The sequence below is a fragment of the Streptomyces sp. NPDC101237 genome (assembly GCF_044767465.1).
Classification (GTDB): Bacteria; Actinomycetota; Actinomycetes; order Streptomycetales; family Streptomycetaceae; genus Streptomyces; species Streptomyces gramineus.
Genome location: NZ_JBIWNY010000011.1, coordinates 111370 through 168766, shown reverse-complemented (window position 1 = coordinate 168766; position 57397 = coordinate 111370). Strand labels below are relative to the sequence as shown.

Below are 57397 nucleotides of genomic sequence, written 5' to 3'. Positions count from 1 at the left end.
GCGGCTGGCACCGGCTGTACGCGGCCAACCGGACGACGGTCGGCCCCGACCCCGACCTGATCCTGCCCGGCCAGCGGCTGAGCCTGAGCGGCCCCGAGACCCGCTCGCCGGCGAAGAAGGCCCCCAAGAAGGCGGCCAAGCCGTCGCACACCAGGCCCGCGGCCACACCGGAGTCCAGGACGAAGAAGGCCGCCACCCACGGCGACCACGCCCTGGTCGCACCGGTCGACGCGCCGGTCGGTACGGCGTATCACGCCTCCGGTTCGCACTGGTCGAAGGGCTACCACACCGGCGTCGACTTCCTCGCGCCCACCGGCAGCACCGTGAAGGCGGTCGAGGCCGGCCACGTCGTCACGGCCGGGTGGGGCGGCTCGTACGGCTACCAGGTGGTCATACGGCACGCCGACGGCCGCTACACGCAGTACGGCCATCTTTCGGCCATCTCGGTGCGGGCGGGACAGGGCGTGTCCACGGGGCAGCGGATCGGCCGGTCGGGCTCAACCGGAAACGCCACGGGCCCGCATCTGCATTTCGAGGTGCGGACGGGGCCCGGTTTCGGCACGGACATCGACCCGGTCGCCTATCTCCGGGCCGGCGGCGTCAGGCTCTGACCCGGGTCAGGATCCGACCCGGATCCGGCGGCGGTCGGCTCCCGGCGCCGGAACGTGGCCGACGGCCGGGAGCACGAACTCGGCCAGGTCCGTCACCGACGCGGTGCGCTGCCGTGGCATGTCGACCAAGCCGCTTCCCTCCAGGCCCGCTTCCGCCCGGCCCGGACCGTCCGCCGCGAAGTCCGCTTCCACCAGATCCAGCGAAGCCCGGCCGTCCGCCGAGAAGTCGGGCTCTACCAGGTCCGGCGGCGCCTGACCCGCCGGCATGAGGTCGGCTTCCACCGACCCGGCGCCCGCGAGGCCGCCCTCGGCCAGGTCCGCCCGGGTCGCACCCGCCGTCGGCACAGCCGCTTCCGGCGGCAGCGCCTCCCCGGTCCGACCCACCGCCGTCCGACCCACCGCTGTCAGAGCCACCGCCGTCAGAGCCGCCTCCGGCAGCGCCGCCGCAGTGGGGACCGCTCCGATCGGGTCGTCCGGCGGCAGAGCCGCCGCCGGGACCACGGCCGGCGTCAGAGCCGCCTCCGGGACCCGCCCGGTCCGGTCGGTCCTCGCCGGACCGGCCTCGGCCAGGTCCACCAGCGCCTCGATCAGCGGCTCCTGCGCGGTCTCGGGTTCCGGTGTGGCGCCCGCGGGACGCGGGGTGCTCTCGATGCGTTCGGTCGTCAGCAGGATCAGACCGCCCATCGCGACGACACCGCAGGCCAGCGCCAGCACGGTCCCCGTCGTGCCGTAGCGGAACGACTCGTGGAACATCGTGATGCCGACCGCCGCGGCCAGCACCGGGTTGACCACCGTCAGCGTGGCCAGCGGCGCGGCGAGGCCGCCCCCGCGGTACGCCGCCTGGGAGATCGTGACACCGGCGACGGCGTACACGCCGATCACGGCCAGCCAGAGCAGGTCGGACACGGCGGCACCGCCGTCCCAGTCGATCGCCACGACCTTGGTGAACACCGAGGACATGCCGAACGCCGTGCCGGAGGCGACGGCGAGCAGCACGCTGCGCACCGCCGGGTGCCGGTGCGCGGCGCGGCCCGCGGTCATCAGCGCGACGATCGCCCCGCCGGTGACCACCGCGACCCCGGTGCGTCCGGCGGAGTCCAGGGTGTGGGAGTCGGAGGTGCCCACCAGGGACAGCAGTCCGGCCAGGCCGACCGTGGCCATGACCGCTCCGCGCCAGGCGGTCGACCCGGCCCGGCGTCCGACGAAGAGGGCCGCCATGGGCAGCGCGAACACGATGGTGAGCGCGCCCAGCGGCTGGACCAGGCTGAGCGGGCCGTAGGCCAGCGCCACCACGTGCAGCAGTCCGCCGAGACCGTTCAGCGCCATCGCGCCCCACCAGCTCGCGCGGCGCAGCGGCGCGTACCGCTCGCCGGGGGAGGTGACCGCCACCTGCTCCTGCACGATCGCTCCGCCGGCGTAGGCGACGGCGGACACGAAGGACAGCAGCACGGACAACGCGAGGGCACTCACGCGTGGCTCCTCTGCGTCTGACGGATCCGCAGGGCGGTCCCGCACGGTGAACGGTCGGCTTCCATGAGCAACACTCTGCCTGCCCGATCGCTTCCCGTCGTCGTACCTGAGCACCCCATGCCTCGTACTACCGATGGAGTAGGGGAGGTCTCCGATCATCCCCAGGGTGGGTGACGGAGGGTGGAGACCCGCGGCTCCCGGGTCCCGGCGGCCCTGGTACTACTGCTGTTCGTGGACCTGGACCCCGATCTCGCCGCGCTCCGCCCGCTCGGCGGCTTCTTCGTCCTGCGGACTCTCCGGCCCGCGGCGGGAGACCCGGCGGGGGTCCGGATCGACGGCCTGCCGCCTCTCGCGACAGCCTATGGAACGTCCCTGCCGGACGGCCACCGTGACGTCCTCACCTCCCGGGTGGAGACGGTGGCGGCCCGTCTGCGCACCGACGAGTTCCGCGTCGCCGCCTCCATCGCCCACCAGGGGCTGGCCGCCCGGCTCTGGTCGGCCGCCCTCGGCTGCGCCGCCCGCTACGGCCGCCTCCCCGACCTGGACGCCCGGCTGCTGCGCTGGGACGCCGGTGCCGCCGCCCCCGACGACCTCTGGCTGACGGAGGTCCGTGCGCTGCCCGGCAGCGCGGGGCCGGACAGGCTCGCGGAGGCCGTCGTGCACGGCCATCTCCAGCCGCTGGCCGAGACTTTGCGGGCCCGCTACGGCGTCGCCGTAGGCCTGCTGTGGGGCAACGCCGCCTCCGCGCTGGCCGGGGCCGCCCGCGAACTGGAGCGGTGGGCGCGGGCCGACGGCCGTACCGAGGACGTGGACCGGGTCCGCGCGCTCGGCGACGCGCTCCTCGCGCACCCGTCGCTGCGCTCCGCCGGGGTCCGTACCGGCCCTGGCTTCCGGCGGCGCAGCTGCTGCCTCTACTACCGGGTTCCGGGCGGCGGGATCTGCGGTGACTGTTGTTTCACACAACCACCGCGCTCTTCCCCGAGCGCCGCATCTGGGTGACCATGGAACAACCGGCCGTGGAGATCAGGGGGTTGCGGGTGCGAGTGGGACTGCTGACCCGGGAGTACCCTCCGGACGTCTACGGCGGCGCGGGTGTTCATGTGGAGTTCCTCGCCAGGGAGTTGCAGCCGCTGGTCGACCTGGAGGTGCACTGCTGGGGCGAGGGCCGCGGGGTCGGCGTCGTCCGGCACCGTCCCTGGTCCGCGCTGGACACCGCCAACGACGCGTTGCGCACCTTCTCGGTGGACCTCGCCATGGCCGCCGGTCTCGCGGGCCGCGACCTCGTGCACTCCCACACCTGGTACGCCAACCTCGCCGGGCACGTGGCCAAGCTCCTGCACGGCGTCCCGCACGTGGTGACGGCGCACTCCCTGGAGCCGCTGCGTCCCTGGAAGGCCGAGCAACTCGGCGGCGGCTACGCCCTGTCGAGCTGGGCCGAGCGCAGCGCCATCGAGGCCGCCGACGCGGTGATCGCCGTGTCCGGTGCGATGCGCACGGACATCCTCGACTGCTATCCCGCGCTGGACCCGGCGAAGGTCCACGTCGTGCACAACGGCATCGACACCTCCCTGTACCGGCCGGACCGCGGCACCGACGTGCTGGCCCGCACCGGCATCGACCCGGGCCGGCCCTACGTGCTGTTCGTCGGCCGCATCACCCGCCAGAAGGGTGTGCCCCATCTGCTGCGCGCGGTACGGGACATCGACCCGGCGGTGCAGGTGGTGCTGTGCGCGGGAGCGCCCGACACCCCGGAGATCGACCGGGAGTTCCGGGAGCTGTTCGAGGAGCTGCGCCGGGTCCGGGCGGGCGTGCACTGGATCCCGCAGATGCTGCCGCGCCCGGACGTCATCCAACTCCTGACCCACGCGGCGGTGTTCGCCTGTCCCTCGGTCTACGAGCCGCTCGGCATCGTCAACCTGGAGGCGATGGCCTGCGGGACGCCCGTGGTGGCGTCGCGGGTCGGCGGCATCCCGGAGGTCGTCGAGGACGGCCGGACGGGGCTGCTGGTCGACCTCGACGACGACTTCGAGGCGAACCTGGCCCGGGCGCTGGACGCCGTCGCGGGCGACCGGGAGACGGCCCGGCGGATGGGCGAGGCCGGACGGGAGCGTGCCGTCGGGGAGTTCGGCTGGGACGCGGTGGCACGGCGCACGGTCCGGCTCTATGAGGAGATCCTCAAGCAGTCGTAACTGGCAGGCCGCTTGTTCGACGCGATCCGGGTACAGGCTTAGCGGGAGTGCTTCGAGGGCAGGCATGGAGCACCAAGGTGAGGGGAGCGGCCATGCGTCGTGGTGGGCCTTCGGTACTCGGCATCGTGCTCGCGGGCGGGGAGGGCAAGCGCCTGATGCCCCTGACCGCGGACCGCGCCAAACCAGCTGTCACGTTCGGCGGGACGTACCGTCTGGTCGACTTCGTGCTGTCCAACCTCGTCAACGCGGACGTGCTGCGCATCTGCGTGCTGACCCAGTACAAGTCGCACTCGCTGGACCGGCACATCACCACCACCTGGCGGATGTCGAGCCTGCTCGGCAACTACGTCACCCCGGTCCCGGCCCAGCAGCGGCTCGGCCCGCGCTGGTACCTCGGCAGCGCCGACGCCATCCTGCAGTCCCTGAACCTCCTCCACGACGAACAGCCCGAGTACGTCGCGGTGTTCGGCGCCGACCACGTCTACCGCATGGACCCCCGGCAGATGCTCCAGCAGCACATCGAGAGCGGCGCCGGTGTCACGGTCGCGGGCATCCGGATCCCGCGCGCGGAGTCCTCGGCGTTCGGTGTGATCAAGCCGGGTTCCGACGGGCAGACGATCGAGACCTTCCTGGAGAAGCCGGCCGACCCGCCGGGGCTGCCGGACGCGCCCGACTGCGTCTTCGCCTCCATGGGCAACTACATCTTCAGCACCAAGGCGCTCGTGGAGTCCCTGCACCGGGACGCCGAGGACGACGACTCGGTGCACGACATGGGCGGCTCGATACTGCCCCAGCTCACCGCCCGCGGCGAGGCCCAGCTCTACGACTTCGGCACCAACCACATCCCCGGCGAGACCAGCCGCGACCGCGGCTACTGGCGGGACGTGGGCACCCTGGACGCCTACTACGACGCCCACATGGACCTGATCGCCGAGCGGCCCGCCTTCAACCTCTTCAACCGCAGCTGGCCCATCTACACGCACTCCAACCAGCTCTCCCCGGCCCGCTTCAACGCCGGCGGCATGGCGAGCGAGTCCATCATCAGCGCCGGCTGCCTGATCCGGGGCCAGGTCACCCGGTCCGTGCTGTCACCGGGCGTGCGGGTCGACCCGGGCGCGGTGGTGCAGGGCTCGATCCTGCACGACAACGTGATCGTGGGCCGGGGCGCGGTGGTGCGCGGCGCGGTCCTCGACAAGAACGTCGAGGTCCCGCCCGGTGCCACCATCGGCGTCAACCCGGAGCGGGACGCGGAGCTGTACACGGTCTCCAAGGCCGGGGTGATCGCCCTCGGCAAGGGGCAACTGGTCTCGTAGCCCTCCTCCTCCCCGTCAGGGCCCGGCGCCGATCACGCGCCGGGCCCGTCCCGTCGTACCCCGAGCGGCGCGGGCCGTCCCACGTCGCCGTGCGCCCCACCGCGACGCGCTGCACCCGAAACCCGCCATTTGCCAGGCTTTGCGGTCTTTCCCCCTCACGATGCAGACAACGATGTCGAACCTTCGGAGGTCTTCCGACATGAGAGGGAACCGGCGCACACGGCTGTGCCTGGCCGGGGTGCTGACCGCGTCCGCGCTGCTCACCGCCCCCGCCGCAGGAGCCGCCGAACCGGCCGACGGGCGCCTGACCGACCTGGTGAACCCCTTCATCGGGACCCAGGACGAGGGCAACACCTTCCCCGGCGCGGCCGTGCCCTTCGGCATGGTGCAGCTCTCCCCGGACACCGGACACAGCACCGGCTACGACTACACGCAGCACCGGATCCGCGGCTTCTCCCTGGTCCACCTCTCGGGCGTCGGCTGCCGCATCGGTGGCGACCTGCCCGTCCTGCCCACCACCGGGGACGTCATGCAGACGGACTACGCCAAGTACGCGGCCGGCTTCGACCACGCCGACGAGGAGGCGAGCCCCGGCTACTACCGCGTCGGCCTCGACTCCGGCGTGCGCGCGGAGCTGACCGCGACCGCCCGCACCGGCGTCCAGCGCTACACCTTCCCGGCCACCGACAAGGCCAACGTCCTGCTCAACGCGGGCCAGGCGCTGCACAAGCCGGTGCGCGGCGAGGTCGAGATCCTGGACGACCACACCGTCCGCACCAAGATCACCGGCCACGGCTTCTGCCGGGAGACCGCCCCGTACACCGTGTACACGGTCACCCGGTTCAGCCGCCCCTTCACCGCCTACGGCACCTGGAACGGCACCGAGATCGCCCCCGGGGCCCGCACCGGAGCCGACGGCGCCTACGTGCGCTTCGACACCACCCGGGACCGTACCGTGGAGGCGACCACCGCCCTGTCGTACGTCGACGCCAACGGTGCGGAGGCCAACCTGCGCGCCGAGGGCGGCCGGTCGTTCGACGCGGTACGGCGGCAGGCCCGGGACGCCTGGGAGCGGCGGCTGGCCGGCATCCGGGTCCAGGGCGGCTCCGCGACCCTGCGCCGCACCTTCTACTCGTCCCTGTACCGCGCCTTCCTCGCGCCCAACGTCGGCGAGGACGCGGACGGCCGCTACGCCGGCTGGGACCGTCGGATCCACCGCTCGGCGGGCTTCACGTACTACCAGAACTGGTCGCTCTGGGACACCTACCGCACCCAGGCCCAGCTGCTCGCCCTGCTCGCCCCGCGCGAGGCCCGGGACATGGCGCTGTCGGTGCTGAAGGTCGACGAGGACGGCGGCTGGCTCCCGAAGTGGGGCTACGGCCCGGTCGAGACCAACATCATGACCGGCGACCCCGTCACCCCGTTCCTGACCACCGCCTACCAGGCGGGCCTGCTCAAGGGGCACGAGGAGCGCGCCTACCGGGCGCTGCGGAAGAACGCCGACGGGGTGCCGCCGGCCGCCAATCCGGGCGTCGGCCGCGAGGCCAACGCCGAGTACCTGTCCGACGGTTTCGCGCCGTACGTCAAGGGCCGCCCGCACACCAAGGTCGGCGACTCCGACTACGACCACGGCGCCTCGGTGACCCTCGAGTACGCGCTCTCCGACGCGATGCTCGCCCAGATGGCCCGGGACCTCGGTCACGGCGCCGACGCCGCCCGCTACGCCACCCGGGCCCAGAACTACCGCAACGTCTTCGACCCCTCCACCGGCTTCTTCCGCGCCCGGGACGCCTCCGGCGTCTTCACCGGCGACCCGGACCCGGCCCGTGGCATCGGCTTCCACGAGGGCACCGCCTGGCAGTACCAGTGGCTGGTCCCGCAGGACCTGCCCGGCGTGATCTCCCTGATCGGCGGCAGGGACGCCGCGGACCGGCGGCTGGACGCGTTCTTCGCCTACGACCGGCTGCTCGCCGACCCGGCGAAGACCGCCCGCGAGGTGTGGGTGCACGGCAACGCGTACGACTACTACCACGCGGCCGTGTACAACCCGATGAACGAACCCGACCTCATCGCCCCGTACGCCTACCTCTCCACCGGCCGGCCCTGGAAGACCACCGACGTCGTGCACGCGGCGCTCACCCTCTTCACCGACGGGCCCTCCGGGATGACCGGGAACGACGACCTGGGCACCATGTCCGCCTGGAACGTGCTGTCGTCGATCGGTCTCTTCCCCGTCCAGCCGGGATTCGGCACCTGGGGTCTGTCGACGCCCGTCTTCGACCGGGCCGACATCCGGCTCGACCGCCGCTACTGGCCGAGCGGCGGCTTCACGGTGACCGCGCCCGGCACCTCGGCCGCCGACCGGTACGTCCAGTCCGTCCGGGTCGGCGGATCGGCGTACGGCCGGACCTATCTGACGAACGGTTCGCTGCGCACCCTGCGCTCGCTCGCGTTCACGGTCGGCCCGCACCCGTCAGAGTGGGGTACATCACCCCAGGCGGCGCCGCCGGCGCTGAGGTGACCTCAGGTTTCCCATGAGTCCCGCCTCTTTCGGGGGAGGCGGGACTTAATCTGCTGTTAACTGTGTGTAGCGTGATCGTACTTGACCGTAATCAGGTGTCGGCGTTTGACTGCTGATTCCCCCCTCTGTCGACGCGAGGCACCCTTTTCGATGACTGTGCATGCTGACCTGCTCGCCCCTCTCGATCTGGCCTTCTGGAACATCGAGTCCGACCTGCACCCGATGCACCTCGGGGCGCTGGGTGTCTTCTCGGCGCACTCGCCGACCGCCGGCGCCCACGCGGCCGACCTGCTCGCGGCCCGCGCCGCCGCCGTGCCCGGACTGCGCATGCGCATCAGGGACGTCTGGCAGCCGCTGGCGTTCGGCGGCGCCGCCCGTGAGGCCGCCCCGGACTTCGACCCCCTCGACCACGTCCGGCTGCACGCTCCGACCGACGACTTCCACGCCGTCGCCGGCCGGCTGATGCAACGCCCGCTGGAGCGCGGCCGGCCGCCGTGGGAGGCGCACGTGCTGCCCGGCCAGGACGGGGTGTCCTTCGCCGTGCTGTTCAAGTTCCACCACGCCCTCGCCGACGGGCTGCGCGCCCTCAAGCTGGCCGCCGGCGTGCTGGACCCGCTCGACCTGCCCGAGCGCGCGCCGCGCCCGATCGAGCCGCCGCGCACCCTGCCCGCCCTGCCGGACGTGCGCAAGGTCCCGGAGCTGGTGCGCGGCGCGCTCTCGGACGTGGGCCGGGCCCTGGACATCGGCGCGTCCGTGGCCCTGTCCGCCCTCGGCGTCAGCTCGTCCGCCGCGCTGCGCTCCACGCCCACCGGGACCCGCAGCATCGCCGGCGTCGATCTCGACATCGACGACGTGCACCGGGTCCGCAAGGCCGTCGGCGGCACCGTCAACGACGTCCTCATCGCCGTCGTCGCCGGTGCGCTGCGCCGCTGGCTCGAGGAGCGCGGCACCCCCACCGAGGGTGTGGCGCCGCGCGCCCTGATCCCGGTCTCCAAGCGCCGTCCGCGCACCGTCGCCCCGCAGGGCAACCGTCTCTCCGGTTACCTGATACGGCTTCCGGTCGACAATCCCGACCCGCTCGCCCGCCTCGACCGCGTCCGCACGGCGATGGTCCGCAACAAGGACGCCGGCCCCAACCGGGGCGCCGGTGCCGTCGCGCTGCTCGCCGACCACGTGCCCGCTCTCGGGCACCGGCTCGGCGGACCGCTCGTCGGCCAGGCGGCCCGGCTCTGGTTCGACATCCTGGTCACCAGCGTCCCGCTGCCCGGCCTCGGCCTGCGCCTGGGCGGCCACCCGCTGACGGCGGTCTACCCGCTGGCCCCGCTCGCGCCCGGTCAGTCCCTCGCGGTCGCCATCTCCACCTACCGCAACCAGGTCCACTACGGCCTCGTCGCGGACGCGGCGGCCGTCCCGGACCTCGACGTGCTCGCCCGTGCGGTGACCGACGAGGTGGACTCGCTGATCGAGGTCTGCGATCCATGATGCGGTCGGGTTTGGAGGTAGGGCCCGGCGCTCCGTAAAATTCCCTGTTCGATGGCGGGCGCGAGTCGGAGCGCCGCTGGTGGATCAGGGAAAGCGGCGGCACGATGACGGTGACACAGGACGGCCCGACGGCCGAGGACCAGGTGGTCTACGGCCCGGGCATCGACCCGGAGCGGCTCGCCGTCTGCCTCAGCGTTCTCGACGAGCTGGACACGCTGGAGGTCGACCACCCGGACGCCATCGCGGTGCGCCGGGCCACGGCCGGCGTCTACCGCACGGTCAAGCAGCGCCGCCGCCAGGAGCGCCGGGCCGCCAAGACCGCGCACGACAAGGCGGTCACCGAGGCCACCGCGACGGGCTCCGCCCAGCGCATCGACGACGAGACCGAGGGCCTGCTGCCCTCCTCGCGGACCGAGGAGGGCGCGATCGCGGGGATACTCCAGCGGCCGCGCTCCTGCTACACCTGCAAGAGCCGCTACGTCGAGGTCGACTACTTCTACCACCAGCTCTGTCCGGACTGCGCCGGCCTGAACCGCGCCAAGCGCGACGCCCGCGCCGACCTGACCGGCAAGCGCGCCCTGCTCACCGGCGGCCGCGCCAAGATCGGCATGTACATCGCCCTGCGGCTGCTGCGGGACGGCGCGCACACCACGATCACCACGCGGTTCCCGAAGGACGCCATCCGCCGCTTCAAGGCGATGGAGGACTCGGCGGACTGGCTGCACCGCCTGGAGGTCGTCGGCATCGACCTGCGCGACCCGGCCCAGGCCGTCGCCCTCGCGGAGCAGGTCGCCGCCGCCGGCCCGCTCGACATCCTGATCAACAACGCGACCCAGACCGTACGACGGCTGCCGTCGGCCTACGCGGCCCTGGTCGAGGGCGAGAGCGCTCCGCTGCCCGCCGGCGAGCTGCCCGCCCACCAGGTCATCGGCGCCTTCAACTCGGGCGCCGTGGACGGCCTGGCCGCACTGCCGCTGGGCACCAGCGGCCTCGACGCCCAGCAGGTCGCCGACCTGGCGCTGGTCGCGGGCAACGCCAGCGTCGCCCGGCACCTCGACGGCACCGCCATCGACGCGGGCGGCCTCGTCCCGGACGTCGTCGACACCAACACCTGGGTGCAGACCATCGACCAGATCTCCCCGGTCGAGCTCCTGGAGACCCAGCTCTGCAACTACACCTCGCCGTTCATCCTGATCAGCGCGCTCCGGCCGGCCATGGCCGCGGCCGCGAGGCGGGCGGCGCGCGGCCGGTCGTACGTCGTCAACGTCTCGGCGATGGAGGGCGTCTTCGGCCGCGGCTACAAGGGCGCCGGACACCCGAACACCAACGCGGCCAAGGCCGCCATGAACATGGTCACGCGGACCAGCGCGGTGGAGATGTTCGAGAGCGACGGCATCCTCATGACCTCCGTGGACACCGGCTGGATCACCGACGAGCGCCCGCACTACGACAAGCTGCGCCTGGCCGAGGCCGGCTTCCACGCGCCGCTCGACCTGATCGACGGCGCGGCCCGGGTCTACGACCCGGTCGTGCGCGGTGAGCACGGCGAGGACGTGTACGGGGTCTTCCTGAAGGACTACGAGCCTGGCAAGTGGTGAACCCGGCCCGGCCGGGCCGTCAGGCGGGTGCGGGCCGCGGGGGCCGGTCGCCGGGCTCCCCGCGTCCGGGGGCCGGTGCGTGCGCCGCCCGCACCCGGGTGCCGCCGTCCACCAGGATGTCGGCACCCGTCACCCACCGCGCCGCGTCCGAGCACAGCCACAGCACCGCCCCCGCCACGTCCTCGGGCTCCCCGATGCGGCCCAGCGGCAGCCCGGCGGCGATCTCCGCCTCGCGCGGCTCCCACATGAAACGGGCCAGTTCCGTGCGCACCAGGCCGGGCGACACCGAGTTCACCCGCACCCGGGGCGCCAGCTCCCCGGCCAGCTGCCGGGTCAGGTGCAGCAGGGCCGCCTTGCTGGTGCCGTAGGCGCCGACGTCGGGGCCGACATGGGTGGCGCCCTCCGTGCAGATGTTGACCACCGAACCGCCGTGCTCGCGCATCCAGCCCCGCCACGCGCACTGCGTCAGCCGCAGCGGTCCCTCGACGTTGACCGTGAACGCCTCGCGCCACGCGCCGGGATCTGCGTCCATGAGCGGTCCGTAGGGGCGATTGGTGGCGGCGTTGTTGACGAGGATGTCCAGGCGGCCGAACTCGCCGAGCGCCAGCCGGGTCAGCTCCCGGGCGTGCTCCGGTTCGGCGACGCTGCCCGCGAGGCCGGTCCCGCCCAGCGCCGCGGCCGTGCTCCGGACCTCGTCCGTGTCCCGCGCGCTCACGCACACCAGGGCTCCGGCCGCCGCGAGCGCCCCGGCGACCGCGCGCCCGATCCCTCGGGTACCGCCGGTGACGACGGCCGCCCTGCCCCTGAGCCCGTACGTCGGCATCATCGCCGTACCGTCTCATGACGGACCGTCAGTCAACAGCCCCGAGGCGGGAGTTGCGGGTCGCGACCAGTTCCAGGACGGTTCGCCAGTCCTCCAGGACGCCGGCGTCGAACCCGGCGGCGCGGCTCTCCTCGTCGGCCTGCCGCAGGCGCAGCGTGTCGTCCTCGGTGGCGGCGCCGTCCTCGCTCACCAGGTGGTAGACCCGCTCCCCGAGCAGGTGCCGTACGGCGTCTGCCGTGCCGTCGGACCGGCCCGGCGGTGCCTCGATGCCGTGCACCAGACCCGCGACCTGGAGTTCCTTGTCCGCGGGGCGGCTGCGGCGCAGCAGGGCCGCGGTGCGCAGGGCTCGCTGGTGACGGCAGGCGTACAGCAGATCCATCAGCTCCTCGACGCTGCGCAGCTCCATGCGTCAGTCCTTCCGCGAGACAGCCGTTGTCCTCCGCCATCGGATCATGGGGAGTTTTCGACCCGGCCAACGCCGCCTGAACTGCTCGGCCCGTGCGGAGAGCGAGGTCTCTTGGCAGGAACGAGTGTTCGATATTGCGCCTGGGCGGGCAGGGCTCGAACGGTGCATTATGTTACAAAAGGGTGTATTCCGGGGTCACCGACGCGTGCGCCGACTCGCGATAGTTACACCTTGTTTGCACTACCTATCGAGCGGACCTGCGCTCATTTGGTTAATCTATAGAGGACGGACAGCAGTAAGGGGTCCCACCCACACCCACGGTCCGTCCCGGGGACGAGCCGGCCGACAACGGCCTGCTCTGTCGTGAGATACCGGCGCCACCGCGTCCCGACCGGCCTATCGACCAGACCCGAGCGGGCGCCGGGCACCGGAACGCCGTCCGGCACGCCCCGAGGGTGACCGACACATAAGGAGTGCGCGGTGACACCGGAGAAGACGAACATCGAGCAGCGCCCCAAGGAACGCACGGAGCGCTCGGGCCGCCGGCCCGGACAGCTCGGCAGCCTGGACGTGTGGGCCCGGTCCGCCCCGATCCGCCTCGCGGGGTACGAGGACGACCTCGCCGAGCCCCACATCCTGCCGAGCGTGGACTGACCGCCGGTCCATCCTCCGCGATCGCCGACGCATGGGCGTGCGAGACTCACGCCCATGCCGATCAGAGCAGCAACCGCGGCCGACTGGCCGCAGATCTGGCCCTTCTGGCACCGGATCGTCGCCGCCGCCGAGACGTACGGCTGGGACCCCGATACCTCGCAGGAGGCGGCCCGCGCCCTGTGGATGAGCCCGGCGAAACGGGTCTACGTCGCCGAGGACGCCACCGGAGCCGTCGTCGGCTCCGCCTACCTCACCGCCAACTACGGCGGCCCGGCCGCGCGCGTCGCCAACGCCGGCTTCATGGTCGACCCCGACCGGACGGGACAGGGCATCGGACGGGCCCTCGCCGAACACGTCCTCACCGAGGCCCGCACGCAGGGCTACCGCTCCATGGTCTTCAACGCCGTCGTCGAGACCAACCCCGCCGTGGCGCTGTGGACCTCGCTCGGCTTCACCGTCATCGGCACGGTCCCGGCGGCCTTCGACCACCCCGTACACGGTCCGGTGGGCCTGCACGTCATGTACCGCGCGCTGTGACCGCACTCCTCCCGCACCGCCTGCGAGACGGCCCGGCGGACATGCCCTAGCCGACGGGCGCCGTCCGCTGCCACGGCCGCAGGGTCTCCAGGGTGGCGGCCACCGCCATCAGGGCCGCCTCCGAGCCCGGCCGTCCCACCAGTTGTACGGCGCACGGAGTGCCCGAGGGCAGCATGCCGAACGGCACCGACATCGCCGGCCAGCCGGTGAGGTTCCAGGCCGGCGTCAGCGGTGAGTAGGCGGAGCCGGCCAGCGCGTTGCTCAGCCAGCCCCGCTCGTGCCAGGCGGCCGCCCGCGGGGCACGGCGGGCCAGCGCCGGGGTGAGCAGCACGTCGTGCTCGGCGAAGAACGGGGTCAGCCGCTCGCGCAGCCGGTCGCGGGAGTCGCCCGTGCGGACCCCGCTCAGGAACCGGCGGCCGATCGCCGCGTGCACCCGGGTCCGCCGGGCCAGCAGCGCCGGGTCCAGTCCGGCCGCGTCCACCGCCGTCCCCGCCGTCCAGTGCCGCAGCGCGGTGACGCCGATCGACGCCGGATACGGCGGCTCGGCCCGCCGCACCCGGTGGCCCGCGCCCGCCAGCAGTCCGGCCGCCTCCGCCACCGCGTTCGTATACGGCCTGGTCACGGTCGTCCCGATCAGTGGACTGCGCCGTGAGACGGCGATCCTCAGCGCGCCCCCCTGTTCGGGCTGCCCGAACTCCGTGCCGGCGAGGGCCGAAAGCATCAGCCGGACGTCCTCGACGGAGGTCGCCAGCGGCCCGTTCTCCGACATGCCGAACCAGTCGCCGTGCCCGATCCCGGCCGGCACCACGCCGAACCCCGGCTTGATGGTGACGAGGCCGCAGGTGGCCGCCGGGATGCGCAGCGAGCCCATGCCGTCGTTGCCGAGGGCGATCGGCGTCAGCCCGGCGGCCACCGCGGCCGCGCTGCCGCCCGAGGAGCCACCCGCGCTGCGCCGCGTGTCCCACGGGTTGCGGGAGATGCCGTGGACCCCGTCGGTCGTGCCGAAGACGCACAGCTCGGGCACGTTCGTCAGCCCCACGACCACCGCGCCCGCCGCCCGCAGCCGGGCCACGGTGGCGTGATCGGCGTCGGCCGGGGTGTCCGGTGTCGCCGCCGAACCGTCCAGATGCGCCTCGCCGCGCACCGCCAGATTGTCCTTCACGGCCAACGGGACCCCGGCCAGCGGGAGTTCGCCGAGATCCGCGCGGGCGGCCAGCTCGTCCGCCTCGGCGAGCGCCGCCTCGGCCCGGACCGTGCGGAACGCGCCGACGCGCCCGTCGAGGCGGGCGATCCGGTCCAGGTGCTCGGCCACCACCTCGCGGGGAGCGACCCGCCTCTCCCGCACGGCGGCGGCGATGTCGGCGGCGGTCCGGCCGGCCCAGCTGGTCACGGGTGCTCCTGGGGGTGCGGAAGGTGCGGAAGGGCTTACTCGTCGGTACAGAAGGGCACTCTGCCGCTCCGGGGGCGTCACGTCGAGAGCGGCGGCGACCGACAACGACGGCATCGACACCGCCGACGCCCGCGGCGGTGACTTCGACGGCTCCGGCTACACGTTCCCGGGCGAGGAACTCCCCTCCGGCCGCGTGGAGGTCGACGGGATCGCCTTCGACTTCCCCGCCGCCACCGCGGGAGCGGCCAACAACGTCGTCGCACGCGGCCAGCGCGTCGACCTGCCCAAGGGCCACTACCTGTCGGCCGTCTCTTCCTCACCGCCGGAAGCTACGGCTACGCCTCCGGCCGGGCCACCGTCCACTACGCCGACGGCACCACCAGCACCGCCGGGCTGAGCGGCGCCGACTGGTACGCGGTGGGCGGCTCCCTGACCGCGCCGTACCGCTACCGGCCGGACGGCGGCAAGGACCAGCACGGCGTCGGGATCGGCAGCTGCGAGGTGTGGACCGACCCGCGGCGCGAGGCCGTCGCCCTCACGCTCCCGGTCACCGGCCCCGCCGAGGCCGGCACGACCGCCCTGCGCGTCTTCGCGCTCTCCCTCCAGCCGTGGTTCAACCCCGACAGTCCCTGGGCGGGCCACGCCCCGCGCAACCCGTACACCCTGGAACCCCTGCCGTACACCGGATACACCTCAGGCAAGGACTACGTACGGGACTTCCAGGCCCCGCAGATGCTCGAACTGGTCCACGGCTACGACCCGGAGATAATCTGGTGCGACATCGGCGGCGACAACGACAGCCTCCATGTCCTCGCCGAGTACTTCAACCACGCCAAGAACCGGGCCCGTCCGGCCGACGTGACCGTCAACGACCGCTCCGGCATCGGCTTCCACGACTTCACCACGCCCGAGTACACGACGTACGCCGACACGGTCGTCGCCAAGTGGGAGGCCAGCCGCGGACTGGACCCGCGCAGCTACGGCTACAACCGGGCCACCCCGGACGGCTCCTACATGACCGCCGAGGAGGTCGTGCGCAGCCTGGTCGACATCGTCTCCAAGAACGGCAACTTCCTGCTCGACATCGGCCCGCGTGCGGACGGCACCATCCCGGAGATCATGCAGACCCGGCTGCGGGAGACCGGCGCCTGGCTCGCGGTCAACGGCGAGGCCGTGTACGGCACCACCTACTGGTCGCGGATGGCCCAGTTCGGCGAGGGCCTCCGGTTCACCGTCCGCCCGGACGAGGCCTTCTACATCCACTCCCTGGCCCGGCCCGGCGCCCGGCTCACCGTCGAGGCGCCGGTGCCGGTCCGGTCCGGCGACAGGATCACCATGCTCGGCCACGACCGGCCGCTGACCTGGACCGTCACCGGCGGAGCACTGGTGATCGACCCGCCGGGCCGGCGAACACGTGTGGGTCTTCAAGGTGGAGTGGCACGGCTGACCCCGACGGGAGGCCGCACGCCCGGCGGCGTGCGGCCCAGGCGCTAGGAGCGTGCGGCGGGTGCCGTGCTGCCCCGGACCGTCAGCCGGGGCACCGGCACCCGTACCGCGCGGGCCGGGCCGCCGTCCAGCAGGGCGGTGAGTTCGCGGGCGGCCGTCCGGCCGAACTCGGCGCTGTCGCGGGAGAGCGCCGACAGCCACGGCTTGACCATGCGGCACAGCGCCGAGTCCTCCCAGGACACCACGGAGACGTCGTCCGGGACCGCACAGCCCAGTTCGGCGGCGGCCGCGACACCGGCCACCGCCATCACGTCGTTGTCGTAGATCAGCGCCGTCGGGGCCGGAGCGGCACGCAGGACCCGGCGGGTGACGGCCGCGCCCTCGGCGTCCGAGTAGTCGGTGGTCACGGAGCGGACCTCGGAGAGCCCCCGGCCGTCCGCCTCGGCGCGCAGCGTGCGGATCCGGCGCTGGGTGTGGGCGAGGCCCGGCAGGCCCGCGATGTGCACGATCCTGCGGTGGCCCAGCGCCGTCAGCTCGTCCACCACCGACGCCATCGCGGCCGCGTCGTCCGCCCAGACCGTGGACAGACCCGGCCGGCGCCCGTCGGGGGCGCCGCCGATCACCACCGCGGGCAGGCCGAGTTCGTCCAGCAGGGCGGGCCGTGGGTCGTCGGCGCGCGGGTCCACCATCAGGACGCCGTCCACCCGGTGCTCCGCCCACCAGCGGCGGTACACCGCGCACTCGTCGCCCACGTCCTCGGCCATCTGGAAGAGCAGGCCGAGATGGCGCTCGGCCAGCACCTCCTGGATGCCGGAGACCAGTTGCAGGAAGAACGAGTCCACGCCCAACGAGTGCGCGGGCCGGGCGAGGACGAAGCCGACGGTGGCCGCGCCCTCGCCGGACAGGGCGCGGGCCGCCGTGCTGGGCCGCCAGCCGAGCTGCTCGGCGACCCGGTGCACCCGGGCCCTGGTCGTCTCGGAGACGCCGGGGCGGCCGTTGAGCGCGAAGGAGACCGCGCTCTCGGAGACCCCGGACCTGCGCGCGATGTCCTTCATCGTCGGCCGGCGCGCGGGGCTGCGTTTCTCCGCCAACTCACTTCCTCATTCATCGGGGACGTGATCCGCTAATGCGCTTGAGTTCCCCCACCCTAAAGCGCATTAGCGATCGGCGGCAAGAGGCCCGCAACGCTCCGCTGAGCAGGGGCTTTGAGCCACTAATGACTTTAGCGACGCCGAATCCATTGACGCGTGCCCAAAACGGCGTGCAGGGTCTGGCCCGACACCTTCGGCCGCCCCGCTGCAAAGGAGCAACGGACCATGCGCATCTCCCGCAGAGCCCTCGCCCTCGCCGCTGCCGCCGTCCTCGCCCTGCCGCTGAGCGCCTGCGGTTCCGGCGAGGACGGCGGCGGTTCCACCGACGCCTCCGGCAAGGTCGAGGGCGACATCACCTTCCAGACCTGGAACCTGCGCGCCAACTTCAAGCCCTACTTCGAGGGCCTGGTCGCGGACTTCGAGAAGAAGTACCCGGACACCCACGTGAAGTGGATCGACCAGCCGGCCGAGGGCTACGCCGACAAGATCAGCGCGGACGCGGCCGGCGGCACGCTGCCCGACGTCGTCAACGTCTCCCCGGACCTCGTCGCTCCGCTCGCCAAGGCGGGCCTCGCCCTCGACCTCGACAAGGCGGCGGCGAAGTACCGCCCCGAGTACCTGGACGGGGCCTGGGCCAGCCACCGGATACCGGGGACGAGCGGGACGTACGCCTTCCCGTGGTACCTGAACACCGGGCCGCTCTTCTACAACAAGGCGCTGTTCCGGCAGGCCGGACTCGACCCCGCGCAGCCGCCGAAGACCTACGACGACCTCTTCGCCGACGCCCTGGACATGGCCCGCAAGAGCGGCGGCAAGGTCGCCACCCTCGCCAACGTGCCCACCGTCGAGGACTTCGGACGCTACGGCGTCGAGCTGATGAACCAGCAGGGCACCGGGTTCGCCTTCAACGACGCCAAGGGCGTCGAACTGCTCACCAGGTACAAGGAACTGTACGACGCCAAGGCGCTCGACCCGCAGGCGCTGACGGCGTCGCCGGAGTCCTCCGGCAAGAAGTTCCTCACCGAGGCCGTCGCCATGAACCCCGGCAGCGCCCTGGACCTCGCCAACTTCCAGAAGCAGGCGCCGAACCTGTACAAGAACATCGGCATCACCGACCAGATCACCAGCACCGGGCACGTCAACATGTACGTGATGGGCGTGATGGTCAACTCCAGGACCAGGCACACGGCCGCCTCGGTCGCCTTCGCGCACTTCGTGACCGACGCCCGGAACCAGATGTCCTTCGCCAAGCAGGTCGCCATCTTCCCCAGCACCGCCGGCTCCCTGGACGACCCGTACTTCACCAAGGAGGACGGCACCGACGAGACGCGCGTGCGGATCGCCGCCGCCAAGTCCCTGAAGACCGCGGTCAACTACACGCCGGTCCTGTTCAGCGACCAGATGAAGACCGCGCTGCGCAACGAGGTCGCCAAGGCCCTCCAGGGCAAGGAGAGTCCCAAGGCGGCCCTGGACAACGCTGTCAAGGCCTGTGACCAGCTGCTCCGGCAGCAGGGCTGAGAGGCCCGTCATGGCCGGCGTGCCCCGCGTGCGGCGTCAGCTGCCCACCAGTCCCTGGCTGTTCGCCGCTCCCGGGCTGCTGGTCGTCGGCGCCTTCGTGCTCTATCCGTTCGTCTCCACGGTGGTCAACTCCTTCACCGACCGCCGCACCCTGATCCCCGGCCGGTTCGTCGGCCTCGCCAACTTCCGCGAACTGATCCACGACGACATGTTCTGGACCGGCCTGCGCAACAGCACCCTCTACATCGTCGTCGTCGTGCCCGCCCTCGTCCTCCTGCCGCTGCTGCTCGCGCTGCTCGTGCAGAAGAACATCCCGGGCATCGCCTTCTTCCGGTCCGCCTTCTACACCCCGGTCGTCGCCTCGATCGTCGTGGTCGGGCTCATCTGGGTCTGGCTCCTCGACGAACGCGGCCTGGTCAACTCCCTGCTCCAGACGGTCGGGATCGGCCGGGTCGGGTTCCTCAGCGACCAGTGGCTGCTCCTGCTGAGCGCGATGGCGGTCACGGTCTGGAAAGGCCTCGGCTACTACATGATCATCTACTTGGCGGCGCTCGCCAACGTGCCGCGCGAGCTGCACGAGGCAGCCGCCGTGGACGGCGCGGGCGCGGTACGCCGCTTCCTCTCCGTCACCGTGCCCGCCGTACGCTCCACGATGGTGCTCGTCGCCGCCCTCTCCTCGGTCGCCGCCTTCAAGGTGTTCTCCGAGGTGTACCTGATGGCGGGCCCGGACGGCGGCCCGGCCGGCGAGGACACCACCCTCGTGATGCTCGTGCAGCGCACCGGCACCGGCCTGACCGGCCGGGTCGGCTACGCCTCGGCGCTCTCCGTCGTCGTCTTCGTCGTCACCGTCGCGCTGATGCTGCTCGTGCTGCGCGCGGACCGGAGGGACCGCCCATGACCGCCACCCGGGCCCGCCTCACCGACGAGCACGGCCGCCGCATCCGGATCGGCGAACTGGTCCTGCGCTACGCCCTGCTGCTGGTCGTGCTGGCCGTCACCGTCGGACCGTTCCTGTGGCAGCTGTCCACCTCGCTCAAGGGGCCGACCGAGAACATCTTCAGCTCGCCCCCGACCTTTCTGCCCGAACATCCCACCCTGCGCAACTACCGGCGGGTCGCCGACACCATCCCCGTCTGGGACTACGCCCTCAACTCGCTGAAGGTGGCGGGCGCCGGCGTCGTCACCAACTGCGTGGGCTCCGCGCTCGCCGGCTACGCCCTGGCCCGGCTGCGCTACCGGGGCCGCCGGGTGGCCACCCTCGTGTTCATCCTCGCGATGCTCGTGCCGGTGGAGGGCATCATCATCGCCCAGTTCACCACCATGCGGGAACTCGGCCTCAACAACACCCTGATCGGCGTCGTGCTGCCCGGCTCGATCGGCGCCATGAACGTCCTGCTGATGCGCAACGCCTTCCTCAACCTGCCCTACGAGATCGAGGAGGCCGCCTACGTCGACGGTGCCGACGTCTGGCAGCGGTTCCTGCGGATCGCCCTGCCGTCGGTCAAGGGCACCGTCGCCGTCGTCGCGATCTTCGCCTTCATGGGCGCCTGGGACGACTTCCTGTGGCCGCTGATCGTGCTCAGCGACCCCTCCAGGTTCACCCTCACCATCGGCCTCAACTACCTGCACGGCACCTTCGCCAACGACGAACGCCTCGTCGCCGCCGGCACCGTCATCGCCGTGGCCCCGCTCATCGCCCTCTTCGCCTGCCTCCAGCGGTACTTCTTCCGCGGGGTCGGCGAGGGTGCCGTCAAAGGCTGAACCCCCCTCCCGCCCCCCGCGTCCCACCTCCCGCGATCCCGCAAGGAGACCGCATGCCCCCGGCCGTGCGTTTCGGCGTCAACTACACCCCCAGTGAGGGGTGGTTCCACCACTGGCTCGACTTCGACCTGGACTCCGTACGCGCCGACCTCGACTCGATCGCCGCCCTCGGACTCGACCACATCCGGGTCTTCCCGCTGTGGCCCTACTTCCAGCCCGACCGCACCCTGATCCGGCCGCGCGCGGTCGAGCAGCTCGTCGCCCTCGCCGACGCCGCCGCCGAACGCGGCCTCGACGTCAACGTGGACGGCCTCCAGGGCCACCTGAGCAGCTTCGACTTCCTGCCCGCCTGGACCCGGACCTGGCACCGGCGCAACCTCTTCACCGACCCCGACGTGGTCTCCGGGGAGATCGCCTACCTGCGCACCCTCGCCGCGGCGCTCGCGGACCGGCCGAACTTCATCGGCATGACCATCGGCAACGAGGTCAACCAGTTCGCCGCCGGCCCGCATCCCGACCCGGACCGGATCACCGCGCGGGAGGCCGGGACCTGGCTGACCCGGCTGCTGGCCGCCTGCGCCGAGGCCGCCCCCGGCAGACTGCACCTGCACGCCTCCTACGACGCCGCCTGGTACCAGGACGACCAGCCCTTCACCCCGGCCCACTCGGCCCGCCTCGGCGACCTCACCGCCGTGCACTCCTGGGTGTTCGACGGCACCGCCCAGCGCCACGGCCGCGGCGCCCCGCAGACCGAGCAGCACGCCGCCTACCTGGTGGAGCTGAGCAAGGCCTGGGCCGACGACGCGCACCGGCCCGTGTGGCTCCAGGAGGTGGGCGCGCCCGCGCCGCTGATCCCCGCCGAGCACGCGGCCGCGTTCACCGAGGCGACCCTCACCGCCGTACTGGACTGCCCCGACCTGTGGGGCGTCACCTGGTGGTGCTCGCACGACGTCAGCCGCGGCCTCGCCGACTTCCCCGAACTCGAATACGGACTCGGCCTGCTGACCAACGACCGCAAGCCCAAGGACCTCGCGCACGTCCTCGCCGCGGCCCGGTCCCGGGCGGCGGCACAGCGGTCCACGGCGCTCGTCGTGCCCGCCGACCCGGCCCGGCGCTCCCGGTGCGCGCCCGGCGGCCCCGTCTTCGACGCCTGGTTCCGGCTGGCCGCCGACGGCGCCCGCCCCACCACCGTCCTGGACACCCGCGCGGATGACCCCGAGCATCTCGCCGCGCGCGGCATCACCGAGGTCGTCACTCCCGATCAGGTGCTCCCCACCCCGCCGGGAGAGATCCGCTCGTGAACGCCGGCGCCCCGGGCACGAAGGCCGCTCGGCCCGGCCCGGCGCACGTCACCCGGCACACCCCGCACCAGGGCGAGGCGGCGGCACGGTTCGACGTGCGCGCGGAAGGGGAGCTGTACACCTCGTCGGACCCCGTGACCGCCACGCACACCTGGCACCCGGTAACGAACAAACGGAGCACCCCACATGCATGACGACCGCAGCTTGGTGGAAGCCCGCCTCAGGCGCGTCCTCGACGAGCGCATCCGTCCCGCCGTGTACCCCGAGTCCGTGCCGCTGGACGTCGCCGTGTGGCACGCGCCCGGCGAGCCCGTGCCGGTCGCCGAAGGACTCGCGGCCGAGCCCGGCCCGATCCGGGTGGGCGCCCGGTGGGGCGCTCCGTGGGGCACCAGCTGGTTCCGGGTGACCGGAACCGTCCCCGAGGAGTGGGCGGGACGGACCGTGGAGGCCGTCCTCGACCTCGGCTTCGACGAGAACATGCCCGGCTTCCAGTGCGAGGGCCTGGTCTACCGGCCCGACGGCACCCCGGTGAAGGGCCTCAACCCGCGCAACCAGTGGGTCAGGATCGGCGCCCCGGTGGCGGGCGGCGAGGAGGTCCGGCTGCACGTCGAGGCCGCCTCCAACCCCGTCATCCTCGACTACCACCCCTTCCGCCCCACTCCGCTCGGCGACAAGGACACCGCCGGAGACGAACCGCAGTACACGCTCACCCGGATGGACCTCGCCGTCCTCGACGAGACCGTGTGGAACCTGGTGATCGACCTGGAGGTCCTCGGCGAGCTGATGGCCGAGCTGCCGGCGGACGCCCCGCGCCGCTGGGAGATCCTGCGCGCGGTCGAGGCGGCCCTGGACGCGATCGACCTCCAGGACGTCAACGGCACCGCGCAGGCGGCGCGTTCCCGGCTCACCGGCGTCCTGTCCGTGCCGGCCGCACCGTCCGCGCACCGGATCAGCGCCGTGGGCCACGCGCACATCGACTCGGCGTGGCTGTGGCCGCTGCGCGAGACGGTCCGCAAGGTGGCCCGCACCACCGCCAACATGACCGCCCTCGCCGAGGACGAGCCGGACTTCGTGTTCGCCATGTCCCAGGCCCAGCAGTGGGCGTGGGTGAAGGAGCACCGGCCCGAGGTGTGGGCGCGGGTGAAGAAGGCGGTCGCGGACGGCCGGTTCGTCCCGGCCGGCGGGATGTGGGTGGAGTCGGACACCAACATGCCCGGCTCGGAGGCGATGGCCCGTCAGTTCGTGCACGGGAAGCGGTTCTTCCTGGACGAGTTCGGCATCGAGAACGACGAGGCCTGGCTGCCGGACACCTTCGGCTTCGCCGCCGGGCTCCCGCAGATCATCAGGGCGGCCGGCACCACCCGGCTGCTCACCCAGAAGATCTCCTGGTCCCAGACGAACACGTTCCCGCACCACACCTTCTGGTGGGAGGGCATCGACGGCACCCGGATCTTCACCCACTTCCCGCCCGTCGACACCTACAACTGCTCCATGAAGGGCAGCGAACTCGCCCACGCCTCGCGCAACTTCAAGGACAAGGGCCGGGCCCGGCACTCCCTGGCGCCGACCGGCTGGGGCGACGGCGGCGGCGGCACGACCCGGGAGATGGTGGCGAAGGCCGCCCGGGTACGGGACCTGGAGGGCTCGCCCTCGGTCGTCTGGGAGACCCCGCGGGAGTTCTTCGAGAAGGCGGAGGCCGACTACCCCGACCCGCCCGTCTGGGTCGGCGAGCTGTACCTCGAACTGCACCGCGCCACCCTCACCAGCCAGGCGCAGACCAAGCAGGGCAACCGGCGCAGCGAACACCTCCTGCGAGAGGCCGAGCTGTGGGCGGCCACCGCGGCCGTACGCACCGGAGTCCCTTACCCTTACGAGGAGTTGGACCGGATCTGGAAGACGGTCCTGCTCCACCAGTTCCACGACATCCTGCCCGGCTCGTCGATCGCCTGGGTGCACCGCGAGGCCCGCGCCACCTACCGGCGGATCGCCGCCGAACTGGAGGGGATCATCGACGCCGCCCAGCGGGCGCTGGCCGGGGAGGGGACGCGGAGTCTGGTCTTCAACGCGGCACCGCACACCCGCGACGGCGTTGCGGCCGGGGCCGCGGGCGAGACGCCGCCGCCCGCGGGGGTGACGGTGGCGGAGCGGCCCGAGGGCGGCCACGTCCTCGCCAACGGACTGCTCCGGATCGAGATCGACGCTCGCGGCCTGGTCGTGTCCGTGTACGACACGACGGCGGAGCGCGAGACCGTCGCCCCCGGCGCGGCCGCCAACCTGCTCCAGCTGCACCCGGACTTCCCGAACATGTGGGACGCCTGGGACGTCGACGCCTTCTACCGCAACGCGGTGACGGACCTGACCTCCGTCGACGAGCTGACGGCCGGGGAGGACGGCCGTTCGGTCCGGATCGTACGGTCCTTCGGAAGCTCCACGGTCTCCCAGGTGCTGTCCCTGCGGCCCGGGGAGCGCCGCCTGTCCATCGACACGGAGGTGGACTGGCACGAGACGGAGAAGTTCCTGAAACTGGCCTTCCCCCTGGATCTGCACGCCGAACGGTACGCGTCGGAGACCCAGTTCGGTCACTTCCACCGTCCGACCCACACCAACACCTCCTGGGAGGCGGCGAAGTTCGAGGCCTGCAACCACCGCTTCGTCCACCTGGAGGAACCGGGCTGGGGGGTCGCGGTCGTCAACGACTCGACGTACGGCCACGACGTGACCCGCGCGGTCCGCACCGACGGCGACCGGGGCACGACGACCACGGTCCGGGTGTCGCTGCTGCGCGCCCCGCGCTTCCCCGACCCCGAGACCGACCAGGGCGTCCACCGCTTCCGGCACGCGCTGGTGCCGGGCGCGGGGATCGCGGACGCGGTGCGCGAGGGCTGGCGCATCAACCTGCCCGAGCGCCGGGTGACGGGCGGCCGGGAGGTGGCTCCGCTGGTCACCGTCGACAACGACGCCGTGGTCGTCACCGCCGTGAAGCTGGCCGACGACGGCAGCGGCGACGTGGTGGTCCGCTTCCACGAGGCCCACGGCGGCCGCGCCCGCGCGACGCTCACGGTGGGCTTCGACGTCGCGGAGGTCACGGCGACTGACCTGCTGGAGCGGCCGCTGGCGGACCGCCCCGAGCGGGAGGGAAACCGCGTCCCTGTGCGGCTGCGCCCCTTCGAGCTGGTGACTCTGCGACTGGCGCGGGTCTGAGCGCCCCATGAGGGACGGTGGGGGCACCCCCGGCCGAAGGCCGGGGGCGGAGCGGCGCGGGCGGCCCCCGTCGTCCCTCACCCGAAGACCAGCCGCCTACCCCCGGAGCTGCAGCCGCAGCCACTCCTCCACCTCACCCACGTGCGCCGCCGCCGTGGCCCTCGCCGCCTCCGGGTCCCGGGCGACGAGGGCCCGGTGGATGGCGGCGTGCTCGCGCCGCGTCCGCGCGAACGCCCCCTCCTCCTCGTACCCCCGCCACACCCGCGCCCGGAACGTCCGCGAGGACAGGCCCTCCAGGATCGCGGCCATCGTGTCGTTGCCCGCCGCCCCGGCGATCACGCGGTGGAACGCGAGGTCGTGGGCGAGGATCTCCTCGGGGTCCTCCGTCGCGTTCATCGCCGTCAGGTGCTTCTCCACCTCGGCCAGCTGGTCGGCGGTGATCCGCGCGGCGGCCAGCGCGGTGGCCGTCGACTCCAGGACCCGCCGCACCTCCAGCAGCTCCACCAGCTGCGGCCCGCGGGACAGGTCGGCGACCACCCCGAACGTCTCCAGGAGGTCACCGGCCTCCAGCTGGGTGACGTAGATGCCGGAGCCGTGCCGGGCCTCCAGCACGCCCAGGACGGTCAGCGCGCGGATCGCCTCGCGCATCGAGCTGCGGGACATGCCCAGCTGGGCGGCGAGGTCCCGTTCCGTCGGCAGCCGCTGGCCCGGCTCCAGCCTCCCCTCCCCGATCATCTCCTTGATCCGCTCGATGGCGCGCTGCGTCACCGTGCCCTTCTGCGGGGCCGCCCCGTCCACGCCGCTCTCGTCCACACCGTTCCTCCTGTCGCCCGGTGCGCCGCAGTCTAATCAGCCAGGTGGTCGGACCACTACGGTTCGATTCACGGAAAAACCGCGTCCGTAGGGTGTCGAAGGCGCTGAGTGGTCTGATAAGTATGCGGGCATCTGCTCGAACACGCTCGATGAGGAGCTGCCCGATGCCCGGCAGAACACTGAGGAAGCGGAACAGGTCACGGATCATCGGCGCGACGGCCGTGGCCGTCGGCGCCTCGCTCGCGCTCGCCGCGTGCGGCAGCACGAACGACACCGGCAGCGGCAGCGCCGGAGGCGGCGGAGCCGGCAAGGTCGGGGTGATCCTGCCCCTGCTGACCTCGCCGTTCTGGCAGTCGTACAACGACTACGTACCCAAGATGGCGAAGTCGGAGGGTGTCGAGGCGCTGAAGACGGTCAACTCCAACAGCGACCCCTCGCAGCAGATCACCGACATCAACAACGAGCTGAACCAGGGCGTGAAGGGGCTGGTCGTCGCCCCGCTGGACAGCGCGGCCATCGAGGCGGGACTCGACCAGGCGGACCGCAAGGGCGTGCCCGTGGTCGCCGTGGACGTGGCGCCCGACAAGGGCAAGGTCGCCATGGTGGTGCGCGCCGACAACGTCGCCTACGGCACCAAGGCCTGCGAGTACCTCGGCCGGCACGTCAGCGGCGGCAAGGTCGTGCAGATCATGGGCGACCTCGCCTCGGTCAACGGCCGGGACCGCTCGGAGGCGTTCCGCACCTGCGTGAGGACGAAGTACCCGAAGCTCAAGGTCCTGGAGATACCGGCCAAGTGGGAGTCCGACACCGCCGCCTCCAAGCTGGACACCCTGCTGAACGCCAACCCCGACATCAAGGGCATCTACCTGCAGGCCGGAGGTGTCTACCTGGCGCCCACCCTGCAGACCCTGAAGTCCAAGGGCATGCTCAGGACCGCCGGGCAGAGCGGCCACATCACGATCGTCTCCAACGACGGCATCCCGCAGGAGTTCGACGCCATCCGCAAGGGCCAGATCGACGCGACCGTCTCCCAGCCCGCCGACGCCTACGCCAAGTACGGCATGTACTACATCAAGGCGGCGATGGAAGGAAAGACGTTCAAGCCCGGTCCGACCGACCACGACTCCACGATCGTCAAGCTGCCCGGCGGCATCCTGGAGGACCAGCTGCCCGCGCCGCTCGTCACCAAGGACAACGTGGACGACCCGAAGCTGTGGGGCAACACGGTCAAATGAGCACGCCACTTGTTGAGGCCCGCGACGTCGTCAAGCGGTACGGTCCCACCGTCGCCCTCGCCGACGGCCGGCTCACCGTGCTGCCCGGCGAGTCCCACGCCCTCGTCGGCCGCAACGGCGCCGGCAAGTCCACCCTGGTCACCGTCCTCACCGGCCTCCAGGCCCCGGACGAGGGGACGGTCCGTTTCGACGGCGAACCCGCGCCCCCGCTCTCCGACCGGGACGCCTGGCGGAGCAAGGTCGCCTGCGTCTACCAGAAGCCCACGGTCGTACCGGAACTGACGGTCGCCGAGAACCTGTTCATCAACCGGCAGCCCGCGCACCGGGGGTTCATCAGCTGGCGGCGGCTGCGGAGCGAGGCGGCCGCGCTGCTGGACACCTGGGACGTCCGAGTCGACCCCGAGGCCCGCACCGCCGACCTCAAGGTCGAGGACCGCCAGATGGTCGAGATCGCCCGGGCGCTCAGCTTCGGCGCCCGGTTCATCGTCCTCGACGAGCCGACCGCGCAGCTCGACAACCGGGAGATCGAGCGGCTGTTCAGCCGGATGCGGGCGCTCCAGGACTCGGGCGTGACCTTCCTGTTCATCTCGCACCACCTCCAGGAGGTCTACGAGGTCTGCCAGACCGTCACCGTGCTCCGTGACGCCCGCTGGATCACCACCGCGCCCGTCGCCGAACTCCCGCGCCGCGCACTGGTGGAGGCGATGGCGGGGGAGTCGATCGCCGAGCAGCGGCACGGCCGCGACGCGGTGGCCGACGAAGCACCCGTCGTCCTGGACGCACGCGGCCTGACCGCGCCGGCGTACCGGGACATCGACCTGACCGTGCGCCGCGGCGAGGTCGTCGGCATCGCCGGATCCAGCGGCAGCGGGAAGACCGAGCTGGCGGAGTCCTTCGCCGGGCTGTACACGCCGGCCTCGGGAGCCGCGCGGCTCGACGGCGAGCGGCTGCCGTTCGGCGACGTGCGGGCCGCTCTCCGGGCCGGCGTCGGCTGCGTGCCGCGCGACCGGCACGGCCAGGGGCTGGTCTTCGGGATGAGCATCGGCGACAACGCCACCCTGAGCGTCCTGGACCGACTCGGCCGCTTCGGGTTCGTCGCGGGCGAGCGCCGGCGCCGCTTCGCCGACGAGCTGATCGAGCGCCTCGACATCCACGCCGAGGGCCCCGACCAGCCCGTCTCCGACCTCTCCGGCGGCAACGCGCAGAAGGTGGTCATGGCCCGCGCCCTGGCCTGCGACCCCCGGCTGCTCGTGCTCATCAACCCCACCGCGGGCGTGGACGTGAAGTCCAAGGAGTCCCTGCTCGCCCGCATGGACAACGCCCGCGAGGACGGCACCGCCGTACTGGTCGTCTCCGACGAACTCGACGACCTGCGCCGCTGCGACCGCGTCCTCGTCCTCTTCCACGGCCGCGTCGTCGCCGAGCACCCGGCGGGCTGGCGCGACCACGAGCTGATCGCCTCCATAGAAGGAGTGGACCCGATGCCCGCAGGAGCCGGCTCCCCGGCCGAAGGAGTGGACCATGGCTGACACGAAGGCCCCGTCGGCCTCGGCCGCCGGCCCGCTGCACGTCCCCGACGCCCGCGCCGCCAAGACCGTGCTGCTCCGCAGAGTCCGCGAACTCGCCCTCGTACCGGCCCTGCTGGTGCTGCTGATCCTGGGCGCGATCGTCAACGACTCGTTCCTCACCGAACGCAACCTCATCTCCATCCTGGGCGCCTCGGCGGCCCTGGCCATGGTGGTCCTCGCCGAATCGCTGATCCTGATCACCGGGAAGATCGACCTGTCCCTGGAGTCCGTGGTCGGCATCGCGCCGGCCGTCGGCGCCCTGCTGGTGCTGCCGAGCGCGGAGTCCGGCTGGGGCACCGGCTGGCCGGCCGGGCTCGCCCTGCTCGCCGTCCTCGTCGTCGGCGGGCTGATCGGCGCCTTCAACGGCGTCCTGGTGGTGAAGTTCAAGCTCAACGCCTTCATCGTCACCCTCGCCATGCTGATCGTGCTGCGCGGGCTGCTCGTCGGCGCCACCAAGGGCAAGACGCTGTTCGGCATGCCCGACGCGTTCTTCTCCCTGGCCACCTCCACCTTCCTGCGGGTCCCGCTGTCGGTGTGGCTGGCCGCGGTCGCCTTCGGCGCGGCCGGGCTGATCCTCAAGTACCACCGGGTCGGCCGCGCCCTGTACGCCATCGGCGGCAACACGGAGGCGGCCCGCGCGGCCGGCATCCGCGTCGACCGGGTGGTGCTCGGCGTCTCCGTCGTCGCGGGCGTCCTCGCCTCCGTCGGCGGGATCATGCAGACGGGCTACGTCGGCGCGATCAGCGCCAACCAGGGCAACAACATGATCTTCACGGTGATGGCGGCGGCGGTCATCGGCGGCATCAGCCTGGAGGGCGGCAAGGGCACCATGTTCGGCGCCCTGACCGGCGTACTCCTGCTGGGTGTCGTGCAGAACCTGCTCACCCTGGCGCAGGTTCCCTCGTTCTGGATCCAGGCGATCTACGGCGGCATCATCCTCGTCGCTCTGATGATCGCCCGCGTCACCACGGGACGAGCGCAGGACTGAACGGCCCGCGTCCCGAACCACCCCCGACGGAAAGGCAATTGCGTGTCCCCGAGCCCCGGCCCCCGCGCGCGCGTCACCGCGGTCGACACCTACGACATCCGCTTCCCCACCTCGCGCGAGCTCGACGGCTCCGACGCGATGAACCCGGACCCCGACTACTCGGCGGCGTACGTCGTCCTGCGCACCGACGCCGCCGACGGGCAGGAGGGACACGGGTTCACGTTCACCATCGGGCGGGGCAACGACGTCCAGGTCGCCGCGATCGACGCCCTGCGGAACCACGTGCTCGGCCGCCCGGTCGACGAGATCTGCGACGATCCCTCGACCCTCTTCCGGGACCTGATCGGCGACAGCCAGCTGCGCTGGCTCGGCCCCGAGAAGGGGGTGATGCACATGGCGATCGGCGCCGTCACCAACGCGGTGTGGGACCTGGCCGCGCGCCGGGCCGGGAAACCGCTGTGGCAGCTGCTCGCCGACGCCGAACCCGAGTGGATCGTCCGCCAGATCGACTTCCGCTACCTCACCGACGCCCTCACCCCCGAGGAGGCCCTCGGCATCCTCCGGCGCGCCCGGCCGGGCGCCGACGAGCGCCGGGCCCGGCTCCTGGAAAGCGGCTTCCCCGCCTACACCACCTCGGCCGGCTGGCTCGGCTACGACGACGAGAAGCTCACCCGGCTCGCCGCCAAGGCGGTCGCCGACGGCTTCCGGCAGATCAAGCTGAAGGTCGGCGCCGACCTCGCGGACGACATCCGGCGCTGCCGGGTGGCCCGCGCGGTCGTCGGCCCGGACATCCGGATGGCCGTCGACGCCAACCAGCGGTGGAACGTCGACGAGGCGATCCGCTGGACCAAGGCGCTCGCCGAGTTCGACCCGTACTGGATCGAGGAACCCACCAGCCCCGACGACATCCTCGGCCACGCGGCCGTCCGCCGCGCGGTGGCCCCGGTCAAGGTCGCCACCGGCGAACACGTGCAGAACCGGATCGTCTTCAAGCAGCTGCTCCAGGCCGGTGCCATCGACGTCGTCCAGATCGACGCGGCCCGGGTGGCCGGCGTCAACGAGAACCTCGCCGTCCTGCTGCTCGCCGCCAAGTTCGGCGTGCCCGTCTGCCCGCACGCGGGCGGTGTCGGCCTGTGCGAACTCGTCCAGCACCTCTCGATGTTCGACTACCTCGCGGTCGCCGGCACCACCGACGACCGGGTCATCGAGTACGTCGACCATCTGCACGAGCACTTCCGCGACCCGGTGGTCATCCGGCAGGGTCACTACACGGCACCCACCGCACCGGGCTTCTCGGCCGCCATGCGACCGGAGTCCGTCGCCGAGTACACCTTCCCCGGCGGCACCTTCTGGGCCGCCGACCCCGACACCCGGAAGGGACAGGCCGCATGACCGACTTCGAGGGACTGAGGGCCCTGGTCACCGGCGGCGCCTCCGGGATCGGACGGGCCACCGCCGAACTCCTCGCCGAACGCGGCGCCCGGGTCGCCGTCCTCGACCTGGACCCGTCGGCCGTCGCGAAACCGCTGCTCGGCTTCCGCGCCGACGTCACCGACGACGCCCGCGTGCGCTCGGCCGTGGCCGACGCGGCCGAGGCCCTCGGCGGCCTCGACGTCCTGGTCAACAACGCCGGTGTCGGCGCGCAGGGCACGGTCGAGGACAACGACGACGACGAATGGCACCGCGTCTTCGACGTCAACGTCCTCGGCATGGTCCGCACCGCCCGCGCCGCCCTGCCCCACCTGCGCCGCTCGCGGCACGCGGCGATCGTCAACACCTGCTCCATCGCCGCCACCGCCGGGCTGCCCCAGCGCGCCCTCTACAGCGCGACCAAGGGCGCCGTGTACTCCCTCACCCTCGCCATGGCCGCCGACCACCTCCGCGAGGGCGTCCGCGTCAACTGCGTCAACCCCGGTACGGCCGACACCCCGTGGATCGGCCGCCTCCTCGACAAGGCCCCCGACCCGGCCGCCGAACGCGCCGCCCTGGAGGCCCGCCAGCCCTCCGGCCGGCTGGTCTCCGCCGCCGAGGTCGCGGGCGCCATCGCCTACCTGGCGAGTCCGCTGTCGGGCGCCACCACCGGCACCTCCCTCGCCGTCGACGGCGGCATGCAGGGCCTCAGGCTGCGCCCGGCGGCCCGGTGAACGCCCTCGGCCGCAGCGGCGTCCCGGTCAGCCCGCTGGGGCTCGGCACCGCCGCGATCGGCAACCTGTACACCGACGTCCCCGACCGGCAGGCCCACGACACGGTCACCGCCGCCTGGGAGCGGGGCGTCCGCTACTTCGACACCGCCCCGCACTACGGCCTCGGCCTGTCCGAGCGGCGGCTCGGACAGGCGCTGCGGGCGTACGACCGGGACGCCTACACCCTCTCCACCAAGGTGGGCCGCCGCCTGGAGCCGGGGCCCGGGGACGGCGACGACCTCGCCGACGGTTTCGCCGTGCCCGACACCCACCGCCGGGTCTGGGACTTCACCGCCGACGGCATCCGCCGCACCCTGGAGGCGAGCCTTCACCGGCTCGGCCTCGACCGGATCGACGTCGTCTACCTCCACGACCCCGACGACCACGCCGAGCAGGCCTTCCGCGAGGGCTACCCGGCCCTGGAGAAGTTGCGTTCCGAGGGCGTCGTCCGCGCCATCGGCGCCGGCATGAACCAGACGGCCATGCTCACCCGGTTCGTCCGCGACACCGACGTCGACGTGGTGCTGTGCGCCGGCCGCTACACCCTCCTGGACCAGAGCGCCCTGGCCGACCTGCTCCCGGCCGCCGCCGCACGCGGCGCGTCCGTGGTGATCGGCGGCGCCTTCAACTCCGGTCTGCTGGCCGATCCGAGGCCCGAGGCCACGTACAACTACACGCGGGCCCCGGCCGACTTGCTCACCCGCGCCGTGCGGCTGAAGACGCTCGCCGAACAGCACGGCACCACGCTCCGCGCGGCCGCCCTCGCCTTCTGCGCCGCTCCCGCGGCCGTGGCGAGCGTGCTGGTCGGCGCCCGCTCGGCGGCGGAGATCGAGGACGGGGCACGCCAGTTCGCCACCCCCCCTCCCGCCGCCTTCTGGCAGGAACTGCGCGCCGCGGAAATCCTGCCCGCCGACACCCCGCTGCCGACGGAGGACCCGTCATGAGAGTCGCCCTGCACACCAAGGTCCGCGCGGACCGCGTCGACGCGTACGAGGCCGCCCACCGCGAGGTGCCGGCCGCGCTCTCCGACGCCATCCGCGCGGCCGGCGCCACCTCCTGGACCATCTGGCGCAGCGGCACCGACCTCTTCCACGTGCTGGAGTGCGCCGACTACGGCGCGCTCCTCGCCGAGCTGGAGAAGCTGCCGGTCAACGTCGCCTGGCAGGCCCGGATGGCCGAACTGCTCGACGTCGTCCACGACTACTCCGGGGCGGGCACGGACGCCGGTCTGCCCGTCGTCTGGGAGTTGCCGTGACCGTCGACGCGCACCACCACGTCTGGGACCTCTCGGTGCGCGACCAGGGCTGGATCACCGGGCCCGGACTGCGGCCCCTCAGACGGAACTTCGGCGTCGAGGACCTCCGGCCCGCGGCGCGGGCGGCCGGCGTGACCCGCACGGTCCTGGTCCAGACGGTCACCGTCCGCGACGAGACCCCCGAGTTCCTGGCCCTGGCCGCAGCCCACGACCTGGTCGCCGCGGTCGTCGGCTGGACCGACCTGACCGACCCGGCGGTCGCCGACGAACTGGCCCGCCTGCGCGAACTCCCCGGCGGCGCCCACCTGAAGGGCATCCGCCACCAGGTGCAGGACGAACCGGACCCGGAGTGGCTGCTGCGCCCCGACGTCCACCGCGGGCTGGAAGCGGTCGCCGAGGCCGGGCTCGTCTACGACCTGGTCGTGCGGCCCCACCAACTGCCGGCGGCCGTCAAGGCGGCCGAGGCCCATCCGCGGCTCACCTTCGTCCTCGACCACCTGGGCAAACCGCCGATCGCCTCCGGCGCCCTCGACCCATGGGCCGGCGCGGTGCGCGCGCTGGCGGCCCTGCCCAACACCGTCTGCAAACTCTCCGGCATGGTCACGGAGGCCGACCCCGCCTCCTGGACGGTCGAGGACCTCCGCCCGTACGCGGAGACGGTCCTGGACGCCTTCGGCCCCGGCCGCCTGATGTTCGGCTCGGACTGGCCGGTCTGCCTCCTGGCCGGCACCTACGCCGAAGTCCTCCGCGCATCCCAGCAGTTGATAGGCCCCGGCGAACGCACCCAGGTCTTCGAGACCACCGCCGCCCGTGTCTACTGCCTCTGAGCCGCCTTCGTCAGCCGCGTGGGCGGCATGAACTCCCGCACGTACGACCGCTCCCAGCACGCGCCCGTCTCCCGCAGCTCCCGCCACCCGGTGTAGCGGTAGCGGAAGAGGCGGGCGCGCACGAAGCGCGGCGGCCGGTCGGGCGGGAAGGGCGAGCGGCGCAGCAGCCGCAGCGTGTCCCGGTCGTTCTCCAGGAGGCGCTCCATCAGGCCGCCGAACCAGTCGTCGGCGTACGCGGGGGAGAGGGCGGCGAACCACATCAGCCAGTCCAGGCGGAGATGGTAGGGCGCGAACTGGCGCGGCCAGCGCCGCGGGTCGCCGGGCTTGCCCTTGAACTCGTACTCCCGCCAGTCCGCGTCCTCGCGCGGAGCCTCCGCCAGCGTGCCCTCGACCACCACCTCGTACCGCACCCGGCTGACGCTGCCGAACGCGCCGTAGGTGTTGACCAGGTGGAGCGGGTCGAAGGAGCGGTTCATGACCTGGCGGCGGGAGACCATGTTCAGCACCGGGCGGTAGCTGAGGCAGACCAGCAGGACGGCGACGGCGAGGACGACGGCCTCGTACCAGAGCGGCGTGCCGGCCGCGGCGGTGCGGCCGGACGGCAGCCGCAGCGCCGACAGGGCCAGCACGATGGTGATCCAGTTCAGCCAGGAGAAGTTGCCGGAGGCCACCAGCCACAACTGGGTGAGGATCATCAGCGACGCGGCCGCCGTGGCGACCGGCTGCGGGGTGAAGAGCAGGAAGGGGACCACGAGCTGGGTGACGTGGTTGGCGGCCACCTCGGCCCGGTGCACCGGCCCCGGCAGGTGGTGGAAGAACCAGCTCAGCGGGCCCGGCATCGGCTGCGTCTCGTGGTGGTAGTGGAGGCAGGTGAGCTTGCGCCAGCAGGCGTCCCCGCGCATCTTGATCAGACCCGCGCCGAACTCCACCCTGAACAGGATCCAGCGCAGCAGGAACAGGACGACGACCGGCGGGTCCACCTCGTCGTTGCCGAGGAAGGCGGCGAGGAAACCGACCTCCAGGAGCAGCGACTCCCAGCCGAACGCGTACCAGGTCTGGCCGACGTTGACGATCGAGAGGTACAGGGCCCACGGGACCAGCCACAGCACCGTCGCGGCCCACAGCGGGAGCCGCGAGTCCAGTCCGGCCAGCAGCGCCGCCGACACCGCGCCCCCGGTCCAGGCGCAGGCCGCGAAGAAGCGGTCCGAGTAGCGCAGGTGGAAGAGGCTCGGCGCCCGCCGGAACGGGACCCGGGCGACGTACCGCGGGATCGGCAGCATCCCGCGCTCGCCGAGCAGCGCCCGGAACTGGAGCGCCGCCGTCAGGAACGCGACGAGGTACACGCCGGCCAGCGCCCGCTGGAAGACCAGCCGGCTCAGCCAGTACCCGGGTGCGGTGAACCAGTCCACGGCCGTGCGCCCCTGCCTCTCTGCGGTCCGCGCCCCGGCCCCGATGCCGGGAGAGGGCCCGTCACCCTGTGTACCGCGCGCCCCCGGTGATGTAACCCGGGAGGGTGAGGCGGCGGAAATCGGATGAATTGCCCGGCTCCGGTTCCCCTGGCAAGGTGGCCCCATGGCTGATCGGGGAGCGAGCGCTCCGTCACTCCCGGACGACTGGCCCGCCCACCCGGACCACCCGATCCTGGCGCTCAACCGGCTGGGCACCTTCGACTGGGACCTGGACGCCGGTCTGTTCCACATGGACGCCCAGGCGTACGAGGTGTTCGACCTGACCCCCGAGGAGTACGACGGACGACCCGAGAGCCTGGCCGTCCGGGTCCCCCTGACGGAGGGGAGCCGGCTGGACGCGGTGGTGTCCGCCGCCATCAAGGACGGCAGCGAGAACTACGGGGCCTACTTCCGCATCCGCCGCCGCGACGGCACCCCGCGCTGGACCCACACCCAGGGCTACATCAGACGGGACGAGACCGGCCGCCCGCGCCGGATCGTCGGCGTGGTCAGGGACGCCACCCAGGAGCTGGAGGACAGCGAGGCGCGCAGCCTGCGGGCCGCCCAGGACGAGGCGCTGCGCCAGCAGACCGGCGTCGTGCAGGTGGTCACCGCCGCGCTGGCGCACGCCCGCAGCGTCCAGGACGTCATCGACGCCCTCAAGGACACCCAGGGCATCCCCAACCTGGGCGCGACCAGTCTGGTGATGGGACTGGTCGAGGCCGGCCGGATCAGGCTGGTCGCCGAGGGACCGGTGGGCAGCTTCGTGCCCGGCACCCGGATCACCCGGATAGACGAGCCCTACCCGATGGGCGAGGTGGTGCGGACCCTCGGGCCGCGCTTCATCGAGTCACCGCAGGAGTTCGCCGACGGCTACCCGATCCTGTGGCCGCACATCACCGAGCTGCACATCACCTCGGCGGCCTACCTCCCGCTCATCGCGCAGGGCCGCCCGATCGGCGCCATGGGCCTGCTCTACGACGACCGGCTCGGCTTCTCCACCGAGGAACGCGCCGTCCTGGTCGCCCTCGGCAGCAGCATCGCGCAGAGCCTGCAACGCGCCATGCTCTTCGAGCAGGAGAAGGACCTCGCCCAGAACCTCCAGCAGGCGATGCTGCCGCGGACCATTCCCAGCGTGCGCGGGGCGGACGTCGCCGTCCGCTACCGCTCGGCGAGCGGCAGCGGCACCCTGGGCCGGGACATCGGCGGCGACTGGTACGACCTGATCCCGCTGCCCGGCGGCCGGGTCGGAGCGGTCATCGGGGACGTCCAGGGCCACGACACGCACGCGGCGGCCGTCATGGGCCAGCTGCGGATCGTGCTGCGCGCCTACGCCGCCGAGGGCCACGCCCCGGCCGCCGTGATGGCCCGCGCCTCCGTCTTCCTGCACGAACTCGACACCGACCGCTTCGCCACCTGCCTGTACGCCGAGGCGGACCTGACCACCGGCGTCGTCCAGGTGGTCCGCGCCGGGCACATCGACCCGCTGGTGCGCGGCGCCGACGGAAGCTGCCGGCGGGTCCCGGTGGACGGCGGGCTGCCGCTCGGCCTGTCCGCCGAGTTCAAGAGCCTGGAGTACCCGGTGTCCACGCTGGAGCTGGACTCCGGGGAAACGCTGCTGCTGTGCACCGACGGGCTGGTCGAGCAGCCGGGCACCGACCTGGGCGACGGGATGCGGTCCCTGATCCGGCAGGTCGCCGAGGGGCCCGAGGACGTGCGGCGGCTCGCCGACCGGCTGATCGAGGTCGCCGAGGACCGGGGCGGCGACGACGACGTGGCGCTGCTCCTGCTGCGCCGCCGGGCCCCGGACACCGCCCAGGCCCTCGGCCGCCTCCAGCAGCACGTGGCCTCCGGCGACCCCGAGGCGCTGACCCTGGCCCGGCACATGATCCGTGCCGCCGTCCGGGCCTGGGGAGCGGGCGACCGCGCCGACGAGATCGAGCTGGTCGCCGACGAACTGATCACCAACGCGCTGATGCACACGGAGGGGTCGGCGATCGTCACCCTCAGGGTCCTGTGCGGCGGCGACCGGCGGCTGCGCGTCGAGGTCGAGGACTCCTCCAGCGCCCTGCCGCGCCGGCGCGAGGCGGGGGAGGACGGGGTGTCCGGGCGGGGCCTGCTGCTGGTGGACGAGATCGCCGACGCGTGGGGCGTGGAGGCGCGCGGCGGCGGCAAGGCGGTCTGGTGCGAGTTCCGGATGCCGGAGCCGGACTGACCCCGACGGCCACGGGGGTGGCACCCTGGACGCATGCCCGAGCTGCCCGAGGTCGAAGCGCTCAAGGACTTCCTGACCGAGAACCTGGTCGGTCACGAGGTCGTGCGCGTCCTGCCGGTCGCCATCAGCGTCCTGAAGACGTACGACCCGCCGGTCGGCGCCTTCGAGGGCAGCGAGGTGGTGGCCGTGCACCGGTACGGCAAGTTCCTGGACGTCGAGGGCGACGGCGGTCTGCACCTGGTCACCCATCTGGCCCGGGCGGGCTGGCTGCGGTGGAAGGACCGGCTGCCGGACGGACCGCCCCGGCCCGGCAAGGGCCCGCTCGCCCTCAGGGTGGCCCTGGAGACCGGCGCGGGCTTTGACCTGACCGAGGCCGGCACCCAGAAGAAGCTCGCCGTGTACGTCGTCCGGGACCCGGGGGAGGTGCCCGGTGTCGCGCGGCTCGGCCCCGACCCGCTCGCCGCCGGCTTCGACGAGGCCCGGCTCGCCGCCCTCCTCAAGGACGAGCGGCGCCGGCTCAAGGGCGCCCTGCGCGACCAGAGCCTGATCGCGGGGGTGGGCAACGCCTACAGCGACGAGATCCTGCACGCGGCGAGGATGTCCCCGTTCAAGCTGGCCGCGTCCCTGACGCCGGAGGAGGTCCACGGGCTGTACGAGGCGCTGCGCACCACCCTCACCGAGGCGGTGGAGCGCTCCCACGGCCTGGCGGCTGGCCGGCTCAAGTCGGAGAAGAAGAGCGGTCTGCGCGTCCACGGGCGGACCGGCGAGCCGTGTCCGGTCTGCGGCGACACGATCCGCGAGGTCTCCTTCAGCGACTCCTCGCTGCAGTACTGTCCGACCTGCCAGACGGGCGGCAGGCCGCTGGCGGACCGCCGGATGTCCCGGCTGCTCAAGTGACCCGCGTTCACCGGGGGTCCAGGGTCACCAGGGGCTGCCCGTCGGCGTTGCGCACCTCGTAGCGGTCGATCTCGTCCGGGTGCATCGAGGAGCCGCCCGACATGATGGACACCCGGTCGTCGTGGTCGCGCTCGGCCCAGGTGGTCACGATCTGTTCGGAGCCGTCCCGGCCGATGGCCACCAGCCGGCAGGTGCGCGGTCCGTCGGCGTCCTTGACCTGGAGTTCGATGGTGCTGCCGGAGTCCGTGTCCGCCGACTTCACCTGCGCCCACACGCCGGAGCGTGTGTCGGTGGCGGCGGTGACCCGGACGGCCGGCGGGGCGTCGTGGCCGGTGTACGCCACGATGCCGGGGCCGACGACCGCGAACACCACCGAGGCGGCGAGGCCGTACAGCAGCCTGCGGCGCTTGACCCGGTGCCGGCTCACGACCTCGGCGAGCAGCCGGTCGAGCAGCCGGGGGCCCGGCTGGGCCATCGGGTGCACGAAGCGCGGCGTGGCCCGGCGGTACAGCATCAACTGCCGTGTGGCGGGGCCGAACTCGGTCACGTGTGCCGTGCAGCTGGGGCACTCCATGAGATGGTCCTCGAAGCGGAAGGCATCCGCCTCGTCCAGCACGCCGAGCGCGTAGGCGCCGACGTCGCGATGCCTTTCCAGGGACCTCATGCCGAATCCTCGTGCCGTGAGTGCGGGTGGGGGTTACTCATTGCTCCTTGCTCCCACCCGTACGCAGTCGGCCGCTGTTTCACTCAAGGCACGTACAGAATCGTAATCAACGGGTTCGGAGCGGCCGGGCCCGCGGATTGGTGCCGATTCAAAAAAGATGGATGGCGAGATGTCCGAGGGGCAGACCGAGCCGCCAGGCGGCCGTCCACACCTTCGGTCCCTCGTCCTCACCGAAGACCGAACCGCCGCCCGGCACCGCGTCCAGGTCGGGTGCGAGCAGTTCGGTCTCCTCCAGCCAGCGCCAGGCCGCCGCGGCCAGGTCCAGGTCGGCCGACGGCCCGCCGGCCGCCGTCGCCTCGGCGGTCAGCCCGGCCATACGGTCCCCCACCCAGTCCTGCCAGGGCTGGTCGTAGGCCGTCAGGGAGAGCCAGTTCTCCAACTGGGAGACGACCCGGATGCCCGACAGTTCGCCGTCCGTGTCGGAGAGGTAGATCGTCAACGCCAGCGCGTCCCGGCCGGCCCGGAACTCGAAGGACGTCGGCGGCATGAGATCGCCGGTGCGCAGCAGCTCGTCGGCGATGTACTCGGCGTACAACCAGGCCATCGGGACCGCCAGTTCCCCGCTCCCGGCCCCGTCCGTGCTTTCCTGCCCTCTGTGCAGCATCCCGTCCTGCCTTCCTCCGGTGCGCGCGTGGCCCCGACCCCGGGTCCGTCCCTCTCCCGGTGCGGAACACGGATGAAGACAGCTGATGGCTCCAACAGGGTCCTCAGCAAGGCGCTTTACCAAGGTTTGACCTGGCTTCCGGTTTCATCCCAGGTCGGGTGCGTAACCGGGCAGAACCCGGCGCAGGGCCCGCAGCGCGTAGTACGCCCGCGACTTCACGGTACCGGGCGGAATGCCCAGGGTCTCGGCGGCCTCCGCCACACTGGCCCCCTGGAAATACACCAGCACCAGGACGTCACGGTGTTCCGGGGTGAGAGTCTTCACAGCCTCCCGCACGTCCAGCGCGGCGGCGGCGCGTTCGGCGTGGTCGCCGACGGCCCGGGTGTTCTCCAGGACGGCGTCGTGCACCTCGGGCGGCCGCGCCCGGCGGGCCCGCCTGGCGTCGATGGCGAGCCGCCGGCCGACCGTCAGCAGCCAGGGCAGGACGGAGTCGAAGTCGTCGGCGCGCAGCGCCTCGGGGTGCTGCCAGGCACGTACGAGGGTCTCCTGGACGAGGTCCTCGGCCCGTTGCCGGTCGCCGTCGCTGAGGCGCAGCAGCAGCGCGAAGAGCGGGCGGCCGTGCTCGCGCTGGAGCGCCGCGAGCTCGTGCTCGGCGGTCGTCGTCCCGTCGGGAAGGGTGGTTCCGGCCGTCATGGCCGTATGGCATCGCAGGGCCGGGCGGCGGGACAGTGGGCGCACAGGGATCTGCGGCGGACGGTCGATCGGGGCGGCGAACGGTGCGACGAACGGTCCGTCCTCCCCGTAACCCCACTCGGATGGGTCAATCGGGACGCCTGAGTTGTTTGCGACCCGGCTCGGCTTCGTACCCATTGATCTGTAAATCGGACAAGGCTTGCGACTCTGGGGTGCTCCTGATGATCAATCGCAGACGCCAGGTGGCCCTGGCCCTGACCGCCCTCCTCGCCACCGCAGCCGCCTGCCAGAACCACGTGCGGCAGGAGAACGCCACGCCGTCCGGCCGGCCGGCCCCCGCCGTGCCCGCGCCGGGCGGCGGCTTCACCCTCGTCGCCTCGGGCGACGTCATGCCGCAGAAGTCCGCGCTGGACCACGCGAACCTCGACGCGGGCGGCAAGGGCCACGACTTCCGCCAGATGCTGGCCGGCGTCGAACCCGTCGTCTCCCACGCCGATCTGGCGCTCTGCCACCTGGCCACCGTGACCGACGCCGAGGGCGGCACGCCCGGTCCGGCCGGCGTCGGCTCCCCGCCGCAGCTCGTCGAGGGGCTCGCCGCGGTCGGCTACGACAGCTGCTCCACCGCCTCCGACCGCGCCCTGGACGGCGGCGCCGACGGCATCCGGCGCACCCTCACCGACCTCGACCGGACGGGACTGCGGCACGCCGGCACCGCCCGCACCCAGGCCGAGGCCGCCGCGGTCACCCTGCTCGGCGCGGGGCCCGCCAAGGTCGCGCACCTCTCCTACACCTTCGACGTCAACGGCAACGCCCTGCCGCCCGGACAGCCCTGGGCGGTCAACCTCCTGGACGGGAACCGCGTCGTCGCCGACGCCCGCGCCGCCCGGCGGGCGGGCGCCGACGTGGTCGTCGTCTCCGTGCACTGGGGCACCGACGGGCAGGACGCGCCCGACCAGCAGCAGCTCACGCTCGCCAAGCAGCTCACAGCCGCACAGACCGGCGGCCGCCCGGACATCGACCTGGTCCTCGGCACCCACGCGCACATCCCGCAGGCGTACGAGAAGGTCAACGGCACCTGGGTCGTCTACAGCCTGGGCGACCAGCTGGCCGGCGAGCTGTACAACCGCCAGGGCCGCCAGGACCCGCGCGGCAACCAGTCCACCCTCGCCCGCTTCACCTTCGCCCCGCCGACCCGTCCCGGCGGCCGCTGGGAGGTCGCCAGGGCCGAGTTCGTCCCGCAGCTCTACGACATCGACTCGGGCCGGGTCGTCGACCTGAACGCCGCCATCGACCAGGGCGCCGACTACACCGCCGTGCGCGACACCATCCGGGACGTGGTGCTCGGCCGCGGCGCCGCCAAGGACGGGCTGGTGATGGGGGAGTAGCGGCGCTCACTCCACGTCGACGTGGTCCATGGTCCGCAGCAGCTCCTTCAGCACCCGTACGCACGCCGTGATCTCGGCGTCGGTCAGGCCGCCGCCGACCTGCCGGTTCACCGCGTGCTCGCGGGCGAGGACCGCGGTGATCACGGTCCGGCCCGCGTCCGTGAGCCGGATCAGGGAGGAGCGCTGGTGCGCCGGGTTGGGGACGGCCTCGGCCCAGCCGCGGGCGGTCGCGTCGTTCACCGTGCGCTGCACGAACTGCCGGCTGAGCGCCATGATCCGGCCCATCTGCGGCACCGTCATCGGCCCGAACCGGCGCAGCAGGTCCAGCACGGACCGCACGCCGACGGAGGCTCCCTCGATCTGTTCGCCCTGCTCGATCTTGCGGAAGGCGCGCCGGTAGAGCGGGCCGATCAGGTCGTACACCTCGGTGATGCGCTCACCCAGTTCGTCGGGGCCCAGGGGCTCGTCGATGTCGTTCACGCGGCCATCATGCACCTCGCGCGTGTGACACCCGAGGTGTCACGGTCGTCATGACAACTCGGTTGTCAAAACGCGACAAGAATGACACCTTGGTTGTCATGACAGATGGTGCGGACGTCCGCTTCTTCCCGTCCCGCGACGGAGACCTCGCCTACCTCGACACCGGCTCCGGCGACCCGGTGGTCCTGGTCCACTCCGGATACGTCGACCACCGCATGTGGGCGGACCAGATCCCGGCCCTCGCAGCCGGACACCGGGTGATCGCCCCCGACGTCCGGGGCCACGGCTCCTCCGCCAACGCGAGCGAGCCGTTCCGCTGGGCCGACGACCTCGCCGCACTGCTGCGCCACCTCGACGCCGGACCCGCCGTCCTGGTCGGCGTGTCCATGGGCGGAGTGATCGTCACCGACACCGTGCTCGAACACCCCGAACTGGTCCGCGCGGTGGTCACCTGCGGAGCGGCCACCGGCGACTTCCGATACTCCGACGCCTGGCACACCGGACTCCGGGCCGAGTACGCCCGGACCCTCGGCGCCGGTGACATCGAGGGCTGGCTCGACGCCTTCGTCCGCGTCGCCGCGGGCGCGCGGCGCGACGTAGGAGACCTGGACCCCGAGATCCCGCGCCGGCTGCGTGAGATGGCCCGCCGCACCCTCGCCGGACACACGCCCGGCGAGAGGGACTGGCACGTGCCGGTGACCGGCTCCTGGCCCCGGGTGCCGAAGATCGGCGTCCCGGTCCTCATGATCAACGGCGGCCTGGAGCCCGCCGAACTGCTCGCCGCCGCCGAGCGCCTCGCCCGCGAGGTCCCCGACGGCCGCGCCGAGGTCGTCGAAGGCACCGGCCACTACCCGAACCTGGAGCGGCCGGACGTCTTCAACGGCCTCCTGCTCGACTTCCTGCGCGCGCTCTAGCGTCCGCCTCCCGCGCGGGCTCTAGCGTCCGGCCAGCCGTGACCTCTTGTACGAGTAGCCGAAGTAGAGCACGCACCCGATCACGAACCAGACGGCGAACCGCACCCAGGTCTCCCACGCCAGGAACGTGATCAGCCAGACCGAGAAGACGACACCCAGCGCCGGCACCACCGGCATCCACGGGGTGCGGAAGGCGCGCGGCAGGTCCGGCTGCCGGTAGCGCAGCACGATCACCGCCACGCACACCACCACGAACGCCAGCAGGATGCCGATGTTGGTGAGTTCGGCCGCCTCGCCGATCGGCACGAACCCGGCGAGGAGGGCCGAGGCCGCTCCGACGATCCAGGTCACCCGGGTCGGCACGTGCCGCGTCGGGTGCGTCTTCGCGAACCAGGAGGGCAGCAGCCCGTCCCGGGACATGCTGAACCAGACACGGGTCACGCCCAGCATGAAGGTGAACATCACCGTCAGGATGCCGATGATCGCGCCCACCGCGATCACGTCCGCGAGTCCGCTCAGCCCCACCGACTTGAACGCCGTGGAGAAGCCGCTCTCCGGGTCGATGTCCTTGTAGTTCTGCATGCCGGTCAGGACCAGGCAGGCCGCCACGTACAGCACCATGGAGATCGCCAGCGAGTAGATGATCGCCTTCGGCATGTGGCGCTGCGCGTCCTTCGACTCCTCGGCCGCCGTCGACATCGCGTCGTACCCGAAGACCGCGAAGAAGACCGTGGCCGCGCCCGTGAACGCGCCGCCGACGCCGAACGGGAAGAACGGGTGGTAGTTCCCCGTATCGATGTGGAACACGCCGACGCCGATCACCAGCAGCACCACCAGCACCTTGAGCACCACCACGACCGTCTCGAAGCGGGCCGCGCTGCGGATGCCGAGGTTCAGCAGGTAGGCGATCAGCAGACAGAGGATCGCGGCGAACAGGTCGACCCGGTGACCGGCCCCGGTGCCGGGGGCGCCGAGCATCCACCGCGGCAGGTGCGCGCCCATCTCCTCCACCAGGAAGCCGAAGTACCCCGAGATGCCGATCGCGACCACCGCCACGATCGCCGTGTACTCCAGGAGCAGGTCCCAGCCGATGAACCAGCCCGCGAACTCGCCGAGCACCGCGTAGCCGTACGTGTACGCCGAACCCGCCTTCGGGATCATCCCGGCGAACTCGGCGTACGACAGCGCCGCGCAGGCGCTGGCCAGCCCGGCGACGAGGAAGGAGAGCAGCACGGCGGGTCCCGCCGTGCCGTTGGCGACCGTGCCGGCGAGGGTGAAGATGCCCGCGCCGATGATGCCGCCCACGCCGATCGCGGTCAGCTGCCACAGCCCGAGCGATCTGTCGAGCCGGGGTCCCTCGCCGGTCTCGCTCTCCTCGATGTGTTCGATGGGTTTGCGGCGGAGAATTCCCTCACCCATGCGGAGCTTCGCCATGTGCCTCACCTCATCGCCGGTCGCGAACGGCTGACGGCGGATCATGATGGCCCAGGGCTGTCAGGGACGGAAGACGCCACGCACGCTCTCGGCCCAGCCGGGCACCCAGATCCCGGTCGTGGGACCGGGCGGCCGCGCGGCGGCGAGATGCTCCCGCAGGACGGCCAGCGCCGGGTGCGGATTGGCGGCGGTCCACAGCAGGGAGTGCGGATACACCGGCGTCGGGTCGAGCAGCGGGATGCGGCGCAGATCGTGCTCCTGCGGCCAGACCAGCCCGGTCCGCTCGCTGACCAGCGTCGCCACGGTGCCGGAACGGGCCACCGCGTCCTGCACCGCCCCGCTGAAATTGGGGCCCGAGGAATCGATGGTGAGACCGAACTCGGCGGCGAGCGCCGCGTAGTAGGCGGCCCACTCGGTGCCCTCCACGATGCCCGGCATCCAGATCCGGTGCCCGGCCAGCTCGCCGGGCGCGACCGCCCGGCGGTCCGCCAGGGCGTGGCCGGGGCCGGTGAGCAGCTGGACCGGTTCGTCGTACACCCGGGCCGCCTCCACGCCCCTGGGCAGCGGCCGGCCGGGCATGGCGACGGCCCGGAAGGACGCGTCGACCGCGCCGGAGCGCAGCGCGCCGAGCGCCGAGTCGACGTCGAAGAGCGTGACGACGTCCAGGGCGATCTCGCCGTGCGCCTCGTGGAAGCCGCGCAGCAGCGCCGCCGGGGCCAGCCGGGCGCCGACCACGTCCACCCGCAGCGGGCGCCGCCCGGACCGTACCGAGGCGGTCGCCCGCTCCTCCGCGAGCAGCAGCTCGCGGGCGTGCGGCAGGAAGGTCCGGCCGTCGACGGTCAGGTCGGCGCCTCGCGGAGTGCGGGTGAACAGCCGCACGCCCAGCTCCTTCTCCAGCGCCGCGATCCGCTTGGAGACGGCCTGCTGGGTGACCGCCAGCACGGCGGCTGCCTCCTGGAACTGCCCCGAGTCGGCGACGGCGACGAAGGTGCGCACGGCTCTGAGATCCACACCCCCACCGTACAACCGATGGTTGTGGCGGGGGCCCGGCGAGTTGTTTGATTCGGCGGCCACCTGCGCGTTTTCATGTCCCGGGTCAACGGGAGGTTGTGCATGGGACGGCGGTTCGGGTGGCTGTGGGCCGCGTACTCGGTCAGCGTGCTCGGGACCTGGCTCGCGTTCGACGCGTTCCCGCTGATCGCGGTCCTGGTGCTGCACGCGAGCGCGGCCCAGGTCGCGCTGCTCGCCGCGACCGGACCCGCCGTGGGCGCCGTGCTGGCGGTACCGCTCGGCCCCTGGGTGGAGTTCCGGCACAAACGGCCGGTGATGGCGTGGATGGACCTCGTCCGGTGCGCCGCGCTGCTGAGCGTGCCCGCCGCCTACCTCCTCGGGGCGCTCGGCATCGGCCAGCTGACAGCCGTCGCCGTGGTGGTCGCCGCCGCCGACATCACCTTCAACGCGGCCTCCGGGGCGTTCCTCAAGTCGCTCGTGCCGCGCGACGGGCTGCTGAGGGCGAACGCCCGCTTCGAGTCGACGATGTGGACCGCCACCGTCCTCGGACCCCCGCTCGGCGGAGCCGCCGTCGGCGTGCTCGGCCCGATCACGACGGTGGTCGCGAACGCGGTCAGCTTCCTGCTGTCGGCCCTCGGCATCGGGGCCGTCGGCGGCGGCGAGCCGGCCCCCCGTGACAGAGGAGCCGCCCGCCCGCGCGCCGCCGACCTGTTCGACGGCTGGCGGCACATCCTCAGCAGCCCCGAGCTGCGGCCCCTGTTCCTGAACGTGGCCCTCGTCAACGGCCTGATCATGGCCACCGCACCGCTGCTGGCCGTCCTCATGCTCGGCCCGCTCGGCTTCCCGCCCTGGGAGTACGGCCTCGCCTTCGCGGTGCCCTGCCTGGGCGGCCTGGTCGGCTCCCGCCTGGCCCGCCCGCTCGTCGCCCGGCACGGACAGCGCCGGGTCCTGCTCGCCTCGGGCGCGCTGCGCGCCGCGTGGTCCCTCGGGCTGGCCTTCGTCCGGCCCGGCCTGCCCGGACTGCTGCTCATCATGGTCACCGAGTTCGGGCTCATACTCTGCGCCGGAGTCTTCAACCCGGTGCTCGCCACCCACCGCCTCGACCACACCCCGGACGATCTGACCGCCCGCACCCTGTCCGCCTGGTCGGTGGGCACCAAGGCCTCCATCGCCTCGCTGACCGCCCTGTGGGGAGCGCTGGCGGCCCTCGCCGGGACGCGCACCGCGATCGCCGCGGCCGGGGTCCTGCTGCTCGCCACCCCGGCCCTGCTCCCGCGCGCCGCGGACCGGGCTACGGCACCACCGTCACCGGCCACCGTCCCGCCTTCACCAGACGGATCGCCACCGAGCCGATGAACCGGTGGCCGGCCTGCTCGGAGGCGCCCACCACGACGGCGTCCGCCTTCAGCTCGTCGGCCGCCTTCGTCAGGCCGGTGTAGGGGTCACCGCGGAACGTGTGGAACTCCCAGCGCACCTCGAATATCCCCTTGAGCCGCTCGGCCGCGTCCCTGATCTGGGCGACCAGGTCCTCCGCGATCTCGTCGGTCGTCTCCGCCACCGGCGCCCCGAGCGCGGCGCCGGCCGCCAGCACCGGCTGCACGTACACGACGGCCAGCAGCGCGTGCTGCCGCCGGGCCAGACCGGCGGCGTAGGAGGCCGCGTGCCACGAGGAGTCCGAGCCGTCCACACCGACCACGATGACCTTCGGCCCGTCCGTGCCCCGCTCGAACTGGTGTTGTTCCGCCACGCCCCGAGGCTATCGGAATCCACCGGTCCGGTGAGTGTCCGGGGTGGCCCGCCGCGAGTCGTGCGCGGCCGCCCTTCGGGCTCCGGCCGTTCGACGGGCGAGTCCGGCGGGCGCTTCCTACAGTCGGAGCATGAGTGCCGCCGTCGAGCCCGCCCCGGGCAAGGACACCGCGGGCCCGGTGCGCCCGCCCCGCGGCAGGCGGACGACCTGGGTGCCGGAGGCCTTCGGGACCTTCTTCGGCGCCCTCGCCCTGCTGTGCGCCCTGCTCTCCTTCCTCGCCCCGTTGCGCGCCCTGCTCCGTCCGGTCGTGCACTTCCTCGACGCCGTCGTGGTCCCCGTCAGCCCCAACCTGGCCTACGCCGTCTTCCTGTTCCTGCTGGCCGGCGCCACCGCCGCCCGCAAGAAGGTCGCCTGGTGGCTGGTGGTGGTCTACCTCGGCCTGCTGGCGGTTGCGGACGTCCTGACGGTCGCCTTCGGCTTCGACTGGTACTCCTTCAGCTCACTGCTGGTGTGCGGATCCGCCCTCGCGCTGCTGATCGTGGCCAGAGGCGAGTTCTACGCCGCCTCGCGCCGTGCCGCCGTGCGCCGTGCCGTCGGCGTCCTGCTCGTCGGCCTGGTCGTGGCGATCCTGGCCGGCTGGGGCCTGGTCTCGCTCTTCCCCGGCTCGCTCCCGCACGGCCAGCACCTGGCCTGGGCGGCCGACCGGGTCTGCGGCGGCCTCGTGGACGGCGGCAGCTACGGCGGGCGGCCGCCCCGGTTCGTCGCCTTCCTCCTCGGCCTCCTCGGCGCCCTGGCCCTGCTCAACGCCGCCGCCACCCTGTTCCGTTCACAGCGCCTGGAAGCGGCCCTGCACGGCGACGAGGAGTCCCGCATCCGCGCCCTCCTGAAGACCTACGGCGAGCGGGACTCGCTCGGCTACTTCGCCACCCGCCGGGACAAGGCCGTCGTCTTCTCGCCCAGCGGCAAGGCCGCCGTCACCTACCGGGTCGAGGCCGGCGTCTGCCTGGCCAGCGGTGACCCGGTCGGCGACCCGGAGGCGTGGCCGCACGCCGTCGGCGCCTGGCTGGAGGTGGCCCGCCGCCATGCCTGGGTGCCCGCGGTGATGGGCGCCTCCGAGGACGGCGCCAAGGCCTACGTCCGCGCCGGGCTCGGCGCCCTGCAACTCGGCGACGAGGCCATCCTGCACGTCGCCGGCTTCGACCTCGGCGGCCGGGAGATGCGCGTCACCCGCCAGGCCGTCAACCGGGTCCGGCGCTCCGGCGCCACCACCCGGGTGCGCCGGCACGCCACGCTCACCGAGGCGGAGATGGAGGAGGTCGTCGACAAGGCCGACGCCTGGCGCGACACCGAGACCGAACGCGGTTTCTCCATGGCCCTGGACCGGCTCGGCGACCCCGCCGACGGCGACTGCCTGCTCGTCGAGGCCCTCGCGGAGGACGGCCGGCTGCTCGCCCTGCTCTCCTTCGTGCCCTGGGGCGCCGACGGCGTCTCCCTCGACCTGATGCGCCGGGACCGCGCCGCCCCGAACGGCGTCATGGAGTTCATGGTCGCCGACCTGTGCGCGGCCGCTCCCCGGCTCGGCGTGCGCCGCGTCTCGCTGAACTTCGCCGTCTTCCGCTCGGTCTTCGAGGAGGGCGCCCGTATCGGCGCAGGACCGGTACTGCGCCTGTGGCGCCGCCTGCTGCTGTTCTTCTCCCGCTGGTGGCAGCTGGAGGCCCTGTACCGCTCCAACGCCAAGTACCGCCCCGAGTGGTACCCGCGCTTCATCTGCTACGGCGAGACCGGCTCCCTCGCCCGGATCGGCGTCGCCTCCGGAATCGCCGAAGGCTTCGTCTCCGTACCGTCGTTGCGCAAACTCTGGGGAAAGGGGCACCCGAAGACCGGACCGCGGCCCGTGGAGGCACCGCCGTCTTCACCGGTGCCCGGTCTCGACGGAGGGGACGAGGCCGGGCCCGGAGCCCCGGCACCCGGCCTGCCGGACCAGTTCCGGGTCCGGCGCGCCACCCTGGACCGGCTGCGCGCGGCGGGCGTCGACCCCTATCCGGTGCGGGTGGTGCGGCCCACCCGGGCGCTCGCCGACGTCCGCGAGGGCGAGACGGCAACCGTCGCCGGACGGATCATGCTGGTCCGCGACTTCGGCGGCATCGTCTTCGTGACCCTGCGCGACTGGTCCGGCGACCACCAACTCGCGCTCACCCGCGACGAGTCCGGCGCCGCCCTGGCCCGTTTCACCGCCGACACCGACATCGGCGACCAGATCACCGCCACCGGCCGGGCCGGTCTCAGCGACCGGGGCGAGCCCACCCTCTTCGTCACCGACTGGCAGCTCACCGCCAAGTGCCTGCGCCCGCTGCCCGACAAGCACCGCGGCCTGGCCGACCCCGAGGCCCGGGTCCGCCGCCGCTACCTCGACCTCGCCACCAGCCCGGCCGCCCGCGCCGTCCTCCGCGCCCGCTCAGCCGCCGTACAGGCGCTGCGCCAGGGCCTCCTGGACCGCGGGTACCTGGAGGTCGAGACGCCGATGCTCCAGCAGATCCACGGCGGCGCCAACGCCCGCCCCTTCACCACCCACATCAACGCCTACGACCTCGACCTGTACCTGCGCATCGCCCCCGAGCTGTACCTGAAACGGCTGTGCGTCGGCGGGCTGGAGAAGGTCTTCGAACTCGGCCGCACCTTCCGCAACGAGGGCGTCTCCCACAAGCACAACCCCGAGTTCACCATGCTGGAGGCCTACCAGGCGTACGCCGACTACGACGTGATGCGCGGCCTGGCCCGCGAACTGATCCAGGGCGCCGCCGTCGCGGCCGCCGGTTCCCCGGTGGTCCGCCGGGACGGACGGGAGTACGACATCTCGGGCGACTGGCCGGTCAAGACCGTGTACGGGGCGATCTCCGAGGCGCTGGGCGAGGAGATCGGGCCCGGCACCGAGCTGCTGCGGCTGCACCGCCACTGCGACCGGACCGGCGTGCCGTACACCGCCGACGACGGACCCGCGGACGTCGTCCTGGAGATGTACGAACGCCTGGTGGAGGAACGGACCCAGCTGCCCACCTTCTACAAGGACTTCCCGACCGACGTCTCCCCGCTCACCCGCCAGCACCGCACCGACCCGAGGCTCGCCGAGCGCTGGGACCTGGTGGCCTTCGGCACCGAACTCGGCACCGCCTACTCGGAGCTGACCGACCCCGTCGAACAGCGCCGCCGGCTGACCGCGCAGTCGCTGCTGGCGGCCGGCGGCGACCCCGAGGCGATGGAGCTGGACGAGGACTTCCTGGACGCCCTCGAATACGGCATGCCGCCGACCGGCGGTCTCGGCATCGGAGTCGACCGGCTGGTCATGTTCCTCACCGGCCTGACGATCCGGGAGACGCTGCCCTTCCCGCTGGTCCGCCGCCGCTGACCGACGCCGCCGCCCCGACCCGCCGACGGCCCCGCGGGACTTGGCGAACTCTTTCCGAAGCCTTCCGGCACTGGTCCGTGCGGGTGCTTTCGGGCCGCCGCACCGGTGTCTAAGTGGTGCGCCACAGGCCCGCCGGGCGACTGATGGGTCATGCAGAAGGATCAGTTGTTCACCCGGCGTCGGCTGCTGCTGGCCGGCGCCGCAGCTCTGGGCGCGGCGGGCACCGCGGGACTCGTAGTGGCGAGCGACGGCGAGGAGGCGGCGGGCACCGTCGCCCCGGCCGCAGGACCACCGGCCCGCCAGGCGCCCAAGTCCTCGGCCTTCCGGCTCCAGCCGCTCACCGGATACGGCCCGCCGCCGACCGCGCCGCGCAAGCTCAAGGTCCGCAAGGAGCCCATCCTGCGGATCTCCGGAACCGGCCGCCGCATGATGCTCACCTTCGACGACGGACCCAACCCCGCCTACACCCCGCACATCCTGGACACCCTCGCCAAGTACGACGTGCGCGCGATGTTCTTCCTGTGCGGGGAGTGCATCGTGGTGAACCGGGAGCTGGTGGCCCGGATGGCCGCCGAGGGCCACGTCGTGGGCAACCACACCTGGACGCATCCGCTGCTGACCACCCTGAACCGCCGTGAGATCCGCGACGAGATGGAGAGCACCAGCGACGCCATCGAGGACACCTACGGAGAACGCCCGCAGTGGTTCCGCGCCCCCTACGGCGCCTGGAACCGCGCGGCCTTCCAGCTCGGTGCCCAGATGGGCATGGAGCCCATGGCCTGGACCGTCGACAGCACCGACTGGACCACGCCGGGCACCCGCACCATCGTCGACACGATCGAGAACGGCGCCGCCCCCGGTGTCGTCGTCCTCTCCCACGACGCCGGGGGCGACCGCTCACAGAGCGTCCAGGCCCTGCGCGAGTACCTGCCCTATCTGCTGGACAACGGCTACCACCTGACCGTGCCGCGCCGGCGGACCTGAGCCGGACCGGGCCCGTCCGACGGGTCCCCGCCCGCCCGGCCGGGCCCGCCTCAGCGGGCCTCGACCAGGCGGGCGAAGACCACCACGTTCCCGTCGTAGCCGTTCTGCTTCGAGAAGCCGCCGCCGCAGGTGATGACCCGCAGTTCCGGCGTGCCCTTGGAGCCGTAGACCCGGTCGCCCGGGAAGTCGGCCTTGGCGAAGACCTCGATGCCGTAGATCTCGAACACCGCGGTCCTGCCGTCGGTGCGGTCGACCTCGATGCGGTTGCCCTTCTTCAGCGAGCCGAGGCCGTAGAACACCGCCGGCCCCTTCGTGTTGTCGACATGGCCCACGACCACGGACGTGCCCTTCTCACCGGGCGAGACGCCCCCGGTGAACCAGCCGGCCAGGTTCGGGTCGTCCGGCGGCGGTGCCGCGACCCAGCCGTCCGCGTCCAGACCCACCGGCATCACGGGCGCGTCGACCCGGATCGCGGGGATCCGGACCCGGTTCGCCGCCGAGTACGGCAGCGAGGTGGCCGCCGCGGTGGCGAAGGTGTCAGGGAGCGTGCTACGGCTGTCCGGGGCGGCGGCCGAGGCCGGCTGCGGCGGACCGACGTCGAACTCCCCGGAACCGTTGCGGATGAGGGCCAGACCGGTCAGCAGGACGAGCGCTATGACGCCCCAGGGGGCACGCTTGCGCCGCCGCTCCTCCTCCTCGGCCAGCTCGGAAAGTTCGGATGCAGACATTCGCCATCCCCTCTCGACACGGCCGCCGCGACATCCGCAGCGCGCCGGTCCGCGGCGCGCATGGGAAAACGCTAAGTCCCGCGCGCGCGTGCGGCGACGGGGCGGCGGGCGAACGGGTGGCCGGCGCGCGCTTCGGTGCGCCATCCGAGTTGCCGTTCCCAGGTTTTTTCTGACGGTCCGTGACCTGCGGCAATATCCGATTGTGTGCTTTTCGCTCGGCGTGTCCGCTCACCAGGACGGACCATTCTCGACATGCGGGCGTGTTCACGGCATCTGAGGGTCTATGCGGGAGGTGCTTTCTCGCCGATCTACCGGGGACGGTTCCCGGGGCGCCTTCCGCGGAGGAAGAGATGCGAAACTCACGTGCCCTCGCGGCAGCGTGCACGGTGGTCGCCGTGCTCGGCGTCGCCGCCCCCGTGGCCGTCGCCGACGGCCTCGGAAATCCCGGCGGCCCGCCCAACACACAGGCCCCGGTGGTCGGCGGGACCGGCGTCGGCCCGGGGGTCGGCGGCGTCGGCGGAGTCGGTGGCGTCGGCGGGGTGGCTCCCGGTGTGGGCGTCGCCCCCGGTGTCGGTGTGGCGCCCGGTATCGGCGTCGCCCCCGGCTTCGCGGTCCCCGGTGTCGTCGTTCCCGCCTACGGCCTCGGCGGGTTCGGCCGCGGTGGCTTCGGCGGGCGGGGTTGCGAGGGGTTCGGCGGGCGGGGCGGCGACGGGGGAGGCGGGCGGGGCGGGGACGGCTTCGGCGGCCGGGGCGACGACGGCTTCGGCGGCCGCGGGGACGGCGGCCGGGGTGACGACGGGCGCGGTGACGGCGGCCGGGGTGACGGCGGGCGCGGTGACGGCGGCGCGGGCGGCGGCTGGAGCGACGGCGGGCGCGGTGACGGCGGCCGCGGCGACGGCGGCTTCGGCTGCGGCGGCGGCGGCGAGGGGTCGCGCGACATCGTCGCCCAGCCCAGGGCGATCACGAGCGGTTCCCGCCTCACCGTCACCGTCGACGGCTGCCGCAGCGGCGTGATGTACTCCCGCGCCTTCCGGTCGACGTCGCTGTTCCCGTTCGGCGGCGACATGGCGCGCGGTGTCGCGACCATCGAGCGGGACGCCCGTCCCGGTCCGTACGACCTGACCGTCCGCTGCGACGGGCGGACGCTGACCCGGTCGTCCGCGTTCTACGTGCTGGGCGGGGTCAGGGGCGGCCTCGGCGGCAGCGTCTCCAGTGGTGCCACCCCGGCCGACATGGCGATCGGCGGCGGGCTGGTGGGCGCGTCGGTGCTCGCCGGCTGCGGATTCTGGCTGCGTCGCCGGCACGAGAAGCGGCTCTGAGCCCTGCGGCCCGTCTTCGCCCCGGCCCCCGCGTGGGTGCGGGGCGAAGACCCGCTCGGCGGGTCCGTCGGCCGGGACCCGCTCAGGCACCGTCCTCGCCGGCCCGCCGGCGTGCGATGCGGTACGCGGTGCCGACCGACGCCGTGACGAGCAGGGCGCCGAGGCCGATCTCCCTCACGTCGAACCCGTCGACGCTGCCGCCGGCGCCCGCGCGCACGCCCCGGTCGGGCTGGAAGGGCTGCGTGCCGGACCCGGTGAGGCCGTCGGCGCCGCTGTCGGCACCGCCGCCGGTGAGGCTGTCGGACCCGTTGTCCGCCGCGCCGTCCGTACGGGAGCCGGTGTGCACCCCGGACTGGCCGCCCGTGCCGCCGTCGGTGCGGCCGTCGGCCCGCACCCCCGTCCCGTCGTCGGCGCGCCCCGACGACTGCGTGCCCGCGATGCTGAGTTGGGTCGACCCCCGCGTCCCGTCGCAGTCGACCGTCACCCGGTACGAGGTCCGGGATCGCGCGTCCGGGTGGACCGTGGCCGCCACCGAGTCCCGCCCCTGCGGGATCCGGACGGTGTCGAACACGTCGGAGCTGACCGTCGCGGCGCCCCGGCAGGTCTCGTCGCGGCTCACCTGCAGACTGATCCGGCCGCCTGCCGAGACGGTCGACGGCGTGACGCGGACGCCGAAGGAGGCCTGCCGGCCGGCGTCGGAATCCCCGTGGCCCTCGTCGTCCGTGAGGGCGGCCGGAGCGCCGAGAACGAGCGCCCCGATCCCGAGCAGCGCGGCCGAGGCCAGGCGTATTGCGTGCATGCTGGTTCCTCCGGTCCCCGAGGAGCTGTCCGCGGATCCGTTCCGCTCGTGCCGGAAATGCGCCTCGATGTCTGGAACGCTAGGAACATCCGTACAGGCGCGCGAACGCAGTAGCGCGAACGGGGGACGCCGGTGGGCCGGACGGGTGACCCGGACGCGGCACCCGGGGGACCGGCACGGCGTGGCGCGCCGCGGTGTCCTCCGGGTGCCCTCGGGTGCGCGGGTCCTCCGCTACCCCCCGAGGTGCGGGAAGAGGTTCAGGAACGGTTGCGCCGTGGCGGTGATGCCGCGGCTGTACGGTTCGTCGAAGTCCCAGATCAGGAAGAGCATGAAGGCGATGGTCGCGGAGAACAGGCCCGCCAGGATCAGTTCGCGCCGGGTGCGCCTGATCTGCAGCGCGAAGATCATGCCGATGGTGATCACGGCGCCGGTCAGCAGCCCGACCCACACCACGCTCGGCATGGTCGCCCCGGTCGAGTCGGCCCGGGCGCTGCGCGACTGGTCGACGGCGGCCACCTGGTCCACCAGCGGCTGGTAGGCCTGCGCCTCGAAGTCGCTCTTCGGCTGGTAGTCGGTGACGTCCTGACGGATCGTCGCGAGCAGTTCCGCGCCGCGCGTGCTGAGCCGCCCGTGGTCGGCCATCTCCTTCCACTCCTTGTCGACGACCTGCCGGGTGTAGGCCTCGACGTCGGCGCGGATCCGGTCGCGGGTCTCGGGCGGATAGACCCGGACGCGCTCATAGATCTCGTGCAGTGCCTGCGCCTCCGCCTGCACGTGGTCCTGCGCGGCGCTGCGGGCCTCCCAGACGCCGGCCACCGCGAGGCCGAGGACGATGGCGTAGATGACTCCGATCCACATGGTCATGTACTCGATGACGTCCGGCGTCTCGGAGGGATCCTCGTCCTCCGCCGCCCTCTTGTGCCGTACGAGGGTGATGACGACGACCACGGCACAGGCCGCGAGCATCGCGAGGACGAGAACAAGCCAATCCGGCAACGGAAGCCTCCAGAGGGTGTGGGCCGCCCGTCAGCGCGCGCGGAACGCGGCGATGGCGAGGATGGCGGGTACGGCGATGAGCAGGACGTAGGTGACCGGAGAGGTGCGGTTCGGGGCCGCGCTCGCGGTCGACTGGACGTGGTACGGCGGGTAGGTCACCGGGGTCGGTGAGGGCCGCGGGGTGGGCTTCGGCGGCGGGGTCGGGGCGGGTGTCGGCTTCGGTGCGGGCCGGGGCGCGGGCCTCGCGGCCGGCGGGGGCGGCGGTGGCGGTGCCGGGGCCGGCGGGGCGGGCCGCGGCTTCGGAGCCGGTTTCGGCGTGGGCTTCGGCTTCGGTGTCGGGGTGGGCTTCGGTGGTGGAGGCGGAGGAGGCGGAGGAGGTGGCGGGGGAGGCGGGGTGGGGGTCGGTGTGGGGCAGGGCGGGGGTTCGGGTGGCGGGCAGAGCGGTGGTGTCGGCCAGGAGTCGCCGGCCACGGCCACCGCCTGGACGCCGTCGGGTCCCGCCGAGGCGTAGGCGCAGGCGTCGGCCGACGCCGTGCCGACCGGACAGCCCACCAGGGTCCAGGTCAGCGTCAGCAGGGCCAACACCTTCGGGACGGGCGCGAGTCGGGTCGCTTCGGGTGCGTGCACGACCGAGATCATGAGGCGCTGGACGCCGTCGTACGCCGGAGTGCGGCGGGATTGGCCCGAACGGGGGACAGGTGGCGTAAACCGGTTTGAATCACGCGGCATGCCGGGTGGCTCGAAGCGTACGTCCGTGCGGGAGGCGCGCCGGGGGTGCGGTGTCCCGAAAGAAATTTGTGCGCCCGTTGAACACTTCGGCCCCCGGAATCCGTACCTGGTGTCGTGCGGCGGCGCACAGGCGCTGCAATATGCAGGCGATTATGGGGAGTTGAAGATGAAGACCTCCTGGAGGAGCGCCTCTTTGGTGGCCACGGCCGCAGGCGTACTGGCGTTGACGACAGGATGCGGTCAGGACAATGTGACCACTCCGTCCTCGGCGGCCCAGAACGTCGGAGCCACCGCTCCGGCCGGCGTCGGCAACGTGGGCAGCGTGACCAGTCCCTCCGCCGGTGCCGGCAACGGGTACGGCGCCGACGGCAGCCAGGCCGCGGGCTCTCCGGTGGCCCCGGCCGGCGAACTGAGCGTCGCCAGCAACCCGGACCTGGGCAAGGTGCTGACCGACAGCAGCGGCCTGACCCTCTACCGATTCGACTCCGACACCGCCAAGCCCCCGAAGTCGAACTGTGACGGCGGCTGCGCCACCACCTGGCCGCCGGTGCCCGCCGACGACGCGAGCGCCGGTGCGGGCATCGACAAGGCGCTGCTCGGCGAGGTCACCCGCACCGACGGCACCAAGCAGCTGACCGTGGGCGGCTGGCCGGTGTACCGCTACGCCAAGGACGTGAACGCCGGAGACGTCAACGGCCAGGGCGTG

Annotated in this window: 48 protein-coding genes and 2 pseudogenes (2 of these 50 running past the window's edge); 32 read left to right on the top strand and 18 right to left on the bottom strand. The window is 72.7% G+C overall.

Annotated features, from left to right (window positions below; all coding sequences use genetic code 11):
- Window positions 1-611: the 3' portion of a transglycosylase family protein gene (locus ACIRQ9_RS19140; protein ID WP_404174295.1), read on the top strand. It extends 550 nt beyond the left edge of the window; the window shows 611 of its 1161 coding nt (coding positions 551-1161); its start codon lies off the left edge, out of view; the stop codon is at window positions 609-611.
- A gap of 309 nt (window positions 612-920) precedes the next feature.
- Here the strand turns inward: ACIRQ9_RS19140 and ACIRQ9_RS19135 are convergent.
- Window positions 921-2081: pseudogene (locus tag ACIRQ9_RS19135) on the bottom strand (DMT family transporter); the annotation flags it as partial.
- 231 nt (window positions 2082-2312) lie between these two features.
- Between ACIRQ9_RS19135 and ACIRQ9_RS19130 the strand changes: the two are divergent.
- The 6 genes from ACIRQ9_RS19130 (at window position 2313) to ACIRQ9_RS19105 (ending at window position 11184) form a co-directional block, all read left to right on the top strand.
- A complete protein-coding gene (locus ACIRQ9_RS19130; protein WP_404174526.1) occupies window positions 2313-3080 on the top strand; it encodes a (2Fe-2S)-binding protein in 768 nt (255 codons plus the stop codon).
- Between the two features lie 38 nt (window positions 3081-3118).
- Window positions 3119-4270, top strand: coding sequence for a glycogen synthase (gene glgA, locus ACIRQ9_RS19125; protein ID WP_404174523.1), 1152 nt, complete (start codon window positions 3119-3121; stop codon window positions 4268-4270).
- A gap of 92 nt (window positions 4271-4362) precedes the next feature.
- A complete protein-coding gene (gene glgC, locus ACIRQ9_RS19120; protein WP_404174292.1) occupies window positions 4363-5583 on the top strand; it encodes a glucose-1-phosphate adenylyltransferase in 1221 nt (406 codons plus the stop codon).
- 199 nt (window positions 5584-5782) lie between these two features.
- The gene (locus ACIRQ9_RS19115) at window positions 5783-8104 is read left to right on the top strand and encodes a GH92 family glycosyl hydrolase (protein ID WP_404174289.1); all 2322 of its coding nucleotides are present in this window, start codon (window positions 5783-5785) and stop codon (window positions 8102-8104) included.
- A 156-nt stretch (window positions 8105-8260) separates the two neighbouring features.
- Window positions 8261-9586 carry a wax ester/triacylglycerol synthase family O-acyltransferase gene (locus ACIRQ9_RS19110; RefSeq protein ID WP_404174519.1) on the top strand — a complete coding sequence of 442 codons (1326 nt, stop codon included), beginning with the start codon at window positions 8261-8263 and terminating at the stop codon, window positions 9584-9586.
- Between the two features lie 104 nt (window positions 9587-9690).
- Window positions 9691-11184: an SDR family NAD(P)-dependent oxidoreductase gene (locus tag ACIRQ9_RS19105; RefSeq protein ID WP_404174286.1), complete on the top strand. Its 1494-nt coding sequence runs from the start codon at window positions 9691-9693 to the stop codon at window positions 11182-11184.
- Between the two features lie 19 nt (window positions 11185-11203).
- Here ACIRQ9_RS19105 and ACIRQ9_RS19100 read toward each other — a convergent pair whose 3' ends face one another.
- Complete coding sequence (locus ACIRQ9_RS19100; protein WP_404174283.1) at window positions 11204-12010, bottom strand: SDR family oxidoreductase; 807 nt, start codon at window positions 12008-12010, stop codon at window positions 11204-11206.
- A 25-nt stretch (window positions 12011-12035) separates the two neighbouring features.
- A complete protein-coding gene (locus tag ACIRQ9_RS19095) occupies window positions 12036-12413 on the bottom strand; it encodes a hypothetical protein (protein ID WP_404174280.1) in 378 nt (125 codons plus the stop codon).
- Window positions 12414-12893: 480 nt separating this feature from the next.
- On the opposite strand from ACIRQ9_RS19095, the gene ACIRQ9_RS19090 reads away from it, so the two are divergent.
- Together ACIRQ9_RS19090 and ACIRQ9_RS19085 are read left to right on the top strand one after the other, a co-directional pair.
- Entirely contained in the window at window positions 12894-13067 is a 174-nt protein-coding gene (locus tag ACIRQ9_RS19090; protein ID WP_365286255.1) for a hypothetical protein, read from the top strand.
- Window positions 13068-13121: 54 nt separating this feature from the next.
- Window positions 13122-13604 (top strand): GNAT family N-acetyltransferase, encoded by a 483-nt coding sequence (locus tag ACIRQ9_RS19085; protein WP_404174276.1) that lies wholly within the window; start codon window positions 13122-13124, stop codon window positions 13602-13604.
- 46 nt (window positions 13605-13650) lie between these two features.
- Here ACIRQ9_RS19085 and ACIRQ9_RS19080 read toward each other — a convergent pair whose 3' ends face one another.
- The gene (locus ACIRQ9_RS19080; RefSeq protein WP_404174273.1) at window positions 13651-14994 is read right to left on the bottom strand and encodes an amidase; all 1344 of its coding nucleotides are present in this window, start codon (window positions 14992-14994) and stop codon (window positions 13651-13653) included.
- A 112-nt stretch (window positions 14995-15106) separates the two neighbouring features.
- Here ACIRQ9_RS19080 and ACIRQ9_RS19075 point away from each other — a divergent pair.
- Window positions 15107-16441, top strand: a pseudogene (locus tag ACIRQ9_RS19075) (alpha-L-fucosidase).
- 43 nt (window positions 16442-16484) lie between these two features.
- Here ACIRQ9_RS19075 and ACIRQ9_RS19070 read toward each other — a convergent pair.
- Window positions 16485-17531: a LacI family DNA-binding transcriptional regulator gene (locus ACIRQ9_RS19070; RefSeq protein ID WP_404174270.1), complete on the bottom strand. Its 1047-nt coding sequence runs from the start codon at window positions 17529-17531 to the stop codon at window positions 16485-16487.
- A 225-nt stretch (window positions 17532-17756) separates the two neighbouring features.
- Here ACIRQ9_RS19070 and ACIRQ9_RS19065 point away from each other — a divergent pair, with 225 nt between their 5' ends.
- The 5 genes from ACIRQ9_RS19065 to ACIRQ9_RS19045 all read left to right on the top strand — a co-directional run bounded on the left by ACIRQ9_RS19065 (window position 17757) and on the right by ACIRQ9_RS19045 (window position 25312).
- Window positions 17757-19049 (top strand): ABC transporter substrate-binding protein, encoded by a 1293-nt coding sequence (locus ACIRQ9_RS19065; protein WP_404174267.1) that lies wholly within the window; start codon window positions 17757-17759, stop codon window positions 19047-19049.
- 10 nt (window positions 19050-19059) lie between these two features.
- Window positions 19060-19947, top strand: coding sequence for a carbohydrate ABC transporter permease (locus ACIRQ9_RS19060; RefSeq protein ID WP_404174264.1), 888 nt, complete (start codon window positions 19060-19062; stop codon window positions 19945-19947).
- Window positions 19944-20810: a carbohydrate ABC transporter permease gene (locus ACIRQ9_RS19055; protein ID WP_404174261.1), complete on the top strand. Its 867-nt coding sequence runs from the start codon at window positions 19944-19946 to the stop codon at window positions 20808-20810. The genes ACIRQ9_RS19060 and ACIRQ9_RS19055 overlap by 4 nt, the downstream gene beginning before the upstream one ends.
- 53 nt (window positions 20811-20863) lie before the next feature.
- Window positions 20864-22111 carry a glycosyl hydrolase gene (locus ACIRQ9_RS19050; RefSeq protein WP_404174258.1) on the top strand — a complete coding sequence of 416 codons (1248 nt, stop codon included), beginning with the start codon at window positions 20864-20866 and terminating at the stop codon, window positions 22109-22111.
- 186 nt (window positions 22112-22297) lie between these two features.
- Window positions 22298-25312 carry an alpha-mannosidase gene (locus ACIRQ9_RS19045; RefSeq protein ID WP_404174255.1) on the top strand — a complete coding sequence of 1005 codons (3015 nt, stop codon included), beginning with the start codon at window positions 22298-22300 and terminating at the stop codon, window positions 25310-25312.
- Between the two features lie 96 nt (window positions 25313-25408).
- Here ACIRQ9_RS19045 and ACIRQ9_RS19040 read toward each other — a convergent pair whose 3' ends face one another.
- Entirely contained in the window at window positions 25409-26110 is a 702-nt protein-coding gene (locus ACIRQ9_RS19040) for a FadR/GntR family transcriptional regulator (protein WP_404174516.1), read from the bottom strand.
- 179 nt (window positions 26111-26289) lie between these two features.
- Between ACIRQ9_RS19040 and ACIRQ9_RS19035 the strand changes: the two genes are divergently transcribed.
- From ACIRQ9_RS19035 to ACIRQ9_RS19000, 8 genes are read left to right on the top strand one after another with little or no spacing between them, the layout of a single operon-like run.
- The gene (locus ACIRQ9_RS19035) at window positions 26290-27360 is read left to right on the top strand and encodes a sugar ABC transporter substrate-binding protein (RefSeq protein WP_404174252.1); all 1071 of its coding nucleotides are present in this window, start codon (window positions 26290-26292) and stop codon (window positions 27358-27360) included.
- Entirely contained in the window at window positions 27357-28889 is a 1533-nt protein-coding gene (locus ACIRQ9_RS19030; RefSeq protein WP_404174249.1) for a sugar ABC transporter ATP-binding protein, read from the top strand. Before ACIRQ9_RS19035 ends, ACIRQ9_RS19030 begins: the two co-directional genes overlap by 4 nt.
- Complete coding sequence (locus ACIRQ9_RS19025; protein WP_404174246.1) at window positions 28882-29916, top strand: ABC transporter permease; 1035 nt, start codon at window positions 28882-28884, stop codon at window positions 29914-29916. The genes ACIRQ9_RS19030 and ACIRQ9_RS19025 overlap by 8 nt, the downstream gene beginning before the upstream one ends.
- Window positions 29917-29958: 42 nt before the next feature.
- Window positions 29959-31308 carry an L-fuconate dehydratase gene (locus tag ACIRQ9_RS19020; RefSeq protein ID WP_404174243.1) on the top strand — a complete coding sequence of 450 codons (1350 nt, stop codon included), beginning with the start codon at window positions 29959-29961 and terminating at the stop codon, window positions 31306-31308.
- Entirely contained in the window at window positions 31305-32060 is a 756-nt protein-coding gene (locus ACIRQ9_RS19015) for an SDR family NAD(P)-dependent oxidoreductase (protein WP_404174240.1), read from the top strand. Before ACIRQ9_RS19020 ends, ACIRQ9_RS19015 begins: the two co-directional genes overlap by 4 nt.
- Window positions 32057-33043, top strand: coding sequence for an aldo/keto reductase (locus tag ACIRQ9_RS19010; protein WP_404174237.1), 987 nt, complete (start codon window positions 32057-32059; stop codon window positions 33041-33043). Before ACIRQ9_RS19015 ends, ACIRQ9_RS19010 begins: the two co-directional genes overlap by 4 nt.
- Window positions 33040-33354 (top strand): L-rhamnose mutarotase, encoded by a 315-nt coding sequence (locus ACIRQ9_RS19005; protein ID WP_404174234.1) that lies wholly within the window; start codon window positions 33040-33042, stop codon window positions 33352-33354. The genes ACIRQ9_RS19010 and ACIRQ9_RS19005 overlap by 4 nt, the downstream gene beginning before the upstream one ends.
- Window positions 33351-34181: an amidohydrolase family protein gene (locus tag ACIRQ9_RS19000; protein WP_404174231.1), complete on the top strand. Its 831-nt coding sequence runs from the start codon at window positions 33351-33353 to the stop codon at window positions 34179-34181. Before ACIRQ9_RS19005 ends, ACIRQ9_RS19000 begins: the two co-directional genes overlap by 4 nt.
- Here the strand turns inward: ACIRQ9_RS19000 and ACIRQ9_RS18995 are convergent.
- Window positions 34169-35590, bottom strand: a complete 1422-nt coding sequence (locus tag ACIRQ9_RS18995; protein WP_404174228.1) for a lipase maturation factor family protein — start codon at window positions 35588-35590, stop codon at window positions 34169-34171. The two genes, ACIRQ9_RS19000 and ACIRQ9_RS18995, sit on opposite strands and share 13 nt — an antisense overlap.
- Before the next feature lie 163 nt (window positions 35591-35753).
- Between ACIRQ9_RS18995 and ACIRQ9_RS18990 the strand changes: the two genes are divergently transcribed.
- Window positions 35754-37844 (top strand): SpoIIE family protein phosphatase, encoded by a 2091-nt coding sequence (locus tag ACIRQ9_RS18990; protein ID WP_404174225.1) that lies wholly within the window; start codon window positions 35754-35756, stop codon window positions 37842-37844.
- A gap of 33 nt (window positions 37845-37877) precedes the next feature.
- Window positions 37878-38741 carry an Fpg/Nei family DNA glycosylase gene (locus tag ACIRQ9_RS18985; RefSeq protein ID WP_404174222.1) on the top strand — a complete coding sequence of 288 codons (864 nt, stop codon included), beginning with the start codon at window positions 37878-37880 and terminating at the stop codon, window positions 38739-38741.
- Between the two features lie 7 nt (window positions 38742-38748).
- On the opposite strand, the gene ACIRQ9_RS18980 is transcribed toward ACIRQ9_RS18985, so the two are convergent.
- The 3 genes from ACIRQ9_RS18980 to ACIRQ9_RS18970 form a co-directional block, all read right to left on the bottom strand.
- Window positions 38749-39405 carry an anti-sigma factor family protein gene (locus ACIRQ9_RS18980; RefSeq protein WP_404174219.1) on the bottom strand — a complete coding sequence of 219 codons (657 nt, stop codon included), beginning with the start codon at window positions 39403-39405 and terminating at the stop codon, window positions 38749-38751.
- 148 nt (window positions 39406-39553) lie between these two features.
- Window positions 39554-40069 carry a hypothetical protein gene (locus ACIRQ9_RS18975; RefSeq protein ID WP_404174216.1) on the bottom strand — a complete coding sequence of 172 codons (516 nt, stop codon included), beginning with the start codon at window positions 40067-40069 and terminating at the stop codon, window positions 39554-39556.
- 144 nt (window positions 40070-40213) lie between these two features.
- A complete protein-coding gene (locus ACIRQ9_RS18970) occupies window positions 40214-40762 on the bottom strand; it encodes a sigma-70 family RNA polymerase sigma factor (RefSeq protein ID WP_351313994.1) in 549 nt (182 codons plus the stop codon).
- A 221-nt stretch (window positions 40763-40983) separates the two neighbouring features.
- Between ACIRQ9_RS18970 and ACIRQ9_RS18965 the strand changes: the two genes are divergently transcribed.
- Entirely contained in the window at window positions 40984-42147 is a 1164-nt protein-coding gene (locus ACIRQ9_RS18965; protein ID WP_404174213.1) for a CapA family protein, read from the top strand.
- A gap of 6 nt (window positions 42148-42153) precedes the next feature.
- Here the strand turns inward: ACIRQ9_RS18965 and ACIRQ9_RS18960 are convergent, their stop codons facing one another.
- Window positions 42154-42627: a MarR family winged helix-turn-helix transcriptional regulator gene (locus ACIRQ9_RS18960; protein ID WP_404174210.1), complete on the bottom strand. Its 474-nt coding sequence runs from the start codon at window positions 42625-42627 to the stop codon at window positions 42154-42156.
- A gap of 98 nt (window positions 42628-42725) precedes the next feature.
- Here ACIRQ9_RS18960 and ACIRQ9_RS18955 point away from each other — a divergent pair, with 98 nt between their 5' ends.
- Window positions 42726-43541 carry an alpha/beta fold hydrolase gene (locus ACIRQ9_RS18955; RefSeq protein ID WP_404174207.1) on the top strand — a complete coding sequence of 272 codons (816 nt, stop codon included), beginning with the start codon at window positions 42726-42728 and terminating at the stop codon, window positions 43539-43541.
- Between the two features lie 21 nt (window positions 43542-43562).
- On the opposite strand, the gene ACIRQ9_RS18950 is transcribed toward ACIRQ9_RS18955, so the two are convergent.
- Window positions 43563-44975, bottom strand: coding sequence for an amino acid permease (locus ACIRQ9_RS18950; RefSeq protein ID WP_404174204.1), 1413 nt, complete (start codon window positions 44973-44975; stop codon window positions 43563-43565).
- Window positions 44976-45035: 60 nt separating this feature from the next.
- Complete coding sequence (locus tag ACIRQ9_RS18945; RefSeq protein WP_404174202.1) at window positions 45036-45986, bottom strand: LysR family transcriptional regulator; 951 nt, start codon at window positions 45984-45986, stop codon at window positions 45036-45038.
- A gap of 102 nt (window positions 45987-46088) precedes the next feature.
- On the opposite strand from ACIRQ9_RS18945, the gene ACIRQ9_RS18940 reads away from it, so the two are divergent.
- Window positions 46089-47342 (top strand): MFS transporter, encoded by a 1254-nt coding sequence (locus ACIRQ9_RS18940; RefSeq protein WP_404174199.1) that lies wholly within the window; start codon window positions 46089-46091, stop codon window positions 47340-47342.
- Here the strand turns inward: ACIRQ9_RS18940 and ACIRQ9_RS18935 are convergent.
- Window positions 47278-47733 carry a universal stress protein gene (locus tag ACIRQ9_RS18935; RefSeq protein ID WP_351313973.1) on the bottom strand — a complete coding sequence of 152 codons (456 nt, stop codon included), beginning with the start codon at window positions 47731-47733 and terminating at the stop codon, window positions 47278-47280. The two genes, ACIRQ9_RS18940 and ACIRQ9_RS18935, sit on opposite strands and share 65 nt — an antisense overlap.
- Before the next feature lie 130 nt (window positions 47734-47863).
- On the opposite strand from ACIRQ9_RS18935, the gene lysX reads away from it, so the two are divergent.
- Both lysX and ACIRQ9_RS18925 read left to right on the top strand, forming a co-directional pair.
- Complete coding sequence (gene lysX / locus ACIRQ9_RS18930; protein ID WP_404174196.1) at window positions 47864-51136, top strand: bifunctional lysylphosphatidylglycerol synthetase/lysine--tRNA ligase LysX; 3273 nt, start codon at window positions 47864-47866, stop codon at window positions 51134-51136.
- A gap of 150 nt (window positions 51137-51286) precedes the next feature.
- On the top strand, window positions 51287-52120 hold the full coding sequence (locus tag ACIRQ9_RS18925) for a polysaccharide deacetylase family protein (protein WP_404174193.1): 834 nt from the start codon (window positions 51287-51289) through the stop codon (window positions 52118-52120).
- Window positions 52121-52170: 50 nt separating this feature from the next.
- Here ACIRQ9_RS18925 and ACIRQ9_RS18920 read toward each other — a convergent pair whose 3' ends face one another.
- Window positions 52171-52848: a class F sortase gene (locus ACIRQ9_RS18920; protein WP_404174191.1), complete on the bottom strand. Its 678-nt coding sequence runs from the start codon at window positions 52846-52848 to the stop codon at window positions 52171-52173.
- Between the two features lie 350 nt (window positions 52849-53198).
- On the opposite strand from ACIRQ9_RS18920, the gene ACIRQ9_RS18915 reads away from it, so the two are divergent.
- Window positions 53199-54167 carry a hypothetical protein gene (locus tag ACIRQ9_RS18915; RefSeq protein WP_404174188.1) on the top strand — a complete coding sequence of 323 codons (969 nt, stop codon included), beginning with the start codon at window positions 53199-53201 and terminating at the stop codon, window positions 54165-54167.
- An 82-nt stretch (window positions 54168-54249) separates the two neighbouring features.
- Here the strand turns inward: ACIRQ9_RS18915 and ACIRQ9_RS18910 are convergent, their stop codons facing one another.
- The 3 genes from ACIRQ9_RS18910 to ACIRQ9_RS18900 form a co-directional block, all read right to left on the bottom strand.
- Complete coding sequence (locus ACIRQ9_RS18910) at window positions 54250-54966, bottom strand: hypothetical protein (protein WP_404174185.1); 717 nt, start codon at window positions 54964-54966, stop codon at window positions 54250-54252.
- 231 nt (window positions 54967-55197) lie between these two features.
- Window positions 55198-55962: a DUF4239 domain-containing protein gene (locus ACIRQ9_RS18905; protein WP_404174182.1), complete on the bottom strand. Its 765-nt coding sequence runs from the start codon at window positions 55960-55962 to the stop codon at window positions 55198-55200.
- Window positions 55963-55992: 30 nt separating this feature from the next.
- Entirely contained in the window at window positions 55993-56121 is a 129-nt protein-coding gene (locus ACIRQ9_RS18900) for a hypothetical protein (protein WP_401410592.1), read from the bottom strand.
- A 736-nt stretch (window positions 56122-56857) separates the two neighbouring features.
- Between ACIRQ9_RS18900 and ACIRQ9_RS18895 the strand changes: the two genes are divergently transcribed.
- Window positions 56858-57397, top strand: the 5' portion of a protein-coding gene (locus tag ACIRQ9_RS18895) for an SCO0930 family lipoprotein (RefSeq protein ID WP_404174178.1). Its footprint extends 426 nt past the window's final position; 540 of the gene's 966 nt are visible here — the first part of the coding sequence; the start codon lies at window positions 56858-56860; the stop codon falls past the right edge of the window.

Coding starts and splice junctions, on each gene's coding strand:
- ACIRQ9_RS19005 (WP_404174234.1), top strand. CDS start 33,040: ATGAGAGTCGCCCTGCACACCAAGGTCCGCGCGGACCGCGTCGACGCG.
- ACIRQ9_RS19065 (WP_404174267.1), top strand. CDS start 17,757: ATGCGCATCTCCCGCAGAGCCCTCGCCCTCGCCGCTGCCGCCGTCCTC.
- ACIRQ9_RS18980 (WP_404174219.1), bottom strand. CDS start 39,405: ATGAGGTCCCTGGAAAGGCATCGCGACGTCGGCGCCTACGCGCTCGGC.
- ACIRQ9_RS19085 (WP_404174276.1), top strand. CDS start 13,122: ATGCCGATCAGAGCAGCAACCGCGGCCGACTGGCCGCAGATCTGGCCC.
- ACIRQ9_RS19060 (WP_404174264.1), top strand. CDS start 19,060: ATGGCCGGCGTGCCCCGCGTGCGGCGTCAGCTGCCCACCAGTCCCTGG.
- ACIRQ9_RS18970 (WP_351313994.1), bottom strand. CDS start 40,762: ATGACGGCCGGAACCACCCTTCCCGACGGGACGACGACCGCCGAGCAC.
- ACIRQ9_RS18990 (WP_404174225.1), top strand. CDS start 35,754: ATGGCTGATCGGGGAGCGAGCGCTCCGTCACTCCCGGACGACTGGCCC.
- ACIRQ9_RS19050 (WP_404174258.1), top strand. CDS start 20,864: ATGCCCCCGGCCGTGCGTTTCGGCGTCAACTACACCCCCAGTGAGGGG.
- ACIRQ9_RS18965 (WP_404174213.1), top strand. CDS start 40,984: ATGATCAATCGCAGACGCCAGGTGGCCCTGGCCCTGACCGCCCTCCTC.
- ACIRQ9_RS18915 (WP_404174188.1), top strand. CDS start 53,199: ATGCGAAACTCACGTGCCCTCGCGGCAGCGTGCACGGTGGTCGCCGTG.
- ACIRQ9_RS19115 (WP_404174289.1), top strand. CDS start 5,783: ATGAGAGGGAACCGGCGCACACGGCTGTGCCTGGCCGGGGTGCTGACC.
- ACIRQ9_RS19025 (WP_404174246.1), top strand. CDS start 28,882: ATGGCTGACACGAAGGCCCCGTCGGCCTCGGCCGCCGGCCCGCTGCAC.
- lysX (WP_404174196.1), top strand. CDS start 47,864: ATGAGTGCCGCCGTCGAGCCCGCCCCGGGCAAGGACACCGCGGGCCCG.
- ACIRQ9_RS19015 (WP_404174240.1), top strand. CDS start 31,305: ATGACCGACTTCGAGGGACTGAGGGCCCTGGTCACCGGCGGCGCCTCC.
- ACIRQ9_RS19100 (WP_404174283.1), bottom strand. CDS start 12,010: ATGATGCCGACGTACGGGCTCAGGGGCAGGGCGGCCGTCGTCACCGGC.
- ACIRQ9_RS19035 (WP_404174252.1), top strand. CDS start 26,290: ATGCCCGGCAGAACACTGAGGAAGCGGAACAGGTCACGGATCATCGGC.
- ACIRQ9_RS19030 (WP_404174249.1), top strand. CDS start 27,357: ATGAGCACGCCACTTGTTGAGGCCCGCGACGTCGTCAAGCGGTACGGT.
- ACIRQ9_RS18910 (WP_404174185.1), bottom strand. CDS start 54,966: ATGCACGCAATACGCCTGGCCTCGGCCGCGCTGCTCGGGATCGGGGCG.
- ACIRQ9_RS19045 (WP_404174255.1), top strand. CDS start 22,298: ATGCATGACGACCGCAGCTTGGTGGAAGCCCGCCTCAGGCGCGTCCTC.
- ACIRQ9_RS19105 (WP_404174286.1), top strand. CDS start 9,691: ATGACGGTGACACAGGACGGCCCGACGGCCGAGGACCAGGTGGTCTAC.
- ACIRQ9_RS18925 (WP_404174193.1), top strand. CDS start 51,287: ATGCAGAAGGATCAGTTGTTCACCCGGCGTCGGCTGCTGCTGGCCGGC.
- ACIRQ9_RS18955 (WP_404174207.1), top strand. CDS start 42,726: ATGACAGATGGTGCGGACGTCCGCTTCTTCCCGTCCCGCGACGGAGAC.
- ACIRQ9_RS18985 (WP_404174222.1), top strand. CDS start 37,878: ATGCCCGAGCTGCCCGAGGTCGAAGCGCTCAAGGACTTCCTGACCGAG.
- ACIRQ9_RS18975 (WP_404174216.1), bottom strand. CDS start 40,069: ATGCTGCACAGAGGGCAGGAAAGCACGGACGGGGCCGGGAGCGGGGAA.
- ACIRQ9_RS19095 (WP_404174280.1), bottom strand. CDS start 12,413: ATGGAGCTGCGCAGCGTCGAGGAGCTGATGGATCTGCTGTACGCCTGC.
- ACIRQ9_RS19055 (WP_404174261.1), top strand. CDS start 19,944: ATGACCGCCACCCGGGCCCGCCTCACCGACGAGCACGGCCGCCGCATC.
- ACIRQ9_RS18920 (WP_404174191.1), bottom strand. CDS start 52,848: ATGTCTGCATCCGAACTTTCCGAGCTGGCCGAGGAGGAGGAGCGGCGG.
- glgC (WP_404174292.1), top strand. CDS start 4,363: ATGCGTCGTGGTGGGCCTTCGGTACTCGGCATCGTGCTCGCGGGCGGG.
- ACIRQ9_RS18950 (WP_404174204.1), bottom strand. CDS start 44,975: ATGGCGAAGCTCCGCATGGGTGAGGGAATTCTCCGCCGCAAACCCATC.
- ACIRQ9_RS18940 (WP_404174199.1), top strand. CDS start 46,089: ATGGGACGGCGGTTCGGGTGGCTGTGGGCCGCGTACTCGGTCAGCGTG.